This window comes from Myxacorys sp., from assembly GCF_059501405.1.
The window spans coordinates 1-57,323 of the sequence record NZ_JCACCM010000175.1 but is presented as its reverse complement, the minus strand read 5'-3'; the positions used below and the strand labels follow the sequence as shown (position 1 = coordinate 57,323).

At 48.5% G+C, this 57,323-nt stretch carries 55 protein-coding genes and 1 pseudogene (1 of these 56 running past the window's edge); 27 read left to right on the top strand and 29 right to left on the bottom strand.

Translation table 11 applies throughout. The features are described from left to right. Positions 1-2,175, bottom strand: partial view of a PAS domain S-box protein gene (locus tag AC5I6P_RS25030; RefSeq protein ID WP_495696489.1) — the 5' portion only. The gene continues 2,460 nt to the left of window position 1, outside the view; 2,175 of the gene's 4,635 nt are visible here — the first part of the coding sequence; its start codon is at positions 2,173-2,175; the stop codon falls past the left edge of the window. Positions 2,176-2,707: 532 nt separating this feature from the next. On the opposite strand from AC5I6P_RS25030, the gene AC5I6P_RS25025 reads away from it, so the two are divergent. Next, positions 2,708-3,418 carry a uracil-DNA glycosylase gene (locus AC5I6P_RS25025; protein ID WP_495696488.1) on the top strand — a complete coding sequence of 237 codons (711 nt, stop codon included), beginning with the start codon at positions 2,708-2,710 and terminating at the stop codon, positions 3,416-3,418. Between the two features lie 22 nt (positions 3,419-3,440). Here the strand turns inward: AC5I6P_RS25025 and AC5I6P_RS25020 are convergent, their stop codons facing one another. The 4 genes from AC5I6P_RS25020 to tyrS all read right to left on the bottom strand — a co-directional run bounded on the left by AC5I6P_RS25020 (position 3,441) and on the right by tyrS (position 6,770). Further along, on the bottom strand, positions 3,441-4,091 hold the full coding sequence (locus AC5I6P_RS25020; protein ID WP_495696487.1) for a hypothetical protein: 651 nt from the start codon (positions 4,089-4,091) through the stop codon (positions 3,441-3,443). 61 nt (positions 4,092-4,152) lie between these two features. Continuing rightward, positions 4,153-4,761: a hypothetical protein gene (locus AC5I6P_RS25015; RefSeq protein WP_495696486.1), complete on the bottom strand. Its 609-nt coding sequence runs from the start codon at positions 4,759-4,761 to the stop codon at positions 4,153-4,155. 83 nt (positions 4,762-4,844) lie between these two features. Beyond that, the gene (gene pyrF, locus AC5I6P_RS25010; RefSeq protein ID WP_495696485.1) at positions 4,845-5,558 is read right to left on the bottom strand and encodes an orotidine-5'-phosphate decarboxylase; all 714 of its coding nucleotides are present in this window, start codon (positions 5,556-5,558) and stop codon (positions 4,845-4,847) included. 3 nt (positions 5,559-5,561) lie between these two features. Continuing rightward, entirely contained in the window at positions 5,562-6,770 is a 1,209-nt protein-coding gene (gene tyrS / locus AC5I6P_RS25005; RefSeq protein WP_495696484.1) for a tyrosine--tRNA ligase, read from the bottom strand. Between the two features lie 333 nt (positions 6,771-7,103). On the opposite strand from tyrS, the gene AC5I6P_RS25000 reads away from it, so the two are divergent. After that, a complete protein-coding gene (locus tag AC5I6P_RS25000; RefSeq protein WP_495696483.1) occupies positions 7,104-9,014 on the top strand; it encodes a transglycosylase domain-containing protein in 1,911 nt (636 codons plus the stop codon). Between the two features lie 104 nt (positions 9,015-9,118). Here the strand turns inward: AC5I6P_RS25000 and AC5I6P_RS24995 are convergent, their stop codons facing one another. Beyond that, positions 9,119-9,436, bottom strand: coding sequence for a DUF1825 family protein (locus AC5I6P_RS24995; RefSeq protein WP_495696482.1), 318 nt, complete (start codon positions 9,434-9,436; stop codon positions 9,119-9,121). 70 nt (positions 9,437-9,506) lie between these two features. Next, on the bottom strand, positions 9,507-9,701 hold the full coding sequence (locus tag AC5I6P_RS24990; RefSeq protein ID WP_495696481.1) for a hypothetical protein: 195 nt from the start codon (positions 9,699-9,701) through the stop codon (positions 9,507-9,509). Between the two features lie 241 nt (positions 9,702-9,942). On the opposite strand from AC5I6P_RS24990, the gene AC5I6P_RS24985 reads away from it, so the two are divergent. Further along, a complete protein-coding gene (locus AC5I6P_RS24985; protein WP_495696480.1) occupies positions 9,943-10,350 on the top strand; it encodes an SHOCT domain-containing protein in 408 nt (135 codons plus the stop codon). Between the two features lie 26 nt (positions 10,351-10,376). Then, positions 10,377-10,919 (top strand): ComEA family DNA-binding protein, encoded by a 543-nt coding sequence (locus AC5I6P_RS24980; RefSeq protein WP_495696479.1) that lies wholly within the window; start codon positions 10,377-10,379, stop codon positions 10,917-10,919. Between the two features lie 112 nt (positions 10,920-11,031). Here AC5I6P_RS24980 and lepB read toward each other — a convergent pair whose 3' ends face one another. The 4 genes from lepB to AC5I6P_RS24960 form a co-directional block, all read right to left on the bottom strand. Continuing rightward, entirely contained in the window at positions 11,032-11,598 is a 567-nt protein-coding gene (gene lepB / locus AC5I6P_RS24975) for a signal peptidase I (protein WP_495696478.1), read from the bottom strand. 206 nt (positions 11,599-11,804) lie between these two features. Next, positions 11,805-12,173, bottom strand: coding sequence for a clan AA aspartic protease (locus AC5I6P_RS24970; RefSeq protein WP_495696477.1), 369 nt, complete (start codon positions 12,171-12,173; stop codon positions 11,805-11,807). Then, positions 12,170-12,445: a hypothetical protein gene (locus AC5I6P_RS24965; RefSeq protein ID WP_495696476.1), complete on the bottom strand. Its 276-nt coding sequence runs from the start codon at positions 12,443-12,445 to the stop codon at positions 12,170-12,172. The genes AC5I6P_RS24970 and AC5I6P_RS24965 overlap by 4 nt, the downstream gene beginning before the upstream one ends. A 98-nt stretch (positions 12,446-12,543) precedes the next feature. After that, positions 12,544-13,113 carry a hypothetical protein gene (locus tag AC5I6P_RS24960; protein WP_495696475.1) on the bottom strand — a complete coding sequence of 190 codons (570 nt, stop codon included), beginning with the start codon at positions 13,111-13,113 and terminating at the stop codon, positions 12,544-12,546. A gap of 668 nt (positions 13,114-13,781) precedes the next feature. Between AC5I6P_RS24960 and AC5I6P_RS24955 the strand changes: the two genes are divergently transcribed. Beyond that, positions 13,782-14,381, top strand: coding sequence for a peptidoglycan-binding domain-containing protein (locus AC5I6P_RS24955; protein ID WP_495696474.1), 600 nt, complete (start codon positions 13,782-13,784; stop codon positions 14,379-14,381). Positions 14,382-14,481: 100 nt separating this feature from the next. On the opposite strand, the gene mscL is transcribed toward AC5I6P_RS24955, so the two are convergent. From mscL to rimI, 3 genes are all read right to left on the bottom strand, one after another. Beyond that, positions 14,482-14,901 carry a large conductance mechanosensitive channel protein MscL gene (gene mscL, locus AC5I6P_RS24950; RefSeq protein ID WP_495696473.1) on the bottom strand — a complete coding sequence of 140 codons (420 nt, stop codon included), beginning with the start codon at positions 14,899-14,901 and terminating at the stop codon, positions 14,482-14,484. Between the two features lie 289 nt (positions 14,902-15,190). Then, positions 15,191-17,662: an ATP-dependent Clp protease ATP-binding subunit gene (locus AC5I6P_RS24945; RefSeq protein ID WP_495696524.1), complete on the bottom strand. Its 2,472-nt coding sequence runs from the start codon at positions 17,660-17,662 to the stop codon at positions 15,191-15,193. A gap of 170 nt (positions 17,663-17,832) precedes the next feature. After that, complete coding sequence (gene rimI / locus AC5I6P_RS24940; protein WP_495696472.1) at positions 17,833-18,558, bottom strand: ribosomal protein S18-alanine N-acetyltransferase; 726 nt, start codon at positions 18,556-18,558, stop codon at positions 17,833-17,835. 107 nt (positions 18,559-18,665) lie between these two features. Here rimI and lysA point away from each other — a divergent pair, with 107 nt between their 5' ends. The 3 genes from lysA to uppS all read left to right on the top strand — a co-directional run bounded on the left by lysA (position 18,666) and on the right by uppS (position 21,986). Beyond that, positions 18,666-20,048, top strand: a complete 1,383-nt coding sequence (lysA, locus tag AC5I6P_RS24935; protein WP_495696471.1) for a diaminopimelate decarboxylase — start codon at positions 18,666-18,668, stop codon at positions 20,046-20,048. A 136-nt stretch (positions 20,049-20,184) separates the two neighbouring features. Continuing rightward, on the top strand, positions 20,185-21,159 hold the full coding sequence (gene cdaA, locus AC5I6P_RS24930; RefSeq protein WP_495696470.1) for a diadenylate cyclase CdaA: 975 nt from the start codon (positions 20,185-20,187) through the stop codon (positions 21,157-21,159). Between the two features lie 68 nt (positions 21,160-21,227). Beyond that, complete coding sequence (uppS, locus tag AC5I6P_RS24925) at positions 21,228-21,986, top strand: undecaprenyl pyrophosphate synthase (RefSeq protein ID WP_495696469.1); 759 nt, start codon at positions 21,228-21,230, stop codon at positions 21,984-21,986. A gap of 19 nt (positions 21,987-22,005) precedes the next feature. Here uppS and AC5I6P_RS24920 read toward each other — a convergent pair whose 3' ends face one another. Together AC5I6P_RS24920 and AC5I6P_RS24915 are read right to left on the bottom strand one after the other, a co-directional pair. Then, complete coding sequence (locus AC5I6P_RS24920; RefSeq protein WP_495696468.1) at positions 22,006-22,272, bottom strand: DUF3143 domain-containing protein; 267 nt, start codon at positions 22,270-22,272, stop codon at positions 22,006-22,008. Between the two features lie 62 nt (positions 22,273-22,334). After that, entirely contained in the window at positions 22,335-23,042 is a 708-nt protein-coding gene (locus AC5I6P_RS24915; RefSeq protein WP_495696467.1) for a J domain-containing protein, read from the bottom strand. Positions 23,043-23,217: 175 nt separating this feature from the next. Here AC5I6P_RS24915 and AC5I6P_RS24910 point away from each other — a divergent pair, with 175 nt between their 5' ends. Then, on the top strand, positions 23,218-23,865 hold the full coding sequence (locus AC5I6P_RS24910; RefSeq protein ID WP_495696466.1) for a Crp/Fnr family transcriptional regulator: 648 nt from the start codon (positions 23,218-23,220) through the stop codon (positions 23,863-23,865). Here AC5I6P_RS24910 and AC5I6P_RS24905 read toward each other — a convergent pair. After that, entirely contained in the window at positions 23,852-25,231 is a 1,380-nt protein-coding gene (locus tag AC5I6P_RS24905; RefSeq protein WP_495696465.1) for a septal ring lytic transglycosylase RlpA family protein, read from the bottom strand. The genes AC5I6P_RS24910 and AC5I6P_RS24905 overlap by 14 nt on opposite strands. Before the next feature lie 198 nt (positions 25,232-25,429). On the opposite strand from AC5I6P_RS24905, the gene AC5I6P_RS24900 reads away from it, so the two are divergent. Genes AC5I6P_RS24900 through AC5I6P_RS24880 form a run of 5 tightly spaced genes read left to right on the top strand, consistent with a single transcriptional unit; the run spans position 25,430 to position 29,205 of the window. Beyond that, positions 25,430-26,314 carry a PhzF family phenazine biosynthesis protein gene (locus AC5I6P_RS24900; RefSeq protein ID WP_495696464.1) on the top strand — a complete coding sequence of 295 codons (885 nt, stop codon included), beginning with the start codon at positions 25,430-25,432 and terminating at the stop codon, positions 26,312-26,314. A gap of 16 nt (positions 26,315-26,330) precedes the next feature. After that, a complete protein-coding gene (locus AC5I6P_RS24895) occupies positions 26,331-26,597 on the top strand; it encodes a hypothetical protein (protein WP_495696463.1) in 267 nt (88 codons plus the stop codon). Continuing rightward, positions 26,581-26,982, top strand: coding sequence for a type II toxin-antitoxin system tRNA(fMet)-specific endonuclease VapC (vapC, locus tag AC5I6P_RS24890; RefSeq protein WP_495696462.1), 402 nt, complete (start codon positions 26,581-26,583; stop codon positions 26,980-26,982). The genes AC5I6P_RS24895 and vapC overlap by 17 nt, the downstream gene beginning before the upstream one ends. Further along, a complete protein-coding gene (locus tag AC5I6P_RS24885) occupies positions 26,982-27,824 on the top strand; it encodes a M28 family peptidase (RefSeq protein WP_495696461.1) in 843 nt (280 codons plus the stop codon). Before vapC ends, AC5I6P_RS24885 begins: the two co-directional genes overlap by 1 nt. 31 nt (positions 27,825-27,855) lie before the next feature. Beyond that, entirely contained in the window at positions 27,856-29,205 is a 1,350-nt protein-coding gene (locus tag AC5I6P_RS24880) for a Caspase domain-containing protein (protein ID WP_495696460.1), read from the top strand. Between the two features lie 347 nt (positions 29,206-29,552). Here the strand turns inward: AC5I6P_RS24880 and AC5I6P_RS24875 are convergent, their stop codons facing one another. Both AC5I6P_RS24875 and psbQ read right to left on the bottom strand, forming a co-directional pair. Then, positions 29,553-30,647 carry an NAD(P)/FAD-dependent oxidoreductase gene (locus AC5I6P_RS24875; RefSeq protein WP_495696459.1) on the bottom strand — a complete coding sequence of 365 codons (1,095 nt, stop codon included), beginning with the start codon at positions 30,645-30,647 and terminating at the stop codon, positions 29,553-29,555. 57 nt (positions 30,648-30,704) lie between these two features. Then, positions 30,705-31,157 carry a photosystem II protein PsbQ gene (gene psbQ, locus AC5I6P_RS24870; RefSeq protein WP_495696458.1) on the bottom strand — a complete coding sequence of 151 codons (453 nt, stop codon included), beginning with the start codon at positions 31,155-31,157 and terminating at the stop codon, positions 30,705-30,707. Between the two features lie 184 nt (positions 31,158-31,341). Between psbQ and AC5I6P_RS24865 the strand changes: the two genes are divergently transcribed. After that, positions 31,342-32,520, top strand: a complete 1,179-nt coding sequence (locus AC5I6P_RS24865; protein ID WP_495696457.1) for an HhoA/HhoB/HtrA family serine endopeptidase — start codon at positions 31,342-31,344, stop codon at positions 32,518-32,520. 22 nt (positions 32,521-32,542) lie between these two features. On the opposite strand, the gene AC5I6P_RS24860 is transcribed toward AC5I6P_RS24865, so the two are convergent. The 4 genes from AC5I6P_RS24860 to AC5I6P_RS24845 form a co-directional block, all read right to left on the bottom strand. Beyond that, the gene (locus tag AC5I6P_RS24860) at positions 32,543-32,869 is read right to left on the bottom strand and encodes a DUF760 domain-containing protein (protein ID WP_495696456.1); all 327 of its coding nucleotides are present in this window, start codon (positions 32,867-32,869) and stop codon (positions 32,543-32,545) included. Between the two features lie 226 nt (positions 32,870-33,095). Continuing rightward, positions 33,096-34,004, bottom strand: coding sequence for an allantoinase PuuE (gene puuE / locus AC5I6P_RS24855; RefSeq protein WP_495696455.1), 909 nt, complete (start codon positions 34,002-34,004; stop codon positions 33,096-33,098). Between the two features lie 16 nt (positions 34,005-34,020). Continuing rightward, positions 34,021-34,401 carry a hypothetical protein gene (locus tag AC5I6P_RS24850; protein ID WP_495696454.1) on the bottom strand — a complete coding sequence of 127 codons (381 nt, stop codon included), beginning with the start codon at positions 34,399-34,401 and terminating at the stop codon, positions 34,021-34,023. Positions 34,402-34,482: 81 nt separating this feature from the next. Next, on the bottom strand, positions 34,483-35,787 hold the full coding sequence (locus tag AC5I6P_RS24845; protein WP_495696453.1) for an FGGY-family carbohydrate kinase: 1,305 nt from the start codon (positions 35,785-35,787) through the stop codon (positions 34,483-34,485). Positions 35,788-35,893: 106 nt separating this feature from the next. On the opposite strand from AC5I6P_RS24845, the gene AC5I6P_RS24840 reads away from it, so the two are divergent. The 3 genes from AC5I6P_RS24840 (at position 35,894) to AC5I6P_RS24830 (ending at position 38,058) form a co-directional block, all read left to right on the top strand. After that, positions 35,894-36,790, top strand: coding sequence for an aldo/keto reductase (locus AC5I6P_RS24840; RefSeq protein ID WP_495696452.1), 897 nt, complete (start codon positions 35,894-35,896; stop codon positions 36,788-36,790). A 145-nt stretch (positions 36,791-36,935) separates the two neighbouring features. Continuing rightward, positions 36,936-37,760, top strand: coding sequence for an Npun_R2479 family HD domain-containing metalloprotein (locus AC5I6P_RS24835; protein ID WP_495696451.1), 825 nt, complete (start codon positions 36,936-36,938; stop codon positions 37,758-37,760). Between the two features lie 85 nt (positions 37,761-37,845). Beyond that, positions 37,846-38,058, top strand: coding sequence for a high light inducible protein (locus AC5I6P_RS24830; protein WP_495696450.1), 213 nt, complete (start codon positions 37,846-37,848; stop codon positions 38,056-38,058). Positions 38,059-38,207: 149 nt separating this feature from the next. Here the strand turns inward: AC5I6P_RS24830 and AC5I6P_RS24825 are convergent, their stop codons facing one another. After that, the gene (locus AC5I6P_RS24825; protein WP_495696449.1) at positions 38,208-38,798 is read right to left on the bottom strand and encodes a hypothetical protein; all 591 of its coding nucleotides are present in this window, start codon (positions 38,796-38,798) and stop codon (positions 38,208-38,210) included. A 516-nt stretch (positions 38,799-39,314) separates the two neighbouring features. Between AC5I6P_RS24825 and AC5I6P_RS24820 the strand changes: the two genes are divergently transcribed. From AC5I6P_RS24820 to AC5I6P_RS24800, 5 genes are all read left to right on the top strand, one after another. After that, positions 39,315-39,524: a hypothetical protein gene (locus tag AC5I6P_RS24820; protein ID WP_495696448.1), complete on the top strand. Its 210-nt coding sequence runs from the start codon at positions 39,315-39,317 to the stop codon at positions 39,522-39,524. A gap of 142 nt (positions 39,525-39,666) precedes the next feature. Beyond that, the gene (locus tag AC5I6P_RS24815) at positions 39,667-40,074 is read left to right on the top strand and encodes a hypothetical protein (RefSeq protein WP_495696447.1); all 408 of its coding nucleotides are present in this window, start codon (positions 39,667-39,669) and stop codon (positions 40,072-40,074) included. Positions 40,075-40,259: 185 nt separating this feature from the next. Beyond that, on the top strand, positions 40,260-45,332 hold the full coding sequence (locus AC5I6P_RS24810; RefSeq protein WP_495696446.1) for a translocation/assembly module TamB domain-containing protein: 5,073 nt from the start codon (positions 40,260-40,262) through the stop codon (positions 45,330-45,332). Between the two features lie 1,265 nt (positions 45,333-46,597). Then, the gene (locus AC5I6P_RS24805) at positions 46,598-47,134 is read left to right on the top strand and encodes a glycosyltransferase family 2 protein (protein WP_495696445.1); all 537 of its coding nucleotides are present in this window, start codon (positions 46,598-46,600) and stop codon (positions 47,132-47,134) included. Positions 47,135-47,404: 270 nt separating this feature from the next. Further along, positions 47,405-48,106 carry an acyltransferase gene (locus tag AC5I6P_RS24800; RefSeq protein WP_495696444.1) on the top strand — a complete coding sequence of 234 codons (702 nt, stop codon included), beginning with the start codon at positions 47,405-47,407 and terminating at the stop codon, positions 48,104-48,106. Between the two features lie 69 nt (positions 48,107-48,175). Here AC5I6P_RS24800 and AC5I6P_RS24795 read toward each other — a convergent pair whose 3' ends face one another. Beyond that, positions 48,176-49,033, bottom strand: coding sequence for a potassium channel family protein (locus tag AC5I6P_RS24795; protein ID WP_495696443.1), 858 nt, complete (start codon positions 49,031-49,033; stop codon positions 48,176-48,178). Then, entirely contained in the window at positions 49,030-50,169 is a 1,140-nt protein-coding gene (locus tag AC5I6P_RS24790; protein WP_495696442.1) for a hypothetical protein, read from the bottom strand. Before AC5I6P_RS24790 ends, AC5I6P_RS24795 begins: the two co-directional genes overlap by 4 nt. Before the next feature lie 445 nt (positions 50,170-50,614). Here AC5I6P_RS24790 and AC5I6P_RS24785 point away from each other — a divergent pair, with 445 nt between their 5' ends. Next, positions 50,615-51,589: an S-layer homology domain-containing protein gene (locus tag AC5I6P_RS24785; RefSeq protein ID WP_495696441.1), complete on the top strand. Its 975-nt coding sequence runs from the start codon at positions 50,615-50,617 to the stop codon at positions 51,587-51,589. A gap of 160 nt (positions 51,590-51,749) precedes the next feature. On the opposite strand, the gene AC5I6P_RS24780 is transcribed toward AC5I6P_RS24785, so the two are convergent. The 3 genes from AC5I6P_RS24780 to AC5I6P_RS24770 form a co-directional block, all read right to left on the bottom strand. Continuing rightward, positions 51,750-51,950, bottom strand: coding sequence for a hypothetical protein (locus AC5I6P_RS24780; protein WP_495696440.1), 201 nt, complete (start codon positions 51,948-51,950; stop codon positions 51,750-51,752). A gap of 22 nt (positions 51,951-51,972) precedes the next feature. Beyond that, positions 51,973-53,625: a cryptochrome/photolyase family protein gene (locus AC5I6P_RS24775; RefSeq protein WP_495696439.1), complete on the bottom strand. Its 1,653-nt coding sequence runs from the start codon at positions 53,623-53,625 to the stop codon at positions 51,973-51,975. 76 nt (positions 53,626-53,701) lie between these two features. Continuing rightward, a complete protein-coding gene (locus AC5I6P_RS24770) occupies positions 53,702-54,031 on the bottom strand; it encodes a YnfA family protein (RefSeq protein ID WP_495696438.1) in 330 nt (109 codons plus the stop codon). 127 nt (positions 54,032-54,158) lie between these two features. Between AC5I6P_RS24770 and AC5I6P_RS24765 the strand changes: the two genes are divergently transcribed. The 3 genes and pseudogenes from AC5I6P_RS24765 (at position 54,159) to AC5I6P_RS24755 (ending at position 57,185) form a co-directional block, all read left to right on the top strand. After that, a complete protein-coding gene (locus tag AC5I6P_RS24765) occupies positions 54,159-54,440 on the top strand; it encodes a UPF0175 family protein (RefSeq protein WP_495696437.1) in 282 nt (93 codons plus the stop codon). An 80-nt stretch (positions 54,441-54,520) separates the two neighbouring features. Further along, positions 54,521-54,928: pseudogene (locus AC5I6P_RS24760) on the top strand (PIN domain-containing protein); the annotation flags it as partial. A gap of 121 nt (positions 54,929-55,049) precedes the next feature. Then, on the top strand, positions 55,050-57,185 hold the full coding sequence (locus AC5I6P_RS24755) for an SUMF1/EgtB/PvdO family nonheme iron enzyme (RefSeq protein WP_495696523.1): 2,136 nt from the start codon (positions 55,050-55,052) through the stop codon (positions 57,183-57,185). The last annotated feature ends 138 nt before the right edge of the window (positions 57,186-57,323 follow it).

The window sequence follows — 57,323 nt, the reverse complement described above, 5'->3', positions numbered from 1 at the left end:
AGAATAGAGCCAGCGCCATTCGCCATCAGCATGGTGAGCCTGATATTCAATACTCAGCACCGCCCCTTCTGGAGCTTCACGGAAATTTTCAAAGTGAGCGTAGACGCGCTCTAAATCGTTGGGGTGAATAATGGTCGGAATCACATCTGACCCCATTGCCTGAACTTGCTCAGAGGTGTAGCCTAACAAATCGGTAATTTGGCGATTGGTGTAGATAGAGCGCTGTTCGATCAGATCATGCACAAACAAAATACCGGGCATGGCTTCAGCAATTTGCTGGCTGTAGCGCTGGCTCTCCTGTAACTGGGCTTCGATCGCTTTCCGCAGGGTAATGTTCTCAAACGCTAATCCCAAACATTGGTTGGGCAGCGGAAACGCTTTCAAGCTATACGTTCCTGCGGTAATGCCGTCCTCGCCATATTGCACTTCTCCTAAATCGATCGCTTGCCCCGTTTGCACCACCTCGGCATACCGTTGAACCAGAGGCGATTGCACGAGAGCCGGAAAATGCTCTGCCATCGTCGTGCCGATCAGGGACTCAAAATCAACCCCTGTAGCCGCCGATGCTGCCGGATTCGCAATGAGCAGCCGGAAGGAGCCGCAATCGCACAGGTCTTCTAGCTGCCAGACCACAATTCCAACTTGGACGTTGCGCACGACGCTGGCGTAAAGCTGCAAGCGCTGCTCTGCCTGTTTGCGTTCCGTGATGTCCCGATGAGTGCCCCAGGCTCGCACTAGCATTCCATCTTCAATGACACCAACCAGGTTATTCAAAAAAACTTTGGGGTTGCCAAATTGATCAACTTCATAAGATTCGGCGTCAATCAGCCGATAGCCTGACTCAATAAAGGCTTTTAGATAGTCAGTGTTGTGGGCGTCTGACTGAACCAGAAACGCGCTGAGCTTTGCTCCAACAAGACTTTGAGGTGAAGAAACCCCATACATCTGCGCCATCGCCTGGTTACACTCTGACAGATAGCCATGTTGGTAGAAGCGCTCAATCTGCTCGTCTTCGGAGCAGCAAATCGGCACTGGTTTTTCCAATTCAAAGCACCAAATAGCTTCCGAGCTTTGCCCAATAAATGCCCGATAGCGTTCTTCGCTGCGTTGAAGTGCTATTTCAGCTAGCTTGGGTTCAGTAATTTTCGTTTCATAAGCATTAGCATTGGCAATGACCGTAGCGACGTTACTGGCGATTAAATCAAAGAAGCCTCGATAATCGTCATCAAACTCTCGTCGAGGACTAATGCCCAGCACTAGCAGTCCGACGACTGGCTGCCTTGGTCCTGACGGGCGTAAGGGCAAGACGATCGCAGCATCGGGCGCATCCTCCGATCCGCCTCCCGGTAGGGCTGCCAACTGAGCCGTCAATCCATTGATTTGGTGAGCCTGACCTGTGGTTTTGACCTGCGCCAAATGCCAAGCATCTGTTGCCGTCGCTAAGTCTACCTGTTGCGGACTCGCGATCGTTCCAGGCTCCATTCCCACTGTGCCCGCTAAATACGCTCGACTGCCCTCAGCCTTAACCACATAAAGCAACGCAAACGGAAGGTCATAGGAGTTTTGCGCCAAGGTTTCTACAATCAGCGTACAGGCGGATTTCACCGTTTCTGCCTGACCCGTGTTAGCAGACAGTTCACGCAACGTTTTTAGCCTGCGATCGCTCAGCACTCGCTTTGTCGTCTCAGTACAAGTGCAGAATACGCCTCCGATCCCTCCACTCTCATCTTGAATGGGGCTGTAAGTAAAGGTAAAGTAGGTCTCCTCGGCATAGCCATTCCGAGTGACGATTCGTTGAACATCTTCTAAACAAGTAGACGCGCCCGTTTCCCGCACGCTGTCTAAGAGAGAAGCCATCCTATTGCCATCCTCTGCCCAACACTCGCGCCCCGGACGACCCAAACACTGAGGGTGCTTCGACGGTTCTAGAAGGCAATAGGCATCGTTGTAGAACCACAGGTAGTCGCGTCCCCACCAAAGCGCGATCGGTTGCGGAGACCCCAAGCAGAGGCTGACGGCGGTTCGTAAGCTTTGCGTCCACTCGCTGACGACACCTATTGAGGGTTGCGACCCGTCAGCATTGCCACCCCCGAAGCGTGCCCGCAGCATTGCCCGGATTTCGCCCTCGCCCGCAAATAGGCTATCCATTTCTGCTGTCTTTCCGCCGTCGATCACAGTTCCTCTCTAAATCTAGTAAAATGCCGAACCAGCCATAGCTGCTAACCTATAGGGCTACTGAGGAGAAATCGCCAAGCTTATCTAATCTGCCTCAACACCAACGGAGACGAGGTGACTTCTCCGATTAAGGTGACCCTTAGAAGCGCTTACACCTGCTCTTAAGGCAATTCAGTCAGGCCGTGAAGCTACTGAAGCAAGCTGATAAACTCACGCTGTTTGAGCGATCGACTGGGCCCGAATCTATTTATCTTTGCATTAGACCACACAAACCAAAGCATGACGTACACAGATGTTGTCGTGGGTTGTCTACCGAAAGTTAGAAGCTCTCGTCTATTGTAAGGTGAGTAAGTTGTAAGGTGAGTAAGTCAAGCTCGCTTCAGAAGCGACCCACAACAAATGGTCAAATCAGTACGCATTGTGCGGTTCCATTCGCCCAGTTCCACCTAAAGCAAGTTTTCTAAGCTAACGCGATTGTCTTAAAATTTATTAAAGATGAGTTGCCAAACTCGGGAGAACACACGCGCGATTCATGAGTAACGAAGAACAAATCAGCCTATTTGATGTCACCCCTACCGCTGCTGCTAGTTCCCCAGTAGCAACCCCGGTTGGCTTTGACCCCGACTTGATCCCCACCAGTGCCAAAGTGCCGATTCCTACCGGGACGTATGACTCCATGGCAAAAATGGCAGAACACTGCAATCGCTGCCATCGCTGCGACTTAGGCGCATATCGAACCAATGCGGTGATCGGACGAGGAAATCTCAAAGCTCCTATTTTACTAGTCGGTGAAGGACCAGGACAAACTGAGGACGAAACCGGATTACCCTTCACGGGTAAGTCAGGGCAGTTGCTTGAAAAAATCTTGGCATCGGTCAATCTCACGACAGAGAACGATGTTTTTATCTCTAACATCGTCAAGTGCCGCCCACCCGAAAACCGAGTTCCTACTACCGATGAAGCGAATGCGTGTAGCGGCTACTTAAAAGAACAAATTCGCATGGTTGACCCGAAAATTATTCTGCTAACGGGAGCAACCGCAATGAAGAATTTAGTCGGCATTAAGCAAGGAATTACAAAAGTTCGGGGGCAATGGATTGAGCAAGACGGGCGATTTTATATGCCGATCTTTCACCCCGCGTATCTGTTGAGAAATCAGTCCCGTGACAAGGGCGGTCCCAAGTGGTTGATGTGGCAAGATATCCAAGCGGTGAAAGCTAAGCTCGATGAACTGCGATCGTAGCGGCTACTGTAATTGCTTGAGATTATGACTCTAGGGATGGCAACTTCACAACAACACCAAATTTTTTCGATAGTTTCCGAGCATGTTCAACAAAGTTGGTTTCTCTATCGGTTTGCCTGATAATTGGCAATGTAGTGCCTAAAACGGCAAGAAAATAAGCCTTGATTCTTTGAGGTCTTCTCCTGTAAACGACTTTGACCTCATCTTGAAGATCGCTTAAGTAGACGCTGATAATATCTCGACGCTCATCCGGCAATTCTTCTACAATCCTTTGCAGCGCATCGAGAGAGTTAATAATTTGCTCAACATCTTGAAGTAGGATTTGCTGAGGTGTAGATCTAACGCCAACTGACGGTTTAGAAAATTCATCTGCCTGCCCAACCGACGACTCTTTAGCAACTTCATCAGCCGGACTGCTCAGTTTCTCTAACCCTTTTAGCTGCTCTAATATTGCTTTTCCCTTGTCAGTTAGATAGGCCCGAACGATCTGAAACTCTCTCGTACTATTGTCATAAACCTTAGCCACTTTGAGATATCCATCTTCCGCCATCGTGTCTAGATAATATCGAAGCATTTGCATCGATGATCCCAACGCGCTGGCAATACCTTCCCCAGAAATTGTTCCGCTGTTGACCACTTGCAGAATTCTGATTTGCTTGTCGTTCAATGCCATTGAGGGGTGCAATTCCTACTAAACGCTTTTGAAGTCATCACTTCGGGTTAGGACTGTCATTCTATCCGGTTTTATCCAATAAGTTGTCAGATTTGAGCGGTCGAACGACTCCAGCATTACAATCTCGCAACCAAGTCCGAATGGCTTGACCTAAAATGCCCTGACTACTTTCTCTGGGTGGTGATTCGCCGAGAGCACCTTTGGAGCTTGCAGCCACTGGCGCTTTCGGATAGGTGCCGATCTGGCTAAACAGAAGGGCGAGTTGCCACTCACTCCCAGTTTTTGTCAGAAACAACCAGTGAAAGCCTTGAAGGTAAACCTCTGTGCTTTCTTTGCTGCGCGGACGACCTAGAGTTTGCCGTTCTAGCGTCGTAATGAAGACTTGACGCAAATTTGGGTCAGGATTGCCAGAGGAATTGCCTAAACTGGCAACTCCATCTGGACTGAGCGGAAGCGGCTCAAATTCAGGTCTACCGGCGGTGAGGACATAACTGCGATTTGGATTGCCTCTAGGCGTTGATCGAGCGATGACGCGATTGGTGTAACTTGCGAGATTGCCAAGCATGAGGGCGACAAGCGGTTCGACTTGGGAGGGGCAGGCGTATCGGGGCGGCGGGGACGCGTCGCTTTTAGAAGCAAACGAGAGTAGAGCCGTAAGGGTTAAAGACACAGCCTCGATTGCGACGCAAGCTGCCAAGGGCATCGCGAACACCTTCCATCCCCTCGACCTCCGCCAGCCCTCATCGCCCATCCCTAACCTCCAATCTCCTCACAGATTCGCTCAAACGCTTTAGCTGGGTCATCTGCCATCGTAATCGGACGCCCAATCACCAAATAGGTTGATCCAAATTGAATGGCTTGAGCAGGAGTCATGTGCCGCTGTTGATCTCCCGATGCTGCCCACGTCGGTCGCACGCCCGGTGTAACCAGAACAAAGTCATCGCCGCAGGTTTGTCTAAGTTGCTGCACCTCTTGCGGAGAACACACCGCGCCTGCTAAGCCACTTTCCTGGGCTAGAAGTGCCATTTTAAGCGCATATTCTGGTAACTCTAGCGGCACGTTTAGTTCAAAGGCCAACGTTTGAGCCGAAATACTGGTTAACAGCGTAACGGCGATTAATTTAGGAACGGGCAAGCCCGCTTGTTCGGCACTGGTTTGCAGCGCCACTTGCGCCTGTTGCAGTCCGGCTTTTCCGGTTGTGGAATGAATGGTGACTAAATCGACACCATATCTCGCGGCAGCCGCGCATGCACCCGCAACGGTGTTGGGAATGTCATGAAATTTTAGATCGAGAAAGATGCGCTTTTGCCGCTCTTTTAGACGCGTCAGAATGGTTGCACCACTGCTAACAAACAATTCTAGCCCGACTTTCCAGAAGGTGACTTGCGGCAGTTGGTCGAGCAGCGCGATCGCATCCTCCTCACTCGCTACATCCAGGGGAACAATAATGCGCTCAGAAATTCCCATACGTTATTCCACAAAGCGAACAAATTTAGTTTTACCAAGCTGCAGCACTTTTCCGAGCAATTCTTCAGGAGATGCAAAGGTTAGATCGACCTGATCCACCTTCTGACCGTCTAACTTGACTGCTCCGCCCTGAATTTGACGCCGCGCCTCCGAACTGCTCTTACACAGACCTGTTGCGCTGACTAGATAGAAAATTTTGGACGGAAACTGAACGGCTGAGAGCGAAAACTCTGGGACAGACTCACTCTGACTGCCTGCTCCTTGAACCAGATTGATCGCAGCGGCTTGAGCTTCAAGAGCGTTTTCTTTGCCGTGATACTGAGCAGTAACTTCTAGAGCAAGGAGTTTCTGACGATCGCGCGGCTGCTCTGGTAGCTGATCTAACGGCAGATTGGTTAGCAACTCAAAATATTGCTCAAGCAGCGCATCCGGAATTTTTTCCAGCTTTGAGTACATACTGAGCGCATCTTCCGATAGCCCAATGTAATTACCCAGTGATTTCGACATTTTCTGAACGCCATCGGTTCCGAGCAGAATCGGCATTAGCAGACCAAACTGAGGTGTCTGCCCAAAATGGCGCTGCAAATCTCGACCGACCGCCAGATTGAACTTCTGATCCGTGCCGCCGAGCTCTACATCAGACGCGATCGCAACCGAATCGTAGCCCTGCATTAACGGGTAGAGGAACTCATGGATGTAGATCGGTGTCCCTTGTTTATATCGCTCCGCAAACCCTTCCTTCGCTAGCATCTGCCCGACTGTCATCGTCGCCAGCAACTCTTGAATCTTGGGTAAATCAAGTGCTGATAGCCATTCCGAGTTATAGCGCACTTCCAGGCGTCCGGGCGTGTCGAAATCTAGAATGGGACGCACCTGATTGAGATAGGTTTCAGCGTTTGCTTTCACCTGCGCTTGAGTCAGCTGACGCCGTACTTCCGACTTCCCAGTCGGATCTCCGATTTGCGCTGTAAAATCTCCAATAATCAACACTGCTGTATGTCCAGCATCCTGAAACGATCGCAGCTTTCGGAATACGGTACTATGCCCCAAGTGAATATCCGTACCCGTCGGATCGATTCCGAACTTAATGCGGAGAGGACGGTCAGCCTGCTCAATCCGATTGACCAGATTCTCATTTGGGCTATTCGACTCTGGCTGATCTGGAAAGATTTCACTGATGCCCCGGTACAGCCAAGAAAAATTGGTTAGCATACGTTGTTTGATACAAAACCGCGATACCATCTGCTCTGATGTAGAAGATGCTTCCCCTTGTTAGAATTCAAGGATTATTCAGTCACACTACTATAATTGGGGCAATCTTTGACCCGTTTCACAACCCTAGCGCATGAGATTGGAGAACTGCCTATCCGCAAGCCCGCAACTGACTTTACAGAAACTTTGTTTCATTTTGGGAAGTCTCATTTATCCTACTAAAGTTATCTTTGATACCCGTATCAAAATCCTGCTTCAACAACCGTTAATTTACTCTAGCTAGAGCATTCCTCCAGCTACCTTCGTTGCCCTTTTGAGAATAGAGAGATCACCGTGTCGTCTAACACCATCAGACAAAAGCAACAGCGTGAACCTGAATCCACGGGTCAATTTATCCGGTCAGTCGCCAAGGTTACAGGAGGAACTCTACTTGGACTCACGATGCTGTCCAGTGCGATCGTTGCCGGTGGATTGGTCGGCTTAGCCGTCAGCTTCCGCAACTTGCCCGATGTGCGCGTACTCCGAGGCTATACCCCAAGCGAGACGACTCATATTTATGACATCAAGGGTAAACCACTCGCCAGCATTCACGGGGAAGCCAATCGGGAAGTGGTACCGCTCGATAAAATTTCTCCTCACCTCAAGCGAGCGGTGATTGCGATCGAAGATAGCTACTTCTATTCCCATAGCGGCGTCAACGTCGGGGCAGTGGCGCGGGCGACAGCCGCAAACTTCAGCACGGGTAGAACGGTAGAAGGGGGTTCTACCCTAACGATGCAGTTGGTGAAGAACTTGTTCTTGTCACCCAAACGCGCGTTTAGCCGGAAAATTGCAGAGGGCGTTCTAGCGCTGCGGATTGAGCAGATTTTCAAAAAAGACCAGATTCTCGAGATGTATCTCAATCAGGTCTACTGGGGTCACAACAATTATGGAGCACAGACAGCGGCGCAAAGCTACTTTGGCAAATCCGTTTCAGAGCTAAACTTAGCGGAATCGAGCATGATGGCAGGCCTAATCCAGTCGCCGGAAGCGCTGAGTCCATTTGCCGATCTTAAAAGTGCCAAGAAGCGACAGCGAGAAGTGTTGCATCGCATGACCGAACTGGGTTGGATTACGGTGAGTGAAGAAGAAACCGCTCGAAAGCAGCCCCTTAAGCTCGGCAAAATCACGTCCTTTCAGAAGAGTGAGATGCCGTATGTCAGCGATGCGGTCGTTCAGGAACTCACCAAGAAGTTTGGACGCGATGCCGTGCTGAAGGGCGGAATGCGGATTCAAACCACGATTGATTCTAAGCTGCAACGCATCGCAGAAGATACGGCTAGTAGCTGGATTGGCAGGCTCAATGGCATGGGAGTTTACGCCGATCAAATGGCCATCGTGTCGGTAGACCCGCGCACCCATTTTGTTAAAGCAATGGTTGGCGGGGTGGACTTCAAGAAGAGTCAATACAATCGAGCCATTCAAGCCTTGCGTCAACCTGGATCAGCGTTCAAGCCGTTTGTCTACTATGCAGCGCTGGCGTCTGGTAAATATGGTGCTGACTCGACGGTATATGACAGTCCTGTGGGGTACCCAGATGGGTACGACATGTACTATCCCCAAAACTACGATCGCACCTTTGGTGGAGCCATGTCTCTGCGTCGCGCCCTAGAGCAGTCACGGAATGTCCCGGCTGTGAAACTGGGTCAAGAGCTTGGCTTAAACAAAATCGTTGAGATCTGTCGCAGCATTGGCATCAAAAGCCCCATTGATCCGGTCATTTCGCTACCGCTTGGAGCCGTTGATTTAACACCGATGGAAATGGCGAGCGCTTATGCCACGTTTGCCAACAACGGCTGGTACTCCGAGACGACGTTGATTGCCCAGGTCAGCGACAGTAGCGGAAATACGTTGCTCGACAATACCCCTCGACCGAGACTCGTTCTTGACCCGTGGGCATCAGCATCGCTCAATGATGTCCTTCAGGGGGTTGTCTCACGCGGAACCGGAACCGCCGCGCAGATTGGGCGTCCGGCAGCAGGTAAAACAGGAACTACCTCGTCTGAGCGGGATATTTGGTTTGTGGGCTATGTGCCACAACTCGCAACGGCTGTTTGGGTTGGTAATGATGACTATACACAGTTGGGTCAAGGCGCAACGGGCGGTAGCTACGTCGCTCCGATTTGGCGCGACTTTATGTCACAGGCATTGCAAGGTGTGCCGGTTGAAAAGTTTAGACCCGCTTCTGACTTCGATCGACCTTGAACAGATCTTAAACAAATACAGAAATGGACGATCGAGCATCTTGGGCGTTTAGCAAAAACGGTCAGGCTCAATCGTCCATTCAAAATTGTTTTCTATAAAAAATCTTATTTGTCGATTTGTGATTTCATCCGCGCCAACGTTTGATTCATCTGATCAAACATTTGTTGTGGCGTAATACCAAATTGGTTAAGCTGCGTTTTCATCTGCTCAACGGTCATTTGAGCCGTGAAATCTTCGGATAGCTCAAAGCGTTTCATAAAAATTTTGTAGCGATCCATAATGGCTTCCATCTGCTCGATAAACAGAAGTTTGCCTTCGCGATCGAACTTGCCATAGCTGCCGCCTAGGTTTACAAGCGACTGATAATCATCGAACAGTTGCTTTGCTTCTTGTTGGACAATCTCGGAGTCAAAAAATCCCATTGCTCTAAAGTGGCTTGAGTAGCTGAATAGGAGTTGATTGGAATATCTCAATCAGGCTCTATTGCTTATCTTAATGCAACCCTCTACTGACGATAAGTAGGGCTTTCACTACCTGAAGCTGAGGCCTTCGAGCATAATCAATCTCAGAGCCACTCTGATCCGTCAGATTAAAACTATACTGAGCGACAGGCTTAACATCTGACGCCACGACCCCTGCGATCGCTTGTTCATAGAAGGTTTCTACTTCATGCACAGGTTTGCGCATAAGCTGCTGGGCAACGTCACTCTGAGGCACCAACGACGATAGGTGGCCATCCTCAAGGGTGGGTACAGTTGGGCAATCTACTTTAAAAACAAAATCCGCTATAGTGGCACTCTGAGGGGGTAGAGTATCAAGGCGATCAGCGTTAGGGCCTTGCAAGGATGAGGCTATACTTCTATGCACTCAACTTGTATGTACTTAACTTAGGCCGTGTAAACCGGAGAATCGGACGAAATCGACAGCCATGTTAGCGAAACCAAGAAGTCGGAGAATTGCGGCACTTTTGGCATTAGCAGGAGCGGTTCCTATGTTTGGTGGCTTTCATCTTGCGGGGTTGCACAAACTCTATTTAGGACAGCGCTGGTGGTGCCTAATCTATGTTGCATTTGCACTAACTGGAAGCAAAGCAGCCTGGATTGCGGGCGTGTTTGATGCGATCTTTTATTTAGTTCAGAATCCCGATGAGTTTGATGCGAATTTTAACGAGGGTGAGCTTTTGGAAGCGGGGGCTGGCATGTTTGGAAAAGCCTCTGAGCCTGTCAGTACGATCGCAGAGACGTTACGAGATCTCGATCATCTGCGAGAAGATGGCTTGATTTCGGAGTACGAATTTGAACAGAAGCGGCGAAAGCTGCTAGAAAAGATTCAGTAAGAGTGAATCAGTAAGAGTGAAGGGAAATGGGCTTTCTGAATTGGTTAACGTCTGGCTCAGGAGGAGCGGCTCAATCCCTGAAGTCGCAAATTCAGAATGATCCTTACTATCGATTCCAGTCGTTGGAAGAAATTAAACTGGCAGTATCGCTTGGCATTCAAATTGATGTCAATCAAGCAAATGTGGATGACTGGCTACGACTTCCAGGGCTTTCAATCCATCAAGCTAAGATGCTGACCCAACTGAGCACCTCAGGAGTTCAGTTTTTCTGTGCGGAAGATGTTGCGGCTGCGTTAGGTATGTCGGCTCAGCGCATCAAGCCACTAGAACCGATTATGAGATTTTGTTATTACGATCCAGAAAGTTTGGTTCAAATTCAGCGCGTGAATTTGAACACGGCGTCTCCAGAAGAGTTAGCGCAAATTCCGGTCATGAAGCCCGTGTTAGCCCGCGCGATCGCACGAAACCGAATAACCAACGGCAATTACAAAAACGTGGTCGATCTGCAAGAACGACTATCGTTACCTAGCAAAGTAACAGCCGAGTTAATGCATTACTTGAATTTCTAGATTGGACTTACACATTGGCAATCACATTACCAATGGATTTGATAACGTTTGATAGCGGATGCAGGTTTCGCTTCCAATCAGTATTCCTCTGTTACAAAATCCGCTGCCAGCACTACACGCCACCGATTCGATCAAACGGAAAGAACCGAAATAACGCTCGCCCAATAATATAGTCCTTCGGCAAAAATCCCCACACATGGGAATCATTGCTATTGTTGCGATTGTCTCCCATTACAAAAAAGCTATTCTCAGGAACTCGAACTGGGCGCAGCGTATATTTTGGGGGTTCTGCAATGTAGGGTTCTTCCACCTGCACGTTGTTGATTAAAACCTTGCCATTCTTCACTTCAACCGTTTGTCCGGGTTCGCCAATGATCCGCTTGATGAAGGCTTGATCTTTAAGATATCCCTGTTCTTGTAGCTGGGGGGGTGGATCAAATACGACAATTTCGCCCATCTCTGGATTTCGGAACCGATACGAAAGCTTTTCGACAACTAAGCGATCGCCAATCCTCAGCGACGGAATCATCGAGTCAGACGGAATAAATCGAGGCTCTGCGATATACGATCGCACCATCAGCGCCAAAATCAGCGCGATGACCAGAATTTGAATATTTTCCCACCACACTTTCCATGTAGGAGACGGTGTAGGCGTAGCAGTCGTCGGTTCGTGAGTCATAAAGGAAGTTGCAGTGAGCGTTACGGATGAGAGCAACGCTGATTGACCAAAGTACTTCCGCTATTCTACCTTTGACAGTTCTTCAAATTCTCTCTAACGATGAAGATGAACGGCGATAGATTCGACCAGAATGACGCGAAAAGACCTTGCTCGCCGCTCCGTCGCATTGTTAGACCGTACCCTACCGATTGCTTCTAAATTTAGGATCACAAGGGTGCAATTTTGACGATGCCGCCCTCAACAGTATCAACCTGTAATCGATAACCGTAGAGCATCGCCATTCCGAGCAATGGTTCCGTTTCTGATTCTGCAATATCGATCTCGCGGTATTGCCCATCCCAAATAACAGTCCCGCGATATAAATCAAACAGGGTTTGACTGCCATCCCCCAAGGTCACAGTATTAGAAATAGTCCAAGGCAATTCAAGGCGAACAATCGCTTCAGATGGCAAAGACAAAAAAACATCGAATCCAGTGTCAATGACGGTATCGATGACTTGCCGTTGCCCAGACGAGTTACCAACCACTAGGGGGAGTGTTGCTTCACGACGCAAATTTACGACTCCGCAAATCATTGATTCTTTTTCAGACTCCGCGATCCAAAATGATAGACGGCGCGGTGCCCGATCCGAATCCCCCAAGGTTGAGCATCAGGATTGCGTTCAAATAGCCGATCAGTTGCAGCGATGATCGTGTCACCAACTTCAAAATCTCCAGTTTCGATGTCGATCGCCACAATTTTGCCATCGTTGCCCGCTTCGACCTGCTGCCGAATACCAGACTCGTAGAGTTCCTGCCCCCGTTGGGCTAACTCTTCTTTGCTGTAACGTCGTTGTCTAACTGCCATAGGCTTGTCCTCGTTGCGACTCACCCCTTTCATTTTAGCTTGGAGCACGAATTTGGGACGTAGCCAATATCCTCCTTGATGTAGGCTAGCGACATAATTTACTCATTGAACATCCATCGATCAGGAAGAAATCTCCATCCCAGCCGCTCTACCTCTTCTACTGTCATCGCAAAAATGAACACGTCTGGAGACAAGTCCCATTGCTTGAATTGATAACCAGTCTCTACGATCATTGGATTGATTTGACTAACGAGAATAAGCGGATCATCAGGCGGACCTTCAGGAACAAAAGAGAAGCTTTGCCCATTGAGGACAAATTCAATTACACTAGGCTCTGCTTCTCGTATATTTTGCGGAATGAAAGCGCCGCGAGAAATAGAGCCTAGTTGTTGGATCGTCTCTACGAAAGTATCAAAATTGTAATCTGGCGGTTCTTCAGCATAGAGAATATCTGTAGCAGTACTCAAAACTCTCTTTGCATCAAGTTTTAGAAGTAACCAGTCATGCCCCTCATGAAAAAGTTTGGCGATTTCCCTTTCTGTTTCCACTTGACGTAGACGGATGATCTGATCAGCAAGTTCTTCATCAGATAGATCCGCGTAATCTGCAAAGAAACCGAAACTTTGGTAAAAGCGAGTTCTAGTTACCAACCATTCTCTTGTATACATCTTGACTGGAAATTCAATAGTTAAGCTCTCGTAGAATTCCCAAAACTAGAACGCGGTAACAATTGATTAGACAGACAGCGATCGCTGTACCAATTCTGTGCAGCAGTTCATACAGAGCTTCATCCGTATAGTAGCCCCATTAACAAAGTGGGCTTCTATCCCTTCAGTAGATCTTTATCATCATCCTTGAAAGAGTGTGCAACAACCTACCAGCACAGTTCCCCAAAGTAATTAAGAAAGCACAATGTATAAAAACTTACACGCCGGAGATTCACAAATGGGAAGGAGGGAAGCAATGAACATCTATAAAACAGAACCATTCGATCAGCGTGAAGAAACTGTCCATCCGTGCGAAGAAACTGTCCATCCATGCAAAGAAGCTGCCCATTCGTGCGAAGAAACTGTCCATCAGTATGAAGAAGCATTCCTATTGACCCAAAGAAACTGTCCATCTCTGCGAAGAAACTGTCCATCAGTATGAAGGAACATTTCAACGGCGCGAAGCAACGCTGCCTTAGGAGCAAGAAACTTCCTATCAATCGCTAGAAATGATGCTAAAGTCCCTTTCGACAGTGTATAAAGTAGTCTTCAATTAGCGGTAAATCTGTAACGCTGGGATTTATCATTCTTCTCTAGACCATCTACCAGTTCAGAAAGGATTGAACGTTATGCCATTGTCTCTCGTCGATCTCAGGGAAAATCTAGACGGGTTAGGCTACTACTTAGGTCCACGCGGATTAGATGGACTGGGAAATAATTTCAACGCCTGCGATCGCGATGTCTTAGGAAATATCGATTGTGCTACAACTGCACTGCGCGGACTGGAGTATGTCGAAACCTATACTCAAGCCGCGATCGCGCAGTTTCAGCAGGATGCAAACCTCACTCCCGATGGTAAAGACGGAGTTGACCTGCGAGCGACCGTCGAGAAAACCGTAAAAATTCTTCAAAACAATCTCAAGATCGTCACTGGGCTATCTCTGCCGATTACAGGCAACTACCGTCGCGAAACTTATAGTATTGTCAAGGTTTATCAGCGCAATCGACGATTTCCAGTCACAGGTATTGCGGCGATCTCCGTTCGTCGCCAGCTAGATGCCGATGCCCGCGCCATTCAAACCCCTTCACCTAGCCCAACTCCGTCTCCCTCAGAACTTGAATCGCTAAGAAAACTTAGAAGTGATTTAAGCCAGGTTAAAAATCAGTTCTTTCGTGGAGCGATCACAGAAAGCGAGTTTGTTCGGCGAGTGTATGACTTAATTCCCTAAATGCCGCAACTAGCTCCCGCAGCTCGACTTTAAACGCTCCGTCCTCTGTCAGTGAAGTAAAGGCAGAGGGCGGAGCGTTTAGATATTGGCTATTACGAGCTTAGCGCCGCTCTAAAGTAGATGTGAGATGCTCGATCGCGCCTGTCAACCGCTCTTGAGAAAGCACAATCGGATCGGCTGGAGCAGCTTCTTCCACGGCTTCTTGAAGAAAAAATCTCCGTCTTGCTTTTTCAATTGCCCGAATCAGAATGAAAATGACAGAGGCAATGATCACAAAGTTGATCACTGCCGCTAAAAATACGCCGATTTTAATGCCATTACCAACCACAAAATTCTCTAACCTATCAACCCCTGCGGCTTGCATTGCAGGACCGATAATAGCTGGCGTAATCACATCTGTGACTAGCGAATCAACAATTTTGCTAAACGCAGCCCCGATGATAACGGCAACGGCTAAATCAATGACATTGCCTTGCATCAGAAACTTTTTAAAGTCTGCCCAAAATCCACCGTTTGCCATAAGACGCTTTATCCCTCAACTTTTATCTAAATGGTCAACACTACAATGTTCTTAACTGAACACGTTACAAGCTTGTAGGAGAACGTTTATTTCTAGCTTCTATTGCAGTAGAGATATATGCTTTACCACTCAAAGAACAGCAGTAAGCCTTATTCTATTTCTGAGCAGTATAATTCGCAGGTTTTTCCAGTTTTTTTAAGATCGATAAATTATTTAAGAAAGTGGAAAATAAAAGCGGCAGAGAGGTTTGACTCTCTGCCGCTTTTATTTTTAATCTTCTAGAAATTCACTACTCGGCGGCTTGGGGCAACAACTCACGCTCTTGTCCCTGAATCACCTTCACCTGTCCGCTCTCATCCACATCGACGACGGCAGTATCACCATCTTTAATGCGGGCAGACAGAATTTCCTCAGCCAACGAATCCTCTAGCAGTCGCATAATGGCACGACGCAGTGGACGCGCTCCATAGCTGGGATTGTAGCCCTCTTCCACCAAGCGGTCTTTAAACTTCTCGGTGACTTCGAGGGTAATTCCTTGCTCCTGCAAGCGCTTGAAGACATCATTCAGCATGATGACTGCAATCTCTTTGACCTCTTCCTTGTTCAATTGACGGAAGACGATGATCTCATCGAGACGGTTAAGGAACTCAGGCCGGAAGTAGTTCTTCAGTTCTTCGTTCACTAGCGCCCGGATGCGGTTGTACTGAGAATCGGATTCGCCTTCACCGGAGAACTCGAAGCCCAAACCACCGCCGCCTTTCTCGATCACCTTGGAACCAATGTTCGAGGTCATAATCAGCAAGGTGTTCTTGAAGTCTACGGTGCGTCCCTTGGCGTCGGTCAAACGACCATCTTCCAAGATTTGCAGCAGCATGTTGAACACGTCAGGGTGCGCTTTCTCAATCTCGTCGAACAGCACCACGGTATAAGGACGACGACGAACGGCTTCGGTTAACTGACCGCCTTCGTTGTAACCGACATATCCAGGAGGCGAACCGATCAGTTTAGAAACGGTGTGACGCTCCATAAACTCTGACATGTCAAGGCGAATCATGGCATCTTCAGATCCGAAGAAGTAAGCTGCCAATGCCTTCGTCAACTCAGTTTTACCAACCCCGGTAGGACCAGAGAAGATAAAGCTGGCGATCGGGCGGTTGGGATTCTTCAAACCAACCCGAGCCCGGCGAATCGCCCGCGATACGGCTTTCACCGCTTCGTCTTGACCAATCAGGCGGGTGTGCAGGGTGTCTTCCATGTGCAGCAACTTCTCAGACTCAGATTCGGTGAGCTTATTCACCGGAACACCCGTCCAAGATGCTACGATCTGCGCAATGTCCTCTTCCGTCACAAGCGGCTGAGCGTCTTCGCCCGTCGATTCGGTCTTACGAGTTTGAGCGATTGCTCGAATCTCGGTTTTGATCTCCATTTCGCGATCGCGCAGTTCGCCTGCTTTGTCAAAGTTCTGCGAGCGTACCGCGTCATCTTTGTCTTTTAAGACTTGACGCAGTTCGCGATCGAGTTCTTTAGCGGCAGGTGGTAACTGTGAGTTGATCAGTCGAACGCGGGAACCCGCTTCGTCGATCAGGTCAATCGCTTTATCGGGCAAGAAGCGATCGGAAATATAGCGATCGGACAGTTTCGCTGCCGCATCCACCGCTTCATCCGAAATCTTCAGCTTGTGGTGCTGCTCGTAGCGCTCGCGCAGACCCCGCAGAATTTCGATGGTTTCATCCACCGAGGGTTCACCAACCATAACGGGTTGGAAACGACGCTCTAGGGCAGCATCCCGTTCGATGTGCTTGCGATACTCATCGAGCGTGGTGGCTCCAATGCACTGCAATTCACCCCGCGCCAAAGCTGGCTTAAGGATATTAGCGGCATCGATCGCGCCTTCGGCAGCGCCCGCACCGATCAGGGTGTGAACTTCGTCGATGACCAAGATGACGTTTCCGGCAGAGCGGATCTCGTCCATGATCTTCTTGAGGCGTTCTTCAAATTCACCCCGATATTTGGTTCCTGCCACGAGCAGACCAATATCAAGGGTGACGACGCGCTTATCTTCCAGAATGTCTGGAATATCGTCGTTGGCAATCCGTTGAGCGAGACCTTCTGCGATCGCGGTTTTACCCACTCCAGGCTCACCAATTAGCACTGGATTGTTCTTTGTCCGGCGACCAAGGATTTGAATCACTCGTTCAATTTCTTTTTGGCGACCCACAACGGGATCAAGCTTTCCATCAGCGGCAAGTTGCGTGAGGTTCGAGCCAAACTCGTCGAGGGTCGGAGTTTTGGTTCGTCCTTGGCTACCTCCCGAGGAAACCTCGGCAGTTTCGCCCAGCATTCGGATCACTTGAGTCCGGACCTTCGAGAGGTCAACTCCCAGATTTTCAAGCACTCTGGCAGCGACTCCTTCACCTTCTCGAATCAGCCCTAGAAGCAGGTGTTCAGTGCCAATGTAGTTGTGTCCTAACTGGCGGGCTTCCTCAAGGGAGAGTTCTAGAACGCGCTTTGCCCGTGGCGTAAACGGAATTTCCACTGCCACAAAGCCCGATCCTCGACCGATAATCTTCTCTACTTCGATCCGAGCGTCCTTGAGGTTGACGCCCATCGATTTAAGGACTTTGGCGGCGACGCCAGTTCCTTCTCCGATTAGACCCAGGAGGATCTGTTCTGTACCGACAAAGTTATGACCCAGGCGGCGTGCTTCCTCCTGAGCTAACATAATGACCTTGATGGCTTTTTCTGTGAAGCGTTCAAACATGGCGTTTTTCCATTTACCTGCTGCGTGCCGGTAGGGTGATTCTAACATAGACAAAACCTCCGGTTGCTATGATTCCAGCAACAGGTTGGAGCGCGATAACCGATCTCTTTCGTTCGGTCGAGCCAAGAAAAAGAAAAATTTATAGCCAAAGGCAGATTGTCAGCGAAAGCTTAGGGATAAGTCAAGGTAGAGTTCTCTGCTATTAACAACTCTAAACCAAGCTGAAGTGACCAATGGTGGTGCGTAAGACGATGGTGAATTTCAGTCCATTGCGTTGTCAGAAGCGTGCCGAACTCAGTCGATTGAAGTTTGCCGCGCCATAGAATTAGGGCATCTTCGCCGGTATCAGTGTAATAACCTTTACGCTGTCCTGCAATTTGAAATCCAAACTTTTGATATAGCAATAGAGCGGACTGATTAGAAATTCTGACCTCTAAGGTAGCGCGTGCCATGTCGCGTTGGCGGGCACGATCGAGGAGGGCACATAGCATAAGGTGCCCGAGTCCGCGTCGCTGGTAGTCAGGATGAATGCCCAAAATTGTGATGTGAGCTTCGTCAAGAATTGCCCAATAGCAGCCAAGTCCGAGCAGGGGATCGCTGGCAGCGGATGGGGTCGCAGATGTAGCACGTGGGCGGCTCGTTGAAAGATTTGCTTTTGGATTAACTTTTGGGTTAACGAGGAATTCGCTCCGCTCTTCAGTGATGTCAGTGATGACAACTGCTTCTTCATCAGGGGTTGAAGGTGCTGGAACGATCGCCAGTAAGTCGCTATTTGGGCTTTCTAATTCTCTCTGATAGCCGTCCAGCGTCCATAAACCACCAAAGCAAAGGTGATCCAACTGGAGCGCGGCCGGAAGAAGAGTGTGGTCAAGAGGCTGAAGCTTAATCGAGGTCACGCCGCGTTAAATTCGACTCCGAATCAACAGCCCTCAATTGTACACTGGGTAACATAGTGTTTAAATGGGCAAGTCACCCGCCCCCAGCGATCGAGGACGCAACAAGAATGGTATCGACTCACGCTTTAGAGGCGCAAAATACAGGTCGCCAATACTTAACCGACATTACACCAGAGCGCTCTCCAAATCAGTCTCTAGTGCCGTTGACTGCAAAGGTCAACGATCGCGACCATTTAGAAATTGGAGGTTACGATGTAACAGATCTGGTTCAGCAATTTGGCTCGCCTCTCTACATATTGGATGAAGCTTCCCTGAGAACAGCCTGTCGCCAATATCGGGACGCATTTAAACGCTACTATCCTGGCGAATCTCAAGTGCTGTATGCCTCGAAAGCTTGGAACTGTCTAGCGGTTTGCGCGATCGTTACTCAAGAAGAATTAGGAATTGATGTTGCAACGGGCGGCGAACTCTTCACCGCACTGCAAGCCGGAGCGAACCCCAGAAAGATCTATTTACATGGCAACAATAAATCGCTGAGTGAACTCAAATTTGCTGTCGAGTCGGGTTGTACGATCGTGGTAGACAACCGCTTGGAGATCGAGACGCTGGCGAGTTTGAAAACCGACAGCTGCATCCAAATCATGATGCGGATCACACCAGGGCTAGACTGCCACACCCACGAATACATTCGCACGGGGCACATCGACAGTAAATTTGGCTTTGATCCAAATCAGGTTGAGGAGGTCTTCAAATTCATCAGCCAATATCCATCCTTGTCGCTGGTTGGCTTGCACGCACACATTGGCTCTCAAATTTTTGAACTGCAAGCCCATCAGGATTTAGGGGGTGTGATGGTGCAGTGGTTGAATAAAGCGACACAGCACGGATTCACGATCAAAGAAATTAATGTGGGCGGCGGCTTAGGAATTCGCTACAACGAAGGCGACGATCCACCCAGTATCGATGAATGGGTGAAAACGGTTTGTGATGGACTCATTCAAGCGTGTCAAGCCGCTAATATTCCTTTGCCTAAAGTTTTAGCAGAGCCAGGACGTTCTCTGATCGGCTCTTCTTGCGTGACCGCATATACAGTCGGTAGCAAGAAAACGATTCCAGGCATTCGCACCTATCTGAGTGTCGATGGCGGTATGTCTGATAATCCTCGTCCGATTACGTATCAGTCGATTTGTCGGGCGATCGTCGCCAACCGCATGTCAGAACCCATGACCGAGACGGTGACGATCGCCGGCAAGCACTGTGAATCGGGAGACATTCTAATTAAAGACGCGACACTCCCTCCAACTCAACCCGGAGATACTCTCGTTGTCATGGCAACCGGAGCTTACAATTACAGCATGTCGTCTAACTACAATCGACTGGCTCGCCCGGCGGCTGTTTTGGTCGGCAATAGCAACGCGGCTCTCATCTTGCAACGGGAAACCTACGAAGATTTGATTCGTTACGATCGCCTTCCTGCCCATCTGAAATAACGATGTAAGGATGAACTAGGAACCTACTGTCTAGGAATACAGAACGACTCCTATCTCTCTCGTTCTTTCTCCTCCATCCTTCCTCCCTCATCCCTCATCCCTCTTCTTCCCAACTGCTCCTGACAGGATACCGTCCTTGTTAGCTCTCACTCTAGACAATCTCCAGTTCTTGCTTAACCTGGAAAATCTTCGGTTTTTGCTCGATGTCGGGTTGGTGTTGGCACTGACCTACATGATGCTGATCATTATTGGAGAGCGTCGCACCCTTTGGATGGTGAGGGGTTTTATTGTTCTGATGCTGGCGGCAGCAATCAGTCGTCGGGTTGACCTGACACTGCTCAGCTTTGTCCTCAATAACTTGGTTGTGGGTGCAGCTGTAGCGATGGCATTCATTTTGCAATCCGAGTTCCGACGATTTTTAGAACAGCTTGGACGAGGAGAAATCGTGCAGCTGTTTCAACCGTCTCGCCGCAGCTTGCCCGGATCGGACAGTGTGACGGATCAAATTGTTGATGCGATCAAAGAGCTATCCCAAAATCGAACAGGAGCACTTTTAATTCTAGAAACCGGTAGCCCAATCGATGAGCGCGATTTCTCAGTTCCAGGCGTAAAATTGAATGCGGAACTTTCAAAAGAGTTGTTGCAAACGATTTTTCAAACGACAACGCTGCTGCACGATGGAGCCGTTCTCATTCGTGGCTCTCGCATTGTGGCAGCAGGGGTGATTCTGCCTCTATCAGAGAAAACAGCGTCTCGGCAGCTTGGCACTCGTCATCGTGCCGCGATGGGAATGACTGACCGAGTAGAAACTTGTATTTGTATTGTTGTTTCTGAAGAAACGGGGTCAATTTCACTAGCAGAACGTGGAATTCTAAATCGTCCCCTCACGAGCAGTAAATTGAAGGAGTTACTAGAAGCGAAGTTCTCGTTTTCGGGCGATCGCGAACCTGTCGCTCCAAATCTAAGAACGTTCATTCGCCGCTTGATGACCAAGGGATTATCCTTGTTCTCACGGCTGTTTCAAAAACGGACGTTACCCAATTCGGTAGAGCTTCGTAAAGCTAAACCCAAGGTCAGTGATGGGCGAAAGCCTGGCGATTCAGAGTTCTAAATTCCCGTTTCTGTTGATGTTCGATTGCTCGAACGGCTTGACTACTCACCCTCGGTTGCTCGAAAACAATGACTGCGAAGCCCTCGACTTTACAAGAATTACCGACTGATTTGCATCGCGATCGCTTGCCTAAACATGTTGCTGTGATTATGGATGGAAATGGACGCTGGGCAAAGCGTCAAGGTCTTCCGCGCATCATGGGACATCGACGTGGGGTGGATACGCTAAAAGATCTGCTGCGCTGCTGCCGAGATTGGGGCGTTCAAGCGCTGACGGCATATGCTTTTTCGACCGAAAATTGGGGTAGACCACTCGAAGAAGTCGATTTCTTGATGACGCTGTTTGAGCGGGTGCTGCGCCAAGAGTTGCGCGAAATGAAAGAAGAAAATGTCCGCATTCGCTTTGTGGGCAACTTAGATGCGCTGCCCACGAGTTTGCAGGCAGAGATTGAGCGATCGATGCTGGAAACAAAAGACAATCAGGGCATTACGTTCTCAGTCGCGACAAATTACGGTGGGAGGCAAGAAATTGTGCGGGCCTGCCGTGCGATCGCCGCTCAAATTCAACAAGGCTTAATTCAACCAGACGACATTGATGAAAGTCTGTTTGATCGGCATCTTTACACAGCTGGAGTCTGCGATCCGGACTTGCTAATCCGGACGAGTGGTGAGATGCGCCTGAGCAATTTTCTGCTGTGGCAAGCGGCCTATGCCGAACTTTACGTTACAGATACCCTCTGGCCTGACTTCGATCGGCATGAGTTTCATCAAGCTCTAGCGTCGTATCAAGGCCGTGAGCGACGCTTTGGAAAGGTTGGTAAAGCCTAATACAGACTTGTCTAGAGTACTAAGGTCCGCCAAAGATAGCGTCTTCGAGGTCTTGGCGGGAGAGCGAATATTTGAAGGAGCGCTGCAAGTCCCGACCTTCAACGTTGAGATAGCGCACCGTTAATTGATCTACATCCAAGCAGAGTTCTGCTTGCCACTTTGAACGCTCTATTGTCCAGCAATGAAGTTCATCTGAATCTTGCTGACAGCCTTGATCTGTCAGCCAAGATTCAATCTGAGGGAGGGGATGATTGTAAAGGGGAGTATCAGCTGGGGGAAGAGTCATAGGGTAAGGGATAGCTGCTAAGGATGGGGTAGTGAACGACTAGATTCAATTATTACATTTGGCTAATCGTTAAATTTGGCGACGGCCTCAAATTCTACCGGAGCAGTCTCTGAAGGTTTCGGCGTGTTTCCTTCAAAAGTTGCTCTTGCCGGGTCAGTTGCGGTGGCTGAACTGGGAGTTAGATTCATTGGTGTTTCTATCAACGGAGAAAACCTTTCTGGTTTTGCCCCGCCGCTGTCTGAAGGAGGCTGCAATATTTCAAACGCTTCTTGAATCACCGGATCTTGAGCAACCAATGGCTTAAACGCTGCTTCGCCTCTCGTTAAACCAATCGTCACCGCCAATACTAAGCAGGCCACAAACGTCAGACCCAAGATAAACAGCGCAAAAATTTCTCCTGCTGAGAGGGGGCGATCGGTTGGATCTAAATAGGCTGACGAACTCGGCTGGGGCTTGTTTAGAGTCGGTAAAGGTTGAGCGACGACAACACGGGAATAGCCTATCTTCTGATCGTAAGCCGTTCTGCGATCGGGATTGCTGAGAGTGGCGTAAGCTTCATTAATTCGCTGAAATTTCTCGGTGGCGATCGCGCTTGGCAACGCTGTTGTGTCCGGGTGGTAGAGTTTGCTCAACTCCCGGTAGGTCTGCCGGATCTCGCGCACCGACGCCGCAGGATGTAACCCCAAAAGCGTGTAGTAATTGGAACCCGCCACCTTCTGATAAGGCGCTCGCTTGCCGCTGCTGCCAGAATTTGGTTTATCCTGAGTCACGTCACTCCCTGCCTGATCCGCCTTTCAATTATTGTAATCGCAGGAAGAGACGGCAAGCTCTAGGAACGAGCGAACAGAAAATCAGAAATTGCTTCTAACGTTAACCTGTCGATTACCTTGTCTTGAAGTCTAGCTTTTACAGTATTACGTGGAACCTGATTACGGAAGGTCCTCCATGATCCAATCCTTCACATCCAGTTTGACTAGCCCCCCCGATCTTCGTCAGTTACTGGAGCAGCTTTATCGAGAGCGGAGCCTACAACCCTTTCGCAGTGGTCAACCCATCCAAATGCGTGCCGATGAGGTGTGGATTGTCTGCCGAGGCATTGTGTCGCTGAATACACTCTACCCGACGGGAGATGAAGCGTTGTTGGGCGTGGTGACGGCATCTATGCCGTTTGGACTGCCGTTAACTGGGATTTTTCCATATCATGCGATCGCGCTATCAGATGCCGATTTGATGTGTCTGACCTTGACTGAAATTGAAAAATCCCCTGCATTAAGTCAAGGGATTTTTAGACATCTGGGACGGCGGCTCCAGCAAACCGAAGCTTTTCTTGCCTTAGCAGGCTACCGCCGCGTGGAAGAACGCCTCAAACAATTCCTGCTGCTGCTTCAGTATGAAGTCGGGCAACCTGGAACTGAAGGGGTTCGGCTTAACATCAGACTGACGCATCAGCAAATTGCCAATGCGATCGGCACAACCCGCGTCACCGTCACTCGCCTGTTTGGTCAACTCCGGCAAGAAGGATGGATAAAAATTGCGTCGAACCGCCAAATCATTTTGCAGCACCCGAGCCTAAAAGCAGCTAGTAGCCAATAGCGCGATTGGGGGATAAGGAAACTTGAGTTCCTTCTTTAGAAGCGGTGTTTGAAGCAGGACTTTGTTGTAGCACTACCGCTTCGATCGGTACAACTCCGTGAGCGTCGCTACTAATGCACAGCGCGGCTCGATTGGATAGATCGATCACCCGTTCATCCTCATCAAAATAGGGGCCTCGATCGTTCACTCGCACCACAACGCTTTTGCCGTTCAGTTGATTGGTCACTTTGAGATAGGTTCCAAAGGGTAATGAGCGATGAGCGGCAGTCAAAGCATTTTGATCGAAAATTTCGCCGGTTGCTGTTTGTCGTCCGTGAAAATAAGGTCCGTACCAAGAGGCTTTGCCATCGATACTCGCGTTGGTGGGCTGGAGTTGGTGCATCTGCACTTGCGCCTCGGCTAGGGGTAGCGGCGGATGTCCCAGCGAGATGCGAATATTGTTGATCCAGTCGATCGCAATCAGTTCCGCCGGACGCCCGATCTGATCGGCTAAAGATTGATCAATTGTGAATAGCGTGCGATCGCCAAATTTTCCAACCGCGTTCCCATCGATTACCGCAGGCTGTAGGTCAGCGGGATTGATGTCGGTCATTTCTACAAGCGGGGTGACGGCATCTGCGATCGCGTCTGCTACCTGCTGCTCAGGAACGATCGCCACGAGACAATCTTGCACCCAAACTTGAAAACCCCTCAGTGCGGATGGCTCTGAGGGGTTGCTTTGCGACGTAGCGCATTTTAGAAGCGGTTGGCTCTGTGCCTCCGGGTTAGGACTCAAAATTTCATCGTCATCTCCTACTTCAATGACTGACACTGAAGAATAGTCGTCTTCCACCTCAGTGGCTAAACTAGGAAACCCCAGCAGTAGATTTTCTGCCGCCTTTAGCCAAGCCTCCATCGAAGTCTCGGACGCCTGCTCAGTTGCGATCGCGGCCTCAGAATCTGAAGCCTTGTCAGAGGAGAAGGGAGGCACGGGAGAAGCCGCATTCTCCTCTGACGCTGGATCGAAAACCGCGTTGACTAACAGATCTTCAACAGTTTCGAGCCAGCCGTCTGAATCATCAAAAGACGAATTGGTGGCTTGATTTTGATTTTTTCTGTCAGATGCGGCGAAGTTGAAGCGAACCGAATCTGAAATAGAGCCTAAAACAGTCTTGACAGAAACAATCTTGAGAGGTGAATGACTGGACAGTGAAGCATCCTGAGATACTGCAATCCTTTGCAGCTTGGTAGTGCTAGTTGCCGCGCTAGAAAACGTGTTACTAGAAAGCACAGTAGACCAGTACTGGGGTGCTTCTAGCAGCTTTCCACTTAAGGAAGAAATGCCGCCAAACCAAGAGGCGACCCAAACAAGTCCAAGGATCAACATGACACAGCTAATAAAATTGTAAACATCAATACAGTTTTGCCAGGAGCAATTATAAAGTTTTTGTGAAACGAAAAGATCTACCTCTAGAAAGTAAGTTTTCTTTACACAAAGCGAGCAATTCTAGCTTTCTAGCTCGGATATAGAATTTGGGGATCAGCACTATGGAAGAATTAGAAATAATTTTTTACCAGTAACGTCATGGGATTGCCCTTTTACATTGTTGATGTCTTTGCAGAACAGAAGTATGCCGGGAATCAGTTAGCGGTGTTTCGGCAAGCGGCGGAGCTTTCTTCTGAACAAATGCAGCAAATTGCCAATGAGATGAATTATTCGGAGACGACGTTTATTGTTTCTGAGGAGCCGCAGGAGGGCGGATTCCCCGTTCGCATCTTTACTCCGAAACAGGAGCTTCCTTTCGCTGGGCACCCGACCTTGGGCACTGTTTTTGTTCTGCAACAGGAAATAATGGGTCGCGCGATCGACGCTATCACCTTAAATCTTCAAGTGGGGCAGATTCCCGTCACGATCAGTTATCACGATCAGCGCCCCGATGTCCTGTGGATGCGCCAAAATTCTCCAGTCTTTGGACAACGATTTGAGTTAACCGAGATTGCTGAAATTCTGAATCTTGAGGCATCGCAAATGGACGATCGCTTCCCGATCGCAGAAGTTTCGACCGGAGTTCCCTTCATCATTGCGCCGCTCAAAACGCATACGGCTCTCCAGCAAGCCAGAGTCAACAAAGAACGGTTTTTCAAGCTGATCGAAACGACTCAGGCAAAAGCAATTCTAATTTTTTGTCCTGAAACCAATCGTTCTGAGAATGACTTGAGTGTGCGTGTCTTTGCCGATGGTTTAGGCGTGGCTGAAGATCCGGCAACCGGAAGCGCAAACGGGTGCCTTGCAGGATATTTAGTGCAACACGAGTATTTTGGAACGCCAGAAATCGATATTCGAGTTGAGCAAGGCTATGAAATGGGAAGACCATCGTTGCTGCTGCTGAATGCGCAGAAAGAGCCGGAGGAAATTCGAGTGTTTGTAGGTGGCAGAGTTATCTTGGTAGCAAAAGGAGAGTTTGTTTAGTCAGATTGGAGGCACTATGTCCGAAATTCATGTACGGTTAAGCACGGATTCTGATGGTGTACTGCATCTCGATATTCCAACGCTGATGAAAGATGAGCAAGTAGAGGTGACAGTTATCTTCCAACCTGTTGTCAAACGTCCTGAAAAACCCCCCGAAGAACTTGGCTGGTCGCCTGAATTTTTAGCATTAGCAGGTTGTCTTGCTGACGATCCAATGACTCGTCCACCACAAGGAGAATTTGAAGAACGAGATTGGGACGCTTTCAATGACATACCTGATTGACACAAATACGTGCATTGTTTATTTGAATCGTCGAGTTTCCAGCTTGCGTCAGCGCCTATTATCGATTCCTCCGTCTGAAATTGTTGTGTGTTCTGTTGTCAAAGCAGAGCTATTTTATGGCGCAATGAAAAGCAACAATCCAGACCGTACGTTAGTCAAGCAGCAAGCGTTTTTGAATCAGTTTATCTCTCTTCCTTTCGATGACGCGTCTGCTTTGATCTATGGGCAAATTCGCTCAGAGTTAGAATCTGTCGGTACTCCTATCGGTCCAAACGATCTAAAAATTGCAGCGATCGCACTTGCCAATGATCTAATCCTAGTCACTCACAACACTCGTGAATTCAATCGTGTGAATGAATTACGCTATGAAGATTGGGAAAGGTAATGTTAAAAGAAAGGCTAGAGTCGCATTTGAGTGAATTAGTGCGCGATCGCGACCCTTATTTTGCAACGCAAGGACATTTCTATGTTCAGCAATATATTCGTCAGCACTTTGAGCAATGGGGCAGCGTTCAGTCTCATAACTTTAAGGTAAATGGCAGAACACACACGAATCTCATTCTGAATCTTCCGGCTGCTAAGGATCAAAAGCGTCTGCCGATTCTGATTGGCGCTCATTATGATGCTGTGCCGGGTTCTCCTGGAGCGGATGACAACGCGACGGGAGTAGCGGTTTTGCTAGAAATGGCGAAAGCGTTTTATGAGCAACCTGCGCGATCGCCGATTCGATTCGTCGCGTTCGATATGGAAGAGATTTATACCCAATCGGATACGTTCGGCAATGTGCAGTATGCAAACGCTCTAAATGGCGAACCGCTTCGACTGATGATTGCCTTGGAAATGCTCGGTTACGCTACCTCAGAACCCAATTCGCAAAACTACCCGGCTGGATTAGAGCGCTTCTATCCAACAGAAGGAAATTTCATTGCGCTGATTGGCAACTTGCCGACCATTCCTGATTTGATCCGGCTCAGTCGCACAATTCGTCAGGGCGGCATTGGGGCAGAATGGCTGCCTGCGGGCATGAAAGGTCAGCTTTTACCCGATGCTCGACGCGGCGATCATGCGGCTTTTTGGGATCGGGGCTACCGAGCCATCATGGTGACAGATACCGCAAATATGAGGAATCCGCATTATCACAAACCGAGCGATCGCATTGAGACGCTCAACCTCGATTTTCTCACTCGCGTCTGTCAGGGGTTAACGAACGGTGTCCGTCTGCTATAGCTTGGGTACAATTGCTCTTAACCCGGCAGCAATGGTTAAACTTATGCAAAAGTGGGCACTTTTTTTGGGTGCGGTAGGCGCAACATTAGCAGTTTCTCAATTCATACACCATCAATCCGAACGCCATCCTAATCGCGTTCAATCTGTTTCGCATGCGGAGAAGACTTGTCAGAAAAGCGCTTCTCAAAAAAACGCTTTCGCTTTTCAGAAAAATGCGTCTCAAACGTTTGGCGTGTTTGGGGGCGGAGGTGCGGCTTCGTACAATGAGATTGCCCTTGAGAAGAACGTACTGTACTTTCAGCGAACCTTGAAGAAGATGGGATTTTCAATCCCCCCCATCTTTTTCGCCAACGGCACGACTGGAGAGAAAACCGTTCGGTATATCGATGCCGATCGCGAGAAATTTAAGTCACCCAACATTCCAAATTTGCAGGGGGCGTCAACCTATGACAACCTCAGACCCTGGATGCGCGAAGCTGGCAAGCAGTCGTCGCCTATCTTTTTCTACTTCACAGGTCACGGCGTGTTGAACGAATCAAACCATAACAACAATCAGTTGATGCTATGGAAAAATGAGGCGTTGTCGGTGCAAGATTTTACGCAACTGCTCGATCAATTGCCTCAGAACTTGCCGTTTGTCACGATGATGTCTCAGTGCTATTCCGGTTCGTTTGCCAATTTGATCTACAAAGCAGGTGATCCTAATCGGGGTGTTGCGCTTCAGACGCGCTGCGGATTTTTTGCCACAATTAAGACTCAACCTTCGGTCGGATGTACCCCTGAAGTAAACGAGGCGGATTATCGGGATTATAGTTCAAGCTTTTTTGCAGGATTAAGCGGGCGCGATCGCACTGGAAAATCTGTCGCGTCTGCCGATTACAACAAAGATGGTCGCGTATCGTATGCCGAAGCTCACGCCTTTGCCAAAGTGGATGAGCAAACCACTGATCTACCCATTTCAACGTCTGAAGCGTGGCTGCAAGAGCAAGTGACGAATCGGACTCTGCGAGAAAAATTATTGACGCAGCCGATCGCGCCTCTTGCAAAGATTGCGCGTCCTGAACAGCGCTATGTGATTAATGCGATCAGTCAGAAATATGGGTTTGATTTGGGGCGATCGCTGACTGGCAACGTAAAGTCACTCAAAGAAGGAACGGTGAAATCACAGGAAGATCAGGCGTTTATCACGCGGCTTTCGATGGAACTCATCAATGTGGCGATGGAGTATCGGGTGAAAAGCTCTAAAGATCAGAGCGCGATCGCGACGCTGAATCGTCTACTAAAGTGCGAGTCGGGTAATTGGGCGATCGCAAAAGCGGCGACTCAAGCGAATGCTAAACCTCGCAATGCTATTCAGCCGAAGCAATCCAAGGCTAAATGAACAAACTGGGTGAGATGGCGTAATTCGATGGACATTTAAGATAATTGCTCTCAAGTTTCGGAGAGAGGAAACCGAAACTCTTAGTTCCTCTCTCATGTTTGGGAGAGGAACTAGGGTGGGGGCGAAAGATTTTTGCTTCAACAGTAGAGCGGTTGACTTCAGACTCTGAGATTTCGAGTTCAAAGCTTGGAGTCTCAGCTTCAGATGCTGAAGTTCCGCCTTCAGATCCTCATGCTTCAAGCCTAGAACGCGGAACTTCGCCTTCGGATCCTCATGCTTCAAGCCTAGAACGCGGAACTCCAGGCTCAGAAGGCGGAACTTCAGGCTCAGAACCCGAGCCTTCGGCTTCAACTCCCCAAAATTGTCTCTCTGACCTTTGCGGCTGTAGCAGGAGCAAGCAGTACTCCATTTCGATAGTGTCCCGTTGCCAACAAAATGTGGGGATGGCCTGGAAGCGTCTCAATAATTGGAGCAGGTCGCCCCTGAGGACGAGGACGCACCCCATACCATGCGCGAATTATCTCGGCTTGAGCGATCGCAGGACAAAATGCGATCGCTTGATCCATCACTGCCTCAAACATCGCGCCATCTGGCGGTAAGGACAAGCCTGCTTCTGTTGGAAATTCCACTGTCGCGCCGACCCAATACTCCGTCTCACTCAATGGAACAAGATGAACATCATTTCCGCTGATCACTGGCAAGGTGCAATTGGCGCAGAGCGGTTCTTTCAACCGAATCTCAATTGCTTGACCTAGCACAGGCCGAATATCAACCGGAGTCGCTAACGCAGCGGTTAGCGCGGTAGACCCTAAGCCCGCCGAAATAATGAAGTAATCGCTGGCAATATCCCCGTTTGAGGTCTGCACGCTCCGATCCGTCGCGCCGCTAACGCTCGTATTAAACTTGAACGTAGCTCCATTCAGTTTTGCTGCCGCGATGAGCGCACGAGTCAACGCAACAGGATTCACCTGACGATCGTGAGGAGAATAAATGGCTGCCGAAACCTGATCAAGATTGAGAAACGGGAACTCTTGCTGCAAGTGATCGCGCTGCCAAATCTCCAGCATCCACCCTTGTTGCTCTCGAATCCTGATCAGCCGCTCCCAAACCGACAAATCCGGCTCAAACTGGAGCATCACAATACCTTGACGGTTAAACGGAATCGCTAGTCCAGTCAGCGCTTCTAACTCTGGAACCGTCTGTTCGTAATACTGGATGCCAGCCAACCGCATCCGTAGGTTATTTCCCTTTTCTTTCTTGCTAATCGCCCCCATCAACACGCCGAGTGCCGCCCCTGTAGCGCTTGGACAAACACTCAAATCCGGTTCAACAGGTGCAGGCTGCTGCTCCACAACCGTCACGTCGAAGTCTGGAACTTTGCTCAATTCATACGCGATCGTAGCGCCAACAATGCCACATCCCGCGATCGTTACTTTCGCCATAGTTTAAAAGAGATGCAGGATACGAGTCTTTCCCATACCCTACACCCCAGTCACAATTTAGCTTTTGGGCAACAACTGCTCAAACGCATCCAAATCCTTTAGCGTCTCATTGTAGTACCGAGATGCCAGCGTAAAATCCCTTGACGCCGCCGCCTGATCGATTCTCACGAGATCATTCGCAACATCCTTAGCAAGCTGACGCGCTTGTTTCTGAGCATCCGGTAACAGATTCCGCGCCACACTGCTCAGTTTGACCCGCAGTTCTCCCAAGGGGCCGTGAATGAAATTACGAGTAAACATGTCATCTTTCTGATCGATGAGCGCCTTGAGTTCAGGAAAGCGATCGCGCATCTCCGCAACGTCGCTCATCGAGGTTTGAATCTCTTCAAGTTGCTGAGGGGTGTACGTCAGTTTCTTAACTGTCTTTGCCACTGCCGGATCGCTAAAACAAATAAACAGAACGGCGACGATCGCTAGAACTGAAGCCAAAATAGATCGATAGTTTGCCATAACACTCGTGATTGACGAATCTAAATTCTTGAGTTAATTGTCTTCTTGTAAAGAAGTGTATCTCAAAACGTGAACGGGACAAGGAGGAGCAGATGGGAGTTTTTAGACCAGCTATACCCTGCTCAAGCGGTCGGTACGGCTCGGCTTAGATTAGGATTTAAGAACGAATAGAAGCGGTTAGGATATGATGCTGTCTTTCAAGCAGTTAGCGCTCGGTGTTTCTCTTTTAGCGGTCGGAGGTGGAGCGGGGTTAGTCGCTAATAGCTATCTTAGCGATCGCACCGCAAAGCAGCCATTAACCTTTCAGCTTGCGCCCTCAAGTCCGGTCTTCGTTGCAGGCAACAAGGCCACAGACGCCACCTTTATTTCTAATGCCGTCGATCGCGTAGGACCCGCTGTGGTGCGCATCAACGCCACCCGCCGAGTTGCCAGCGACGCTCCAGAAGCATTCCGCAATCCTGTGTTTAAGCGATTTTTTGGAGAGCAGCTACCCGCTCCCGAAGATCGGGTAGAACGGGGTACAGGATCAGGATTTATCTTGACAGCAGATGGTCGGCTCGTCACCAATGCCCATGTGGTAGAGGGGGCAGATACGGTCGAAGTGACGCTAAAAGATGGGCGCTCATTTACCGGAAAAGTCCTCGGAATCGATCCCGTAACCGATGTTGCTGCCATCAAAATTGAGTCGAGCAGTTTACCCACGGTGGTATTAGGTAAATCAGCAACCGTTAATCCGGGGCAGTGGGCGATCGCGATTGGTAATCCGCTCGGACTCGATAACACAGTGACAGCAGGCATTGTCAGCGCCAAAAATCGCTCCAGCAGTCAAGTCGGCGTGCCCGATAAGCGAGTCAGCTTTATTCAAACCGATGCGGCAATCAATCCGGGCAATTCGGGCGGCCCCTTGCTCAACGATCGCGGCGAAGTCATTGGCATCAATACCGCAATTCGGGCGGATGCTCAAGGATTAGGGTTTGCCATTCCGATCGAAACAGCGCAGCGAGCGTTCGAGCAACTCTTTAGCAAAGGGCGGGTTGAGCATCCGTTCTTAGGAATTCAAATGGTTGACCTAACGCCAAGCCTCCGCAAAGAGCTAGAGCGAGAGTCATCATCAGATGTAAAAGTAAATCAGGATCGCGGCGTTCTAGTGGCCAGAGTAGCTGAAAACTCTCCAGCCGCCCAAGGGGGTTTACGACCCGGCGACATCATTCAAAAAATTGGCGGAACGGCTGTTCAAACGGCTTCTGATGTCCAAGCTCGTGTAGAAGCCAGCAATATCGGAACCGCATTGGAAGTCGAAATTAAACGGAACAATCAAATTCAAACCCTTCAAGTCCGTCCGGGAGCTTATCCCGCTAAATGAGCTACATCGACTTGAAAAAGGGTTAAAGATCCTCATCGATAGAGCCGTCTAACTCCATACGCTGCTCCATCTGACGGAGAAAGTAGCCAGTTAGCATTGCAGAGGCGAGCAACCCAGCGAGGTTTTCGCGATCGGTACTAATTTTGACGCTAAATCCTTCTGCGGGTAAAACGCCCACTAATCCTTGCACATTGTGAGAAATAATTTGCTTTACTTGGGGGCTAACCGAACGAGCCACCCGTTCTAAAACTTCTGGCGGCTGATGCTGGAGATACCGCAATAGGGCGTTTGCATCTGCTGCATCTACATTGTTATGAAGAAAATTCGCGCTGTCGGAGTTAAATACCATTAGGTTCTTTAAGAAAGATATCCGATCATTTTGGCATTTCTTACACAATTCGCCCACTGTGTTTCAGGAGAGGTTTAAAGATGGGTGAAATCAATCCCTTTTTGAAGGAATGATGAATATAGGCGTGCGATTAGCGGCAGGCGCAACTCCTTGAATCGCAGGTCGCTAGACAACAAACTGCTACAAGCAATGAGGAAAAAATAATGTCTATTCGCATTCTGTTGTTCTAGCAGGATAGGGGGCTAAACATTTCATGCCAATGGTGAGCAATGTCAATGCGACGACATAACCAGACGCGATCGCGCTGCTGCACATAGTCCAAAAATCGTGCTAACGCGGCTGCCCGTCCAGGTCTTCCGGCTAATCGACAGTGCAGCCCCACACTCATCATCTTTGGAGCCGTCCCACCCTCCGTGTACAGCAGATCAAATGCATCCCGCAGGTAGGCAAAAAACTGATCACCAGAATTGAAGCCCTGATTGGTGGCGAACCGCATGTCATTGTTATCTAACGTGTAAGGAATCACGAGATGGGGTTTGCCAAAGTCATGCGTCCAGTAGGGCAAATCATCGGCATAGCTATCTGAATCGTAAAGAAAGCCGCCTTCCTCGACCACCAGTTGGCGCGTGTGCTGGCTATTGCGTCCTGTATACCAACCCAGAGGACGGCTGCCCGTGACCTGTGTGTGAATGGCGATCGCGCTCTGCAAATGCGATCGCTCTGCTTCGGCTGAAAAGTATTTGTAGTCAATCCAGCGATACCCGTGACTGGCGATTTCCCACTGAGCTTCGAGCATTGCTGAAACCGCCTCTGGATGGCGTTCTAGCGCCATAGCAACACCATAAACCGTGACTGGAATTCCTCGCTCGGTAAACAGCCGATGCAATCGCCAAAATCCAGCGCGGCTACCGTACTCGTAACACGATTCCATATTCATGTGACGCACGCCTAGAAGCGGTTCTGCTCCCACAATCTCTGAAAGAAATGCTTCTGACGCTTGATCGCCATGAAGCGTGCAGGTTTCGCCGCCTTCTTCGTAATTGATCACAAACTGAACGGCAATTCGCGCCTGATCTTTCCAGCGCGGGTCAAACGAATCGCGTCCGTAACCGATCAAATCTCTGGGATACGTCATTTGCTGAGGGAGTAAATTATGATTGAGAATAATTTACTCGAATGACTTGTTGATTTAGAAAGACAACTAAATCTTTGACGGTAGAGAGAGCATACGGATCAAAGCAATCGTGAATGTCTATGCCAAAGCGATCGCGGAAGTCGTCGCATAGCGTACATTCCCAATCGAACCAGCACACCAACGATAGGTGAAGATCGCTAGAGAGTTGATCGCTCGGTAAAACTTGCGAAAATGGTAACCCGGAATACTCTTCCATCTGGTCATAGACGAAGGCGGCAACATCTTTTGACACACCCAGCCGCCTCCAAAAGCAGGTATACCACTCCTCAAAACTTCGAGGGGAGCGCGATCGTAAGGTCTGATCGATCTGTCGCCTTAAGCCCAGATCAGGGCTCATATCGGAATAGGTTCTCAAACTGAGAAAGACGTTTTTCAGCTTTCGCCACATGGCTGTTGTAGTCGGTAGAGTGAATTCTCCTCAGCTTCTCTCAGTATTCCCTCCGAGACGCTGATCTCTCCTTCCCTCATCATGGCTTGTTGAGTCACGCTGAGGAAGGGTGAGTAAGGCAGTTCCAAACGCGGCTTCCGTCTGAGAGGCGATCTGAACGGGAACACGACACTGATAAGCGCGAATGGCAGTCCAAGTTGAGTTTTGCGCTCCCCCTCCAGCCGTAAAAATTTGCCGTAGCGAGGTCGCGCCCAAAGATTCTAGCAGGCTGTAGCCCTGCATCTCAATGCGAGCGATGCTTTGTAATAAACCGTGCAAAAACTTGACACGATCGCTAGGACGCGGTTCTAGTCTTGGTAGCAGGTGTGGATCGTTAATTGGAAATCGCTCTCCCGGCTTTAGTAGTGGGTAGTAGTCTAATGGACTCTCTTGTTGGGGTGAAATTTGCCTACTCAGTTCTAAAAGTTCTTCGTCTGAAAAAAAGTGTTTTAGTACGGCTCCGCCTGTGTTGGACGCGCCGCCCACCAGCCAGAGATTTCCTAAACGATGGCTGTAAATGCCGTAATGTTTATTTTCGAGACGAGTATGACTCAGCAGCTTCAAAACAAGCGTCGAGCCAAGCGAGGTGACCGCGTCTCCAGGCGTTGTGGCTTGACTAGCTAGAAATGCCGCAATGCTATCGGTGGTTCCCGCATGAATGCAGCAATTGTGAGGAATGTTGAAGTGATTTGCAATATTAGGAAGAATTGGCGCGATCGCTTGTCCTGGTTCCATTACCTCCGGCAGCATTGGCAGATCTAACCAATCGGGATAGCGCAACTTTTCTACGTCGTATCCCAGTTTCAGGCTGTTGTGATAGTCGCTGATGCCAAGTTTTCCGTGTAGCAAAAAGGCTAACCAGTCCGCTTGGTGTAAGAAATAGTGGGCTGCATTGAAGTTGTCTAAATGCTGACGCCACCAAACTAGTTTTGCCAAGCTAGAGGTCGCACTCAGAACCGTGTGATCTGGAGGGGCGATCGCGGCAACGCGATCGAGAACTTGCTTGCCGCGATCGTCGTGATACAACAGGGGTTCTGTGATTGGTTGCCCCTTGCGATCGCACAATAAAACGGTGGCTGAGGTTCCGTTAATGGCAATTCCTTGGAGTCGCGATCGCACGGTTTGGGGCAGTTGTGCTAGCAACTTAAACAGGACGCTTTGCCAATGGTCTGCTAAATTCTGTCGTGCAGAATCTGCAAAGCGATCGCTCACCTGAGCTTGAATTTCTCGAGCAGCCGTAATGGCGATCGCCCGTGCGCCAGAAGTTCCAAAATCGATACCGAGATAACAATCCATAAAAGAACGCAACGTAGAACCAATCTCTATCCAATCTCTAACTTAAGTGTGAAGTGGCGATCTCAATTCTCCTTTTTTACTGGAGAGATTATCTAGAGGTCGTACGATGGGAACCCAAGAAACTGTTCAAATGCCGACTTTACGAGAACTCGGCAAAACCGGAAAGATGGTTTTCTCGATTGGATTAGGCGCAATGCCGATGTCTATTAGCAACAGACCTCCCGAAGACCAATCGATCGCAACGATTCATAGAGCCTTAGATTTGGGCGTCACGCTGATCGATACCGCCGATTCTTACTGCATGGATGAATCAGACAAACACCATAATGAACGCCTGATTGGGAAAGCGCTGCAAAAATACTCAGGAGATTTGAGCCGGGTTATAGTGGCAACGAAGGGCGGTTTGATGCGGCCCAACGGCACTTGGACACGCAACGGCAATCCAGATCATTTGCGTCAAACCATTCGAGAAAGTTTTGAGGCGTTGGGTGGCGAAAAGCCGATCGACCTCTGGCAGTACCATTCGCCTGATCCAAACTATACGATCGCAGAGTCTCTTCAGCCTGTTAAAGAAGCGGTTGCAGAAGGACTCATTCGCTATGCTGGCGTCTCCAACTTCTCGGTCGATCAGATTCAGCAAGCGCGAGAAGTCGTCGATGTAGTTTCGGTGCAGAATCAATATAATCCGTGGCATCGCGAGCCTGAGTTTGACGGTGTACTGAACTATTGCGAAGCAGAAGGGCTGAGCTTCTTGCCGTGGAGTCCGCTCGGTGGAAGTCGGCGAGTGCAGCAGTTGAGTAGCGTAGAAGCGATCGCGAATCTTGCCCGTGACAAAGGCATTTCTGTTTATAGCCTCGTTCTTGCCTGGATGCTGTCAAAATCTTCTAGCATTATTCCGATTCCGGGAGCGAGTAAACCCGAAAGCATTGCAGACTCAGTGACAGCGACACAAGTCAGATTTACCGAAGCCGAGATTGGACTACTAGACGAGATGAATTCGTAGGTTGTCATTCGGGGTTGAAGTTCGTAGTTGAAGAGAGAGCAGAGGCAACCCGACTGGTTTGGGCAAACTAGGCTGACTCTAGTGTTTAGAGCGTTTAGAAATCTGCTCAAAAACGTCTGACTCATTCAATTACGAATTACTTTTTATGTTTAGTGCGATCGAACTTCTGATTGATGCCTTTGTGCAGCAGCTTCAAGCAGGTTATCGGCGGACATATGGCAACTACAAATCAAACTACGCTGATATCCTGGCTTGGGCAGGCAACATGGCGCTAGAAAATATCGCCAATAGTGATGCCCTCTACCATGATGTCGAACACACAATTCTGGTTACATTAGTTGGGCAGGAAATTCTGCGGGGTAGACACATTCGAGATGGTGGCGTGTCGTGTGAGGATTGGCTGCACTTCATCATTTCGTTGACGTGTCATGACATTGGCTATGTCAAAGGGGTTTGCCGCAGCGATCGCGATGGCTTTTACGCTACCGGAATTAATGGAGGTCGAATATCACTCCCCCTGGGTGCCAGTGACGCTAGTTTGACGCCCTATCATGTCGATCGGGGCAAATTGTTCATCGACGATCGCTTCAAAGATCACGCCTTGATTGATGCTCAAACGATCAAACGCAACATTGAACTCACGCGCTTTCCTGTCCCCAAGGCCGAAGATCACAAAGATACGGTGTACTACCCTGGGCTCGTGCGAGCCGCCGATCTGATCGGACAGTTGAGCGACTCACGGTATCTCAAGAAAATCACTGCTCTGTATTATGAATTTGAAGAAACAGGGGTAAACCAAGCTCTTGGCTATCAGAACCCGTCTGATCTCCGCAAAAACTACCCAAAATTCTTCTGGAACGGCGTTCATCCCTACATTCAAGATGCCTTGCATTATCTCAACTTAACGCAGCAGGGGCAGCAAATCGTTGCGAACCTTTATGCCAATGTATTCGTTGTTGAACACGAGTAAGCAACAAAAGCTAACGTTGTTCTTTACAAAACGCAATAATTATCTTAAGATATGTAAAGAAATTAAGAAAACGTTGAAGCAACTCATGAAGAGCGGCGCAATTGTAGATGAGCAAGGCAAGCTAAATAACTTCGCGATCGAGCCGCGCATGTACGTGACTGACCAACCTCAGTTTGGGTTCACGCCGAAAGCCGAATTGCTCAACGATCGCCTTGCCATGATTGGGTTTGTCTCTTTGCTCGTCTTGGAAGCGTTGACCGGGCAGGGAGTACTTGAATTTTTAATGAACCTGTCATGAATCCGTAGTGCAACGGGACAGTTCAAATTTTCTAGTCAAGGAACATAGTTTAGAGTAGAAACTTTCGGGAATGGTGGTTCCTGAACGCTTCTACTCTAATTTTTTTGCTGGTTCGGTAGGGATTACGATTGCGATAACCGCGCTCTGCTTTAAGGCTGAATGCGCTTAGGATTGGTATCTTCAATTGCAATTGGTTGTAAGGGCAATGCCGTTCGAGACGCCATTGACTCAGGATTGTAGCTGACCCAAAGGAGCGATCCTCCCAACAGTGCGATCGCACTGACTAACGTTCCTGTTAACCATCTAACCTGTGTGTGCAACCGTCGAATTTCGTGTTGATAATGATGGATTTGAGTCGCTAGTTCAGGCTGCTCGTGCGGGGTTATCGCAATTTCTTCGGAAGTATGCCCAGCGCTGATTGCTCGCACCTCTGGAGTAGAGACAGTGATATCTTGAGTGACCGTTGTTTCTTGAAATGGTTCTTCAAACGCAACTTGCGATCGCAACCATTGCGTAATTAACTGAGGACAATTTTTATGAAACCACCGAACCGCGAAAATTCTAAACACAGGCTTAGACATTTTAGCGATCGGCTCTACTAACCCTCGAATGGGACGACAACGAATTTTTTGCTTAATTAGATTTTTAGAACCAACGTCGTACAAGTCATCTAAAATCAGTCGAAGTGTAGTTTCCTCATGCTTAAACAAATGCTGTAACAGCAGATGAATTTCACGCATACGCTCTTCTTCTAAAGCCGTTTTCTGGGTTATGTGTGATGAGGTTTGAGAACGTTGATTCACCATTTTTTGTTAAAGGATCTGTTTAAAGAGGGGTAACGGCGATTCCTTCAGAGTTTTACTCTACTATTCATCGTAAGCCTTACCCCTACCTAAATACGCTCGTCCGAATGGTAGGTTTATCCACCGTTTTTTGTAGTGCCAGCAGTAAATTTAATACTGTTGAATCTAATACTAAAGTTAGACTCATGTTGTTTTGTTTGCCTTCGACGTCTAACCGAAATAACTTTAATTTACAGAAAGATTGTTATTTGAATTACTGCTTTTGTCAGATGAGTGCAGCTTACCTTGACACTACGATGTATAGAAGCAACAAGGTGGTTTGGTTAGAAACTGCGCACAGAGGCGGTAGTACTTGATGTTTGAATTAGCTTTGGCTTAGGAGACAACTTGCTGAATATCAGCTAGATAAGATTAGTTAGAAAAATTTTAGTTAGAAAATTGTAAGTGAGTACTATGGCAAATTTACAAAATCAACGGCAAGATATTTGGAGTCCTGAGCGACGTCAACGACGAAGTTTGTCTCATTTATTCGGAATGATTGGCGCAGCGCTTATCTTTATGGGAATTCCAAAGACAGACGAGTTTCGATGGGTCTTTATTGGTTTAGGAACAGCGTCTATTGCAGCAACTCGCGCTCTTTTAGTAAACAATTCATCTCAGTAAGGTTTGCTCCTTGGGACTGCTCTCTAGAATCTACTGTGCAGTGTCTCCAAAGCAAGAGAGGGGTAGGGAAGTGATAATTTACGTCTCCATTCAGCAATACCGATCATCTTACATAGTGCCGTTGGATACACAGTAAGGATTAATGTATTTGAATCTGCTACAAACAATAGGAGCGAAAACGCTTAAAACCCTCTTTCTTTCTACAGCAGGGAAAGCGCTTAAAACTCTTGCTCTCTCTACCCAAGATGCCGGAAAGGAGCAAGCCGAAAAAATCGCACAAAAAACAAAAGAGAAGGCATCTGATATTGCCGAAGAAACGATCTCAACGGCAGTTGATCAAGCCCTCAATGTAATAGAAATGGCGAGTCAACAAATCAGAGCGCGAGAAATTCCCACTCAGAATGTTCAGCTTGAGGTCAGCGTCAATGTTGCGAGTCTGGTGGAATTAAAGATAAAAGTAGATGTGCCTGAAGAGGGCGATTTGCAAAAGATCATCGTCGATGTCAATCAAAATGCAACACTGACAGCACCGCTAGAGCGATGCCCTTAGCACAGCAAAGCTGGTCGCAGTAATACTGGAATTAATTGCATAAAGTGCTGGTTGCTTAGAGCAATACTGTTGATGCTAAATAGAGCTAAAAAGCCGTCTATGGGTAGACGATAAATGAGAATGCGTCCTGCTAGGGTATGACCGTTAGTTAGATCTGCCTAATGATAGACGCAGGCTCTTAAACGATGTCTCAAGCCCCCCCTCCTGAGCAAACTCCCCCTTCCTTCTATCGCTATTTACTACGCCTGCTTACTAGTCGTACCGCGATCGCACTTAGCACAATTCTGCTCCTCTCTGTCGCAGGGGGCGCTTGGTGGGCGTGGGTCTGGATTCATCAAGAGCTAGCTCCTCTAATTCAACGTAACCTCACGGAATTGCTAAGTAGACCCGTCGCACTAGGACAGGTTGAGCGGGTTTCATTTACCGGAATCCGCTTTGGGGCGTCGTCTGTCCCGGCGACGCCTACCGATGCCGATCGCCTCACCACTAAAGCGGTCGAGGTAGAATTTTCGCTGTTGCAACTGCTGTTGAGCCGAACGTTAGAACTGAACGTCACGCTCGATCAGCCTGATGCTTATCTTGACCAAACAAAAGACGGAACCTGGATTTCCACCACCATCAAAACGCAGGAAGAATCAGGTCCGATTAAAACTGATTTGCAGTCGATTCGGATTCGCCAAGGCAATGCCGTTTTGCAGCCCTTTCCTGATCCTCGAATTCCCAAACGTGCAATTGCGATCAATCAACTCGATGGAGTGGTTCGACTGTCAGAGAAAAATCAGCGCTTTCGGTATGATGCCCGTGGTCAAATCGCGAAAGGCGGCACAATTGATTTGTCAGGAGAGACGCGCCCCCAGTCTAGGCACACCGATCTGAGCCTGCAAGCCCGGAGCGTACTGGCAACAGATATCACTCGATTGGTGAAGTTGCCCGTCGCACTGCAAGCGGGTCGGGTCGATGGCGACTTGATGGCTCAACTGCGTCCAAATCAAAATCCATCGCTGTCAGGAACGGCAACGCTAGATGATGTCACCCTAGAAGTTGAAAGGCTGCCGCAGCGGTTTGTTAATACAAACGGGCAACTAACGTTTCGAGGAACCACGATCGCGCTGAACAATGTTCGCTCTCGGTTCGGTAGTGTTCCGGCTGTAGCCAATGGCACGATCGATACAGAAAAGGGCTACAACGTCTCTGCTAAGGTGCAATCGACGACAGCAGAAGACGTGATTAAAACCCTTAAACTAACCTCACCTGTTCCCGTTAAGGGAACCTTTCAAGCCGATCTCAAACTTCAGGGAGAACTCGAAAAACCAGTTCTGAATGGAACTGTCCGCACAACTCGCGCCGCTCAGATCGATCGCGTTGATTTTGCGTCCATTAGCAGTGGCTTTCAACTCAAAACCGCAGGCACGCCCAGCGTTGCTTTTTCTAACGTTCGAGCTGTGCCTCAAGCAGGTGGTTTGATCACAGGCGACGGGCGAGTTCTGCTCACTCAACAGTCTAATATTGCGTTTAGTGGACGGGCAAGCAATATACCAGGAGACGCGATCGCAAACCTCTACACCAATAATTCAGCAATCACCATTGGCACTGTAGATGCGATCGCAACTGTTTCTGGCTCTCCCAATGCTTTACGAACAACCGTACGGTTTGAAGCCCCGCAAGCTACTTACCCCGGAAGAGGCGAAGTTGTGATTGCGGGTGAGCAAGTTCGCCTACAAAATTCAACCTTTCAAGTCGCAGGTGGAACGGTTGCCGCAACAGGTCAACTGGTCAACGGACAGTTCCAAGTGTCGGCAGATGCAGCAGGAGTGGCGTTAAATCGGTTTGCTCAAAATTTGCGGGGACAGGTGAGCGGCAATGTGCAGCTATCAGGCAACACAAATTCGTTAAACTCGGAGGGCATTCGGGCAGCCGGGCGAGCGCGCCTTTCGACAGGCGGCACGATCGCAGCAACGGGTCGATTACTGAACGGACAGTTCCAGGCATCGGTGAATACAGCTGGGGTCGCGCTGGCTCAGTTTTCTCAAGATCTGCGGGGACGACTAAGCGGCAACGTGCAGCTATCGGGCAATACAGATGCGCTCACCCTAGCTGACGTTCGGGCAGCCGGGCGAGTGCGCTTTTCAGAAGGATTGGCCGTCGTTAACGATCCGTTGACGGCTCAGTTTCGGTGGAATGGTCAGCAGGTGCAGGTTGAAGAAGCCATTGCCCCAGGATTGGTAGCGCGAGGAACGGTGGGAGTTCAGACGCAAGGCGCACCTCAAATTAGTGCATTCAATCTAGATGTTCAAGCAAGCGGTTTCGATATTCGAGATTTTGCTTCTAGTCTGCCTAATAACGTAGCGCTGGTAGGACAAGCCGATTTTAACGGGCGGGTGACGGGCACGCCTAGCGCCCCCAATGCCATCGGTGATCTGCGACTGCGGAATCTCAACGTCAACGGATTAGCCTTCGATCCAGTGCTGGCAGGGAACTTAGCTTATCGTGCCAAACAACGCACCGAGCTACAGCTTTCAGGTGAACGCATTGCTGGCACTCAAGATCAGATTGTGGTGTCACTCAATGCGAACAATCGTCCCACGTCGTTCTTTATTCAGCGAGAGCAAACGATCGCACGGGGACGGACAACGGGCGAAACACTCCTAGCAGATTTGCAGAATGTTCCGGTTTCGTTGCTACGTCAGGTGGCTCCCCAAGCAGCAGAAACTTTGGCATCGGCGGCTGGCAATCTATCGGGCAATGTTGCGGTTAACTTGAACACCTTGAATGCTGAAGGGAGGGTTGCGATCGCCAACCCCCGATTTGGCAGAATTGCCGGAGACGAATTTCGAGGACAATTCAGCTTTATCAATGGAGTTGCTCGGCTTTCAGGCGGAGAGTTACGCCGAGGGGAGAGCATCATTGCGCTCAACGGCACTGCTCAAACCACAGGAGATCAACCTGTTCAATTCCAAATTGCTTTCAATGATGAAAATATTCAAACGCTGCTGCAAACGCTCGGCATCTCTCAGCTAAGTGATATCGTAACGGGAGTGCAATCCCCTGCGCCAGGACAAGCCGCCGATCTAAAACCCCTCGATCAAATTCAACTGGCGAACACTCCACTAGATACGCGACTGCAAAAATTGGCACAGGTTCAACGCCAAATTGCTCAGCAGCGCCGCCAGCCTGAAGTAGCCGCACTGCCACCTCTAGCAGAATTACAAGGCGATCTGAGCGGCGCAATTAACATTGGCGGATCGCTACAACGTGGATTAGCGTTCAACTTTAATGTGCGCGGCTCAGACATCGATTGGGGCAACTACGACATCAAGACTTTGGTTGCTCAAGGCAACTTTGCCAATGGCGTGCTAGATGTTTCCCCGGTGCGACTCGATATCAACGACGGCACACTCGCCTTTAATGGAAGAGTGGGAGATACCTTAAACGGACAACTGCGCGTTAGCAACCTGCCGCTAGAGTTAGCCCAACCGTTTCTCAGACAACTACCTGTCAACTTAGCAGGTCGATTAAACGCAACGACAACGCTATCGGGAAGTTTAGATAATCCCAGCGCTAATGGTGTGCTAAACATTGTCAATGGCAGGGTAAACGAGCAACCGATTCAGCAAGCCAACCTGAATTTCCAGTATGGTGATGCTCGGCTGCGGTTTGATAGCGACATCTTCTTAACCGAAACGGAACCCCTAAGCGTTGCAGGTACTATTCCGATCGCGCTCCCATTCTCCTCTGTTCAACCCACCACTGATCAAATTCAACTCCAAGCTAGGCTAAAAGACGGCGGATTTGCCTTGCTGAATCTGTTCACCGATCAAGTAGCATGGGTCGATGGCGCGGGACAGCTCAATGTTGATGTAGCCGGAACTCTAAGCCGACCTGTGATTCAAGGAACGGTTGCCGTTCAGAATGCGACTGTTCGCGCTTCAGCACTGCCGCGATCACTGACGAATGTCACTGGAGTCGCCCGATTTAACGGCGATCGCGTGACTGTCGAAACGCTGCAAGCTCAATTCGATCAACAGCCTCTCACGGCGCAGGGCATTCTACCTATTCTTGCAACAACAAGTGCAGTCGAAGCGGCAGCCGCAAATCCGCTTACTGTTGCCTTGAATGATCTAAGGCTCAATGTAACTGATCTTTACACAGGTGATGTGGGTGGAAATGTGGTGGTGAGAGGAACCGCATTTCGACCAACGCTGGGCGGTACAATTCGTCTCAGTAATGGAGAAGCAAACGTTGGCGCACAGGCGGGCAGAACCAGGACAACCGCAAATGCAACCGCAACATCATCAGCAACGTCATCGAACTTAGATGAAGGAATTAATCAAAGCTCCATCACACTTCCAGATTCAACACCAACGCCATCTACAACGCCTACGGCTGGTGCATCTCCATCAGCCCCGATCGCATTCAACGATTTGCAAATCGTTCTTGCTAATGGTGTGCGTGTCACGAGTCCACCCTTAGTCAGCTTTACTACTGAAGGAACAATCACATTAAACGGAACCCTTGCACAACCCCGCCCTCAGGGCACGGTGCGTTTAACTGGAGGGCAAGTCAACCTCTTTACAACCCAGTTTCGATTGGAACGAGGCTACCAACACACCGCCCAATTCACCCCTGCTAATGGACTCGATCCTGTTCTCGATGTGCAGCTATTTGCATTGGTTCCGGAGACCACGGGCAGCCGTTTACCACGCTCACGCCAATCCAGTGAGATTGCAGACAGCCCGTTTGCAAACGAATTGGCAACTTCGATCGGAACCTTGCGCACCATTCGAGTTGAGGCAAAAGCCACGGGGCCTGCCAGCCAATTATCTGAGAATTTGGCGCTCACAAGTTCGCCAGCCCGAAGCAGGACTGAAATTTTAGCGCTGGTCGGCGGAGGGCTGATCGACACGATCGGACAAGCAGGCACGACGGTTGGCATTGCCAACATTGCCAGCACAGCCTTGTCGAATGAATTGCAGGGAACAATTACGCAACTCGGGCAAGCGATCGGGTTAAGCGAGTTGCGAATTTTTCCGACGGTTGTAAATGCCACCAAGGCTCGTTCCTCAACGCTAAGTTTGGCGGCAGAAGCGATCGTTGATGTAAGTGGTGATTTCTCGGTGTCTCTATCGCGAGTTTTTGCGAGTGACGAACCCTTGCGCTACGGGGTGGTCTATCGGATCAATGATGAAACGCTTGTTCGAGGTTCAACAGATCTCGCTGGAGATAGCCGTGCTGTGGTTGAATATCAGACTAGATTTTAGAAGTTCAAATTCAGTCTGAGCAGCTAGATTCAGCATCAAAGATGACAATTTGGCAAGCTGTAGAAGGAATTGTCTGACGGCTCCGTTTTGTGCTGAAGCTCAATCAGCCGATCAATGATCGGCTAGGAGGTGATGAATGATCTGAAGCGGAAGTAGAATCGAATTGGCAGCCGTCATAGCCGCACCCGGGATTGGGGCGCGATTGGTCACTTTGAATTGGATTGACGCGATCGTTCGCTTTGTAGCAGAACAAAAGATCAGCCTTGTGCAAGCGAGAGTATGTACACTCGCCAGATTCCTCAATAGATGCCTGTAGTACTACTGCTCAGACGCTAGACAAGCTTCACATCCTAACTCTGCTGTTTCAGAAAAAGATAGATTCAAGACCAGCAAAGTCTTTCAACGATGGAGCGCATCTATCTCCAGGTACATGAATCTCTAAAAATTATTACTCGATTAGTAAGAACTTCATCTTCCCTTTACGACATAATTGGAAGTTTGAAGGAATGATGAAGTAATCCTGCGGTAATTACGGTGGCTGAAATGCCTCTTGTAGAATAGGTGCAAGTAATTCGTCCGATCTGCTTACTGCTCAAGATCTAAGATTTATGCCTTTATTAGATTTACTACGATCGGCTCTCCCCGCCCACACACAGCAAAGGCTGCTGAAGGGTAGGCTGTTCGTGGGCTCTAAATGGGTAGTGCAGAGTGTCGCAGCCGTGCGAATTCCTGGAGGCTTGACTCCCCCATAAATAGCTGCCTCGCTTCATTCCTTCTAATCTTGATTCGGTTGTTGGATTTTTTAAGTGCAGCCATCCAATTTTTCTCAGAAGCTTTAACTTGCTGTTTGAGCTGAATCTAAACTTTGCTAATGCATTGGTTCATAGCCTGCAAATTTTTTCACAAGAGCTAGTTTGAGTTGCCGACGCTTTATATTAGGCAAAGCACTTTTTCTTAATGTCAAACAATTACTTGCAGCATTGATTTATCTAGATCAAATCTGTCTTAGTATCGATTAAATCTAGTGTCCTAATACTTCAAACTATCATTGCAGCACTAACTTCTTTGCATTTCTACAAGTGTAGAACTAGTCATCTAAATTTTTGTACGCTAGCGTTTTAATTATCTTCTCCATTGCGATGGCTCCACTGCTGCTTCAAGCATTGATTTGATTGAAAAAGCAAAGCTCCTTGTTAAATATAAGACGATGTTTGAGCAAATTTGATCTGCATTGAGACGTTCTTAAAATTGTCAGGAAAATTCAGATGATTACACTTCAGCCTCTTGTTAGCTTAGGACTCACAGTACGAAACGGCGGATATATATTTCAAACGATGCTCGATTCGATTTTGTCACAACGGTTTCAAAATTTTGAACTCATTGTTTTAGATAATGCTTCAACCGATCAAACAGAAGCAATTGGTAGAAGCTACGCCTCAAAAGATAGTCGAATCCGGTATTATCGGCACGCAGAAGCGCAGCAAGAACTCTCAAATCGCAATTGCATTCTTAAGTTGGCAACCGGAGCTTACTTCAAGTTCATCACATTTGAGGAAGCTGTTGTTCCTCATTTTTTAGAACACTATGTTGAACTGATGAACCACTCAAGGGGCGCATTTTTGGAGAATTGCTTTAGTGGCGTTTATGGCCGCAGATGTAGCAATCTCCAGATTGATCGATCGCCCCGGTTTCCACTGTTAGAAGAAGCTCCAGAAACACCGTTGCTGTCAGTGGATGATTTTATGTGGCAGCAGGATCCGCAAGAATGGCTCTCTGAGAAATTAAGCAAATCTGATGAATAAAGAATGGTTGCTCACGTGCTAAATGATGCAAATTTGGGCAGAACAAATTCATATCGCTATTACTACTATTCATAGCTTATGAAAGTAATAGCTTATGAAACTCTAAGCTCTTGTCCAGGACTCAACATTTTGATTAGGTAACAAATCAAACCTAGCCTAATTATAAAAATTAGAGAATTTCAGTTCCACGGCAGTTCCGCTCAGCCATTGTATTTAGCGGTTAAGTAGCAATTTAACGAATTTAGATAAAACCAGGGAGTGTTAGTACCAATGAGCCGAAAAATCACGTTTTCCTTAATTCAAAAGTACGGAAAAGAATATTTGCTTACAGGGATTTTTGGAGCGATCCCGAGTCCGATTGGAAGCGCAATTAGAAATTTAATCTATCCTGCTATTTTTAGAAAAGTGGGAAGATCGGTCACCATTCAAACTAATGTTCAGTTTATTGGCATCGACACCATTGAAATCGGCGATCGCGTCCGAGTGTATCGCGGCTCTTATATCAGTAATAAAGGCAATCCGATTCGTCTCAAGGATGGTGCTTCGCTGGATCAGGGCGTTCAAATTAGAGCTTACGATCACGAAGGGGGAGGCATTGAAATTGGTGAGGAAACCTATATTGGTCCTTATGTCTGCATTGCTGGGCCTGGCTCCATTAAAATTGGCAGGGATTGCATGATTGCTTCCAACTCCTCGCTGTATGCCAACAATCACGTTTTCTCTGATCCCGACACGCCGTTCCGACTTCAGGGATTAACGTGCAAGGGAATTGAAATTGAGGATGACTGTTGGATAGGGACGGGGGTGAGAGTGTTAGATGGGGTCAAAATTGGCAGAGGCAGCGTGATTGGAGCGGGGGCTGTGGTGACTCGCGATATTCCGCCCTACTCGATCGCGATGGGTGTGCCTGCGAGAGTGACGGGCAAACGTGGGCACTCGAAAGTCGAACGCCTACAGGCGGCCTCCTATTAGTAACGGGGACAACTTAATAACGAAGACAACGCCTCTGAGGAAACGAAGAACTGCTTCGCAACTGCGAATTCATGAAATCTCATCGATGTTTTCAGGGGTTAATGGATAACCGGAGTGCAATGTTTGGAGTTCGGCGCGTAGAGCTGTAATTTCAGCATGTAACTGGGCAATGGCACTTGCTCCTGCAAGTTCTGCGTCTGGATCTTTAGCATCGCGATCAACAAAAAAGGTTGCGATCGTTGCTGTGACATACCCAAACACAGCAAAAGCGTAGAGCGCTAGAATAAAGCACAATACTCGCCCTTCTGCGGTTTGTGGCGAATAGTCTGATCCCATCGTCGTCATCAGCATTGCCGTCCACCACAACGCAGACCCGTAGTCGGTGATTCCTGAATTGGAAACTTCGCCTTCAAAGGCATACATTCCGGCTGCGCCAGTCAGTGTGATGATTGCCGTTAGTCCAACAACGTAGCTAAATCCACGTCGCTGCATACTCGCTGCGAGCGCCCGCATGCCTCGATTGGTTCGGGTCATCACGCTCAGTAACCGCAAGCCTCGTACCGCTCGTGCGGTCTGCAACACTCGCAGCACTCGGACAATTCGGAATATCCGCAAGGCAGGAAGAAGCAGTGAAATTGCGGTGAGCCAGTTCTGACGTAAGTAACTGAACTTACGGGGTGCAAGCAGCAGCTTGAGTCCAAAATCTGCGATAAAAATAATCCAGACTGCGATCCCCAGCGTTTCTAGAAGCGGATTTAGTCCCCCAATCAATTCAATGGTGAATAACGCTAACCAAAAAAAGCTCAACACTAGAAGTGGGGTTTCAAGCCAATCTTCTAACTGCTGGAGAATCTCCCACCGCTCTTGATCCACCGCCAACTGAGTCTGCGATCGCAGCGTCTGCTTTCGAGACGGACTTTCACTCATAATTCTGAACTGCTCCGAATCAGCTCGTCCGCATTACACTTTTCTTCGATCGCCTCCAAGACTTCTGCTTCGCGCGGGGATATCGTTCCGCTACTTTGCGCGATGCGACGGCACTGCGCTAATAGAGGAACCGCAAAGTCGCAGTTGAGTTGATCCACTAAGGTGATTAACGGTTGCGGAGCTTTAATATTTGCCGCGATCGCATTTAAAGAATTCTGCTCTAGCTGCATTTTTTGCAGGTCGGGCAAAATATCATCCCACGTCTTTTCTGGGTAGCTTGCCAAAATCATGTGAACCAGAATCTGATCCATGATTGCCTGTTGCGCGATCGCTACTGTCAAATATTGCTCGGTTTGTTTCTCAATTGCTTGCAGTGCTTCGGTACTAGGTTCTTCCGCTCCATCTCGAAGTTTAGCTTCATAGAATCGACTCGCGGCATAGCCCAACGAATAGAGCATCGTTGCGTTTGTACTTGCGCCAATCATCGCGCCTGCGAGCGGTATATTACGAAGGAATCCTAATCCAGCTTTTAGCGCCCTGCCGCCGCCAACAGCTAGACCAAAAATGGCTAAAACCTCGCCTCTACGAGCCGAGTCCTTCAAATCTAATCCGTAAGCGGCGGCAATTTCATAGACCAATTCAGTTTGCAACGCCGTAGTTGCGGCTAGATCAAGCGCTAAAAGGGCAACTGCAAATCCGGGCAAAAGGCTAGTGACAAAGCCCGAACTTCCTGCTTTCAGGGCCTTTTTCACCATCAATCGATGCGTGATTTGGCTGGGAGATTCATTCGGATACTTTTGCTGGAGTTCTTTTACCCTAGCTTCTGCTTTCGTCGTATCCACGCGATCGCTAATTCCGACCAGCCAATCGAGCTTCAGAACTCCCGCTAATCGTCTGACCACCGGATTTCTCAGCAAAGGTAGCTGTCCAACAAAGTTTACGGCTTGTCCAGCTCTTCCAGTGGCGCTACCAATCCAGCGCACGGCCTGCTTAGGGACAGTTCCGCCCAACCACAGCGCAAGATTAATCGCTCCTTTTCCGGTTTTGAATACAGTTTCCGTTATTTTCCCAATTTGTCCAGATTCGCTCTTCTGCATCTTTGGACGTGAGGGTTGCTGCAATTGATCTTTAGCCATAGCCAATACCGATGATTGTATTTCCAGTGTAGGAACTAATGATCGATCGCTGATATCACTGTGGACATAAATGCATCGGTAGAATGCCTATTTGCACTCCCTATTTGCACTCATAGTATGAGCCTAAACTGATTAGCAGTATGAGCCTAAACTGATTAACAGAATGAGAAGGTTGGGGCAATAAAATCAGGTCGTTCAGCGAGTCTGTAACACTCGTTTATAAGCAGCGAATAACTTAGTAATTTAATCGCTGAAGTGACGAAAGAAGAAATGAAGCTGCTCTATTTCCACTTATAGCCCTCCTAAAGCCATACTTGAAGTCACAGAAAAATCACGAATTCGACACTAATTTCTACCATTTGGTGGACAACATTGAGCAGAAAAAGCGGTAACTTCCGAGTACATATTTTTGGTCAAGTAAATTGTTATGCAGGGGAAACGCTCTATGGTCATATCACGTCGATTTGTTGTTGGAGCGTCTTTACTAGGTATTGGGTTACTCTCAGGCGCGATCGCAATGGTCTCGTCCAATCCTCATCCGGTTGCCGCTCAGGACAAAGCAGGAAACTTTCCAGATACCAAAAATTACTGGGCACAGCCGTTTATTGCTGCATTGGCAGAGCGTAACATCGTTACGGGCTACCCCGACGGAACCTTCCGCCCCAATCAAACCGTCGATCGCGATGAGTTTGCGGCGATTGTCCGGCAAGCCTTTTCTCAACAGCGCGAGCGCCAAATTTCGAGTGGCAGCGCCTTTAAAGATGTGCCCAAAGGAAATTGGGCAGCCCCTGCGATCGAGGAAGCTTACGAAACTGGCTTTCTGAGCGGCTATCCAGGTGGTGATTTCCGCCCTCAACAGCCTGTGAGTCGTGTTGAAGCGTTGGTTGCTTTGGCGCGGAACTTGTCGCTAAAAGACGCATCGGTAGCAAACCAAGCCCCTGCGACTGCGGCGATCGCAACCAATAAAGCTCAAGCTAAGCCCGCCGCTGCTCAACCGAATCGTCGAGCGCGACGACAAATCGCGCTGCCTTTTGCTTCTCTTGCGCTGATGCAACCTTTTGTGACGCCCCGCTCGGCTCAGGCTGCTCCTGCCAGCGCTACCTCAGCTTCAACACCAGCCAATCAAAAGTCTGCGGCTAAGAATTCGGCAAGCACTCAGCAATCGGCTGCTCTTTTGAAGCAATACTACACAGATGCCAATCGAATTCCCAAATATGCGGTCAGTAGTGTTGCAGAAGCAACTCGTGCTGGCATTGTGGTCAATCATCCTAATCGTAAAGTTCTCAACCCAACTAAACCTGCAACACGGGGCGAAATTGCTGCTTTCATGCACCAGGCGTTAGTAGACAGTGGCAGAATTCAGCCGCTTCCGCAGAATCAAGGTGCTGCAAAATATGTTGTGAGACCTGAAGCGAATTAGCGGCTTTTTCTGTTTTTCTCATCGTCAGTCTCTCAGAAGTTGGCCTCACCCTAAATCCCTCTCTAAATCTGGAGAGGTTGTAGCCCATGTTGGCCAAGCAATCTCCGATTTTTTGAAAATCGGAGAATACGCTGTTGTTGGGTTTTTAGCTAATCGGCACTCAAGCAGAACGGGAGGGTCTATCTTTCCCACGCCAGTTCAAGCTATTTTGATTCAGTTGGCGAATGTATTCATCAGGTTGATCGATCATTGATTGCGCGATCGCAATGGCTTTTTCCAGCTGCTCTTTGCTCAGTTGCTTGTAAGCAGGCTGCTTGCGGCTCAGAACCTTATACCAACAGCAACCAAACAGGTTATCCAACACAATTCGCTGGAAGCAGTGATTAAACCGAACCGGAAGCTTTCTTTCGTTTGCTAGAGCGGGGAGGATCTGATTCGTCAGTTCGAGATACTGGTTGCGTAGCGGGGTCAGATTGTCCATGATTGGGCGTTGAGGGCAACGGATATTCGGTGCGGTTATTCTGTTTGTGCCAGTCGGCAGCTTTTTGGCGGATTTGCTTTAGTTCTTCGTCAGGAATGCGCTCTAAGTTTCGCAGGATTAGCGACATGCGGGGATTGTTGCTCAATTTTTTGCGGTTGCGATCGAGGAAATCCCAGAAAAAGAAATTGAACGGGCAGGCGTTTTCGGAGGTGCGATCGCGCACGTTATAAACACACTGCTTACAATAGTTGCTCATATTATTGATGTAATTGGCAGATGCCGCGTAAGGCTTCGAGGCCATCAAACCGCCGTCCGCATATTGACCCATACCAATTACATTTGCCTGCATTACCCAGTCATATCCATCAATGAATGCTAAGTGAAACCAATCTTGCAACTCTTGTGGTAATACTCCAGCAATCAGCGAGAAGTTGTTTAGAACCATGAGACGCTGAATGTGATGGGCATAGCCAATCTCTTTAACCTGCTTAATCGTGTGGTGTAAGCAGTTCATATCGGTTTCACCCGTAAAGTAAAATCCTGGTAATGGTTGATTGTGATTGAAAAAGTTACGCTGCGGATAGTCTGCTCCCATGTGAATATAAATGCCGTGCATATACTCACGCCAACCTAAAATTTGTCGAATAAATCCTTCAATACTATTCAAGTCATACTCGTCTGGATGCTCACGGTAGGCTTGCTCTGCCGCTTCGATCGCTTCGCTTGGATGAATCAATCCAATATTGAGATAAGGTGAAAGCATGGCGTGCCATAAGGTCTGCTCGCCCATCAGCATCGCATCTTGATAAGGACCAAAATTAGAGAGCCGAGTTTGAATAAAAAATTGTAGGACTTGCAGGGCTTGTTTGCGAGTTACACCCCAGCGAAACGGTTCGATCTGCCAGTACTTTTGACTGTCTGCAAAGATTGGTGATTGTTTGATCCAATCGATTACTTCTTGAGTGATGTCGTCCGGTTCAAACCAGAGCGCTTCAGGAATCGTAAGTTTTCCTTTGGGTGGTTTACGATTCTCGCGATCGTAGTTCCACCGTCCGCCCATAGGCTGGTCGTCTACCATCAACACATCATATCGGTGGCGTCCTTCGCGGTAAAAATCTTCCATGATCAACCGCTTACGAGATGTTGCCCAGTCGTTGAAAGACTGGTCGCTCCAGATAAAGCGATTGCTAGGAGTAAGTGTTACGTCACAGGGAAGATCTAGGCTCTGAATCAATTCAGCAAACGGTCGATCCGTCGGCGTCATGATCCGCAGTTCGGTAATTTGATGATGTTCGATCCATGCTAAAAGCGGCGTTTGAAAATCGGGCGAAATCTTGTATGTCACTGTCCAGCCGTCTTGCTCTAGCTCTTTAGCAAAGTGCCGCATTGCTGACCACACAAGTACCAGCTTTTGCAGATGATACGGCAGTTGTTGAGCGTGAGCCATTGACTCGATGAAAATGACTGGCGTATTTTCTTTGCGATCGCAGCGACTCTCCAGGGCGGTTTGCCCTGCCCAAAGCTGATCGCCCAATACCCAAACGCCAACTGTCATAGTGTTTCTTAGCTCTTAACGTATCGTAATACTGTAAGTTAAGAAGTGGCTAGTCGTCTGTCTTAGGAAGCAGTCTTTAAGCTCTTGGTGCAAACATAATGATGAATACACTGAGCAATGCTAATGCTGCCCCAAGGAGATCGTAGCGATCGAGCCTTACGCCGTCGATTTTCCATCCCCACAGCATTGCCATAACGATGAATACTCCTCCGTAAGCCGCATAGACTCGCCCGAAGTTCGCGGGTTGAAGGGTCGCAATTACACCGTATAACGCTAGTGCGATCGCGCCCAACACGCCCCACCAAATCGGCTTTCCTTCTCGCAGCCAAAGCCAAACAAGGTAGCCGCCACCAATTTCAAATACTCCTGCCCACAGGAAGTAGAGTAAAGACTTTATTAATTGCATTGAGTTTTATCTCAATTTAGCGTCATCCTGCAAAACGTAGCCATCTAATCCATTGAATGCAATTAAGCGGTAATGCTTCCTAGGGGCGCGCAGTACAATGGGAGAAATAATGCTTAGAGTGGCCTTTATGCAGATTCAGATTGCTCTACCTGACGATGTAGCACAGTCTCTAGAAGTAAAATGGGGTAGTCTGGAACGCAAGCTGCTCGAGATGATTGTGATTGAAGCTCACAAAGAAGGCTCAATCAGTGTGGGCAAAGTGCGAGAGCTACTAGGAATCTCCACTCGCCTTGAAGTTGACGCATTTCTAAAAACTAAAGGTGTTGATTTACACTACGACAAAGCAGATTTTGAAGCCGATCGCCAAACCCATGAGCGACTGCGACCAGGAAAACTGAACACACCATGATTGTTGTGTCAGATACATCGCCTATTTGTTATCTTTTGCTCATCGGCGAGGTTGAACTGCTTCCGTAACTTTACACTCAGGTTTGCATTCCATCCATTGTTCAACAAGAGCTATCTGATGTGCGATCGCCCGTCCTAGTTCAGAATTGGATTAATCATCCACCCGCTTGGTTGGTCGTTCAAACAGTTAAGGATTCTTCCGATCGCACGTTAGATGTCCTTGATCGAGGTGAACAAGCTGCAATTTTGTTGGCGGAGCATCAGAGGGCAAGCTTGCTGCTCATTGATGATTTGTTGGGAAGACAGATCGCTCAGTCTCGTGGTTTAAATGTCACTGGGTTATTGGGTGTGTTAGATGAAGCTGCTAAGCAAGATTTAATCTATTTTCCAGACGCAATTTCTCGCCTTCAACAAACTACATTTCGAGCCTCTACGCAGTTAATTCAATTGCTTTTAGAGCAGCATCAATCAGAAAAGAGCGATCGCTGACGCAACCGTGAAACCTATCGCTAGATCTTGAATCAGGATTTGCTACTCTGGTGAATAAATCTAATGAAGTAAGTCATTAGCGCAACTTCAGAAGAACCTCACCTCAGCCTACTGCCTTGTGATGAAGATCCTGATTCTCACCTCTAACCCGCGCAAAGATCTTAACCTTAACGAAGAAATTCGAGATTTGAAGGGCGTGATTGAGCGATCGCGAGATCGCGAACAGTTTGAGGTCGAGGTGGGTTTAGCGGTTCGTCCAGAGGATTTGCAGGGACTATTGCTGAAGCATGAGCCGCAAATTGTGCATTTCTGCGGGCATGGAACGGGAGAGCAAGGCTTAGTTTTGCAAGATGATGCGGGACGAGAGCGGCTTGTTTCGACCGATGCCTTGAAGGATTTCTTTGGACTGTTTTCTGACAAGGTGGAGTGTGTTCTGCTCAATGCGTGTTATTCAGAGATGCAGGCAGATGCGATCGTGGAGCATGTCAACTATGTGATTGGCATGAGTCAAGAGATCCGAGATGAGGCTGCCACCGCCTTTGCAACCGGATTTTATAGAGCGCTTGGATACGGACGACCGATTGAGCAGTCCTTTAAACTTGGTTGTAATCAGATTCACCTAACGATTTTAGATTCTGGTAACTCGCCTCGTCGATCGGTGTCTCAGGAGCAGCGCAAGCTTGAAGTAGTTAATGCACTGGAAAGAGACATTGGACAAGATAGTATTCCAGAACACTTGAAACCCAAGCTCAAGCAAAAATCGAATTTGACAACTGTTTCAAATCCGGTTGGAGTAAAGTTATCTGAGCAGCTTTCATTGGATGAGAACGTTGAGATTCAGGTAAATATTGATCGCGCTTACGATCAGGAGATCAAGCTAAAACAGTACCGCGATTGTGTCAGGAAGTTTTTAGTCGATCGTAAACTGTCTCCATTAAAAACAATTCGCCTAAAGCGGCTGAGAGAAGATTTGGGTTTGTCAGTTGCAGATGCGAACCAGATTTTGGCAGAAGAACAGGCAGAAGAACAAGAGCCGATTCGGAAAGCGCAAGAAGACTATGAGGAGATGCTGATTCGGCTGATCGAGGAAGGTCATTATCCCTTAAATGCGGAAACAAATGATGAGTTGCAAGAATTCTGTCAAGAGTTGGGACTAACCGCTAGTGAGGTTGAAACGATTTCAAAACCAATTCTTGAGGCGGCGGAAGAGGATTATCAGCAGAAACTATCCGGAGATCAACAAGAACCTTTAGATCAACAACATTCAGCCCAACAACCATCTTCAAAGCGACTATGTACTCGACGAGATGTATTGATATGGCTAGGTATTGGAGGTGCTACAGGAGGCGTCAGATTAATGATGTCGGCTTCGGCAAAATCCCCAATAGATGCCGTAATCATAGAAGATTTAGGCGGCGACACTATGTTGGAAATGGTAGAAATTCCCGGAGGCAAGTTTCTCATGGGTTCACCACAGTTGGAGGATGGACACACTAGTCATGAAGATCCGCAGCATGAAGTTACTGTAGCTTCTTTTCAAATAGGCAAATTTGAAGTAACTCAGACGCAGTGGAGATCAGTAGCAGCACTTCCCAAAGTCAAGCTCGATCTCAATCCCGATCCATCACGCTTCAAAGGCGCAAATCGACCTGTTGAACTTGTGTCCTGGGATGAAGCAGTTGAGTTTTGCGATCGCTTATCCAAAAAAACTGGAAAACCCTATCGCTTGCCCAGCGAAGCCGAATGGGAATACGCTTGCCGTGCAGGAACCACAACGCCCTTTCATTTTGGTGAAACAATTACAACTGGTTTAGCAAATTATCGAGGGACAGATCAGAAAATCGAAGTTTCTATTCATCTAGGAAACTCTGGCAACGGATCAAAAGGAATCTTCCGGGAGCAAACAACAGATGTAGGCAGTTTTCCACCTAATGCATTTGGGCTGTATGACATGCACGGAAACGTTTGGGAGTGGTGCGCTGATCCTTGGCACGAGAATTACAATAACGCTCCTGCTGATGGTCGGGTTTGGGAATTGGCTAGCGATCCTTCAGAACTTGGCAAAGCCAATCGCAAAAATGCTGTTCGGCTCTTGCGCGGCGGTTCGTGGAAGCTCAATCCGTCGAGTTGCCGCTCTGCTTGCCGCAACAGGGTCTCCCCGAGAGTCGCTACAGTGATCTCGGTTTTCGGGTTCTTTGCTCCTTCCCCGAGACTTTCTAGCTCTGTTCTCTTTTGTCCTTTGAACAGAACTAGTTGACTCTTTGGCTAGGGTTTGAGCGAATGACTTTCCTAATCTCGATATTCGTGCTTAATAAAGAGCAGAATGGTCTGCGGAAGAGCCTTATACCAAATCTCTAAAGTCCAGCTACAGATAGTGCTTCAAGAATTGATGCCC

Coding starts and splice junctions, on each gene's coding strand:
- AC5I6P_RS24820 (WP_495696448.1), top strand. CDS start 39,315: ATGGCAAATTTACAAAATCAACGGCAAGATATTTGGAGTCCTGAGCGA.
- AC5I6P_RS24955 (WP_495696474.1), top strand. CDS start 13,782: ATGCCATTGTCTCTCGTCGATCTCAGGGAAAATCTAGACGGGTTAGGC.
- tyrS (WP_495696484.1), bottom strand. CDS start 6,770: ATGCTAACCAATTTTTCTTGGCTGTACCGGGGCATCAGTGAAATCTTT.
- mscL (WP_495696473.1), bottom strand. CDS start 14,901: ATGGCAAACGGTGGATTTTGGGCAGACTTTAAAAAGTTTCTGATGCAA.
- AC5I6P_RS24865 (WP_495696457.1), top strand. CDS start 31,342: ATGATGCTGTCTTTCAAGCAGTTAGCGCTCGGTGTTTCTCTTTTAGCG.
- AC5I6P_RS24945 (WP_495696524.1), bottom strand. CDS start 17,662: ATGTTTGAACGCTTCACAGAAAAAGCCATCAAGGTCATTATGTTAGCT.
- AC5I6P_RS25025 (WP_495696488.1), top strand. CDS start 2,708: ATGAGTAACGAAGAACAAATCAGCCTATTTGATGTCACCCCTACCGCT.
- vapC (WP_495696462.1), top strand. CDS start 26,581: ATGACATACCTGATTGACACAAATACGTGCATTGTTTATTTGAATCGT.
- AC5I6P_RS24850 (WP_495696454.1), bottom strand. CDS start 34,401: ATGAGCCCTGATCTGGGCTTAAGGCGACAGATCGATCAGACCTTACGA.
- AC5I6P_RS24860 (WP_495696456.1), bottom strand. CDS start 32,869: ATGGTATTTAACTCCGACAGCGCGAATTTTCTTCATAACAATGTAGAT.
- AC5I6P_RS24785 (WP_495696441.1), top strand. CDS start 50,615: ATGGTCATATCACGTCGATTTGTTGTTGGAGCGTCTTTACTAGGTATT.
- AC5I6P_RS24995 (WP_495696482.1), bottom strand. CDS start 9,436: ATGGGATTTTTTGACTCCGAGATTGTCCAACAAGAAGCAAAGCAACTG.
- AC5I6P_RS24980 (WP_495696479.1), top strand. CDS start 10,377: ATGGGCTTTCTGAATTGGTTAACGTCTGGCTCAGGAGGAGCGGCTCAA.
- AC5I6P_RS24815 (WP_495696447.1), top strand. CDS start 39,667: ATGTATTTGAATCTGCTACAAACAATAGGAGCGAAAACGCTTAAAACC.
- AC5I6P_RS24910 (WP_495696466.1), top strand. CDS start 23,218: ATGATCCAATCCTTCACATCCAGTTTGACTAGCCCCCCCGATCTTCGT.
- AC5I6P_RS24990 (WP_495696481.1), bottom strand. CDS start 9,701: ATGCGCAAACCTGTGCATGAAGTAGAAACCTTCTATGAACAAGCGATC.
- AC5I6P_RS24755 (WP_495696523.1), top strand. CDS start 55,050: ATGAAGATCCTGATTCTCACCTCTAACCCGCGCAAAGATCTTAACCTT.
- AC5I6P_RS24920 (WP_495696468.1), bottom strand. CDS start 22,272: ATGACTCTTCCCCCAGCTGATACTCCCCTTTACAATCATCCCCTCCCT.
- AC5I6P_RS24800 (WP_495696444.1), top strand. CDS start 47,405: ATGAGCCGAAAAATCACGTTTTCCTTAATTCAAAAGTACGGAAAAGAA.
- AC5I6P_RS24880 (WP_495696460.1), top strand. CDS start 27,856: ATGGTTAAACTTATGCAAAAGTGGGCACTTTTTTTGGGTGCGGTAGGC.
- puuE (WP_495696455.1), bottom strand. CDS start 34,004: ATGACGTATCCCAGAGATTTGATCGGTTACGGACGCGATTCGTTTGAC.
- lepB (WP_495696478.1), bottom strand. CDS start 11,598: ATGACTCACGAACCGACGACTGCTACGCCTACACCGTCTCCTACATGG.
- AC5I6P_RS24840 (WP_495696452.1), top strand. CDS start 35,894: ATGGGAACCCAAGAAACTGTTCAAATGCCGACTTTACGAGAACTCGGC.
- AC5I6P_RS24765 (WP_495696437.1), top strand. CDS start 54,159: ATGCAGATTCAGATTGCTCTACCTGACGATGTAGCACAGTCTCTAGAA.
- psbQ (WP_495696458.1), bottom strand. CDS start 31,157: ATGGCAAACTATCGATCTATTTTGGCTTCAGTTCTAGCGATCGTCGCC.
- AC5I6P_RS24810 (WP_495696446.1), top strand. CDS start 40,260: ATGTCTCAAGCCCCCCCTCCTGAGCAAACTCCCCCTTCCTTCTATCGC.
- uppS (WP_495696469.1), top strand. CDS start 21,228: ATGACTGCGAAGCCCTCGACTTTACAAGAATTACCGACTGATTTGCAT.
- AC5I6P_RS24985 (WP_495696480.1), top strand. CDS start 9,943: ATGTTAGCGAAACCAAGAAGTCGGAGAATTGCGGCACTTTTGGCATTA.
- AC5I6P_RS24795 (WP_495696443.1), bottom strand. CDS start 49,033: ATGAGTGAAAGTCCGTCTCGAAAGCAGACGCTGCGATCGCAGACTCAG.
- AC5I6P_RS24885 (WP_495696461.1), top strand. CDS start 26,982: ATGTTAAAAGAAAGGCTAGAGTCGCATTTGAGTGAATTAGTGCGCGAT.
- lysA (WP_495696471.1), top strand. CDS start 18,666: ATGGTATCGACTCACGCTTTAGAGGCGCAAAATACAGGTCGCCAATAC.
- AC5I6P_RS24790 (WP_495696442.1), bottom strand. CDS start 50,169: ATGGCTAAAGATCAATTGCAGCAACCCTCACGTCCAAAGATGCAGAAG.
- AC5I6P_RS24895 (WP_495696463.1), top strand. CDS start 26,331: ATGTCCGAAATTCATGTACGGTTAAGCACGGATTCTGATGGTGTACTG.
- AC5I6P_RS24825 (WP_495696449.1), bottom strand. CDS start 38,798: ATGCGTGAAATTCATCTGCTGTTACAGCATTTGTTTAAGCATGAGGAA.
- AC5I6P_RS24900 (WP_495696464.1), top strand. CDS start 25,430: ATGGGATTGCCCTTTTACATTGTTGATGTCTTTGCAGAACAGAAGTAT.
- AC5I6P_RS24830 (WP_495696450.1), top strand. CDS start 37,846: ATGAAGAGCGGCGCAATTGTAGATGAGCAAGGCAAGCTAAATAACTTC.
- AC5I6P_RS24835 (WP_495696451.1), top strand. CDS start 36,936: ATGTTTAGTGCGATCGAACTTCTGATTGATGCCTTTGTGCAGCAGCTT.
- AC5I6P_RS24770 (WP_495696438.1), bottom strand. CDS start 54,031: ATGCAATTAATAAAGTCTTTACTCTACTTCCTGTGGGCAGGAGTATTT.
- AC5I6P_RS24875 (WP_495696459.1), bottom strand. CDS start 30,647: ATGGCGAAAGTAACGATCGCGGGATGTGGCATTGTTGGCGCTACGATC.
- AC5I6P_RS24775 (WP_495696439.1), bottom strand. CDS start 53,625: ATGACAGTTGGCGTTTGGGTATTGGGCGATCAGCTTTGGGCAGGGCAA.
- AC5I6P_RS25020 (WP_495696487.1), bottom strand. CDS start 4,091: ATGGCATTGAACGACAAGCAAATCAGAATTCTGCAAGTGGTCAACAGC.
- AC5I6P_RS24960 (WP_495696475.1), bottom strand. CDS start 13,113: ATGTATACAAGAGAATGGTTGGTAACTAGAACTCGCTTTTACCAAAGT.
- AC5I6P_RS24805 (WP_495696445.1), top strand. CDS start 46,598: ATGATTACACTTCAGCCTCTTGTTAGCTTAGGACTCACAGTACGAAAC.
- AC5I6P_RS24905 (WP_495696465.1), bottom strand. CDS start 25,231: ATGTTGATCCTTGGACTTGTTTGGGTCGCCTCTTGGTTTGGCGGCATT.
- pyrF (WP_495696485.1), bottom strand. CDS start 5,558: ATGGGAATTTCTGAGCGCATTATTGTTCCCCTGGATGTAGCGAGTGAG.
- AC5I6P_RS24965 (WP_495696476.1), bottom strand. CDS start 12,445: ATGGCAGTTAGACAACGACGTTACAGCAAAGAAGAGTTAGCCCAACGG.
- AC5I6P_RS24845 (WP_495696453.1), bottom strand. CDS start 35,787: ATGGATTGTTATCTCGGTATCGATTTTGGAACTTCTGGCGCACGGGCG.
- AC5I6P_RS24970 (WP_495696477.1), bottom strand. CDS start 12,173: ATGATTTGCGGAGTCGTAAATTTGCGTCGTGAAGCAACACTCCCCCTA.